46 protein-coding genes and 1 pseudogene (1 of these 47 running past the window's edge) are annotated in these 56,657 nt (G+C 69.8%); 18 read left to right on the plus strand and 29 right to left on the minus strand.

What is annotated here, in order from left to right; genetic code table 11:
* The 3 genes from Q0C12_RS02510 to Q0C12_RS02520 all read left to right on the plus strand — a co-directional run.
* Window positions 1-1,661, plus strand: a 1,661-nt coding sequence (locus Q0C12_RS02510; RefSeq protein WP_290885723.1) for a penicillin-binding transpeptidase domain-containing protein, incomplete at its 5' end; no start/stop codon positions are given.
* 114 nt (window positions 1,662-1,775) lie between these two features.
* Entirely contained in the window at window positions 1,776-3,737 is a 1,962-nt protein-coding gene (locus tag Q0C12_RS02515; protein ID WP_290885724.1) for a TIR domain-containing protein, read from the plus strand.
* A 27-nt stretch (window positions 3,738-3,764) separates the two neighbouring features.
* Complete coding sequence (locus Q0C12_RS02520) at window positions 3,765-4,052, plus strand: hypothetical protein (RefSeq protein ID WP_290885725.1); 288 nt, start codon at window positions 3,765-3,767, stop codon at window positions 4,050-4,052.
* A 31-nt stretch (window positions 4,053-4,083) separates the two neighbouring features.
* On the opposite strand, the gene Q0C12_RS02525 is transcribed toward Q0C12_RS02520, so the two are convergent.
* From Q0C12_RS02525 to Q0C12_RS02540, 4 genes are all read right to left on the minus strand, one after another.
* Window positions 4,084-5,220, minus strand: a complete 1,137-nt coding sequence (locus Q0C12_RS02525; RefSeq protein WP_290885731.1) for a serine protease — start codon at window positions 5,218-5,220, stop codon at window positions 4,084-4,086.
* Window positions 5,217-7,235, minus strand: coding sequence for a caspase family protein (locus Q0C12_RS02530; RefSeq protein ID WP_290885736.1), 2,019 nt, complete (start codon window positions 7,233-7,235; stop codon window positions 5,217-5,219). The genes Q0C12_RS02525 and Q0C12_RS02530 overlap by 4 nt, the downstream gene beginning before the upstream one ends.
* Entirely contained in the window at window positions 7,232-10,432 is a 3,201-nt protein-coding gene (locus tag Q0C12_RS02535) for a caspase family protein (RefSeq protein WP_290885744.1), read from the minus strand. Before Q0C12_RS02535 ends, Q0C12_RS02530 begins: the two co-directional genes overlap by 4 nt.
* A 364-nt stretch (window positions 10,433-10,796) precedes the next feature.
* Window positions 10,797-11,276 carry a peroxiredoxin gene (locus tag Q0C12_RS02540; RefSeq protein ID WP_290885747.1) on the minus strand — a complete coding sequence of 160 codons (480 nt, stop codon included), beginning with the start codon at window positions 11,274-11,276 and terminating at the stop codon, window positions 10,797-10,799.
* Between the two features lie 146 nt (window positions 11,277-11,422).
* Here Q0C12_RS02540 and Q0C12_RS02545 point away from each other — a divergent pair, with 146 nt between their 5' ends.
* Both Q0C12_RS02545 and Q0C12_RS02550 read left to right on the plus strand, forming a co-directional pair.
* Window positions 11,423-11,863: an Hsp20/alpha crystallin family protein gene (locus Q0C12_RS02545; RefSeq protein WP_290885750.1), complete on the plus strand. Its 441-nt coding sequence runs from the start codon at window positions 11,423-11,425 to the stop codon at window positions 11,861-11,863.
* Window positions 11,864-11,959: 96 nt separating this feature from the next.
* Window positions 11,960-12,850 carry a DnaJ C-terminal domain-containing protein gene (locus Q0C12_RS02550; RefSeq protein ID WP_290885753.1) on the plus strand — a complete coding sequence of 297 codons (891 nt, stop codon included), beginning with the start codon at window positions 11,960-11,962 and terminating at the stop codon, window positions 12,848-12,850.
* 182 nt (window positions 12,851-13,032) lie between these two features.
* Here Q0C12_RS02550 and Q0C12_RS02555 read toward each other — a convergent pair whose 3' ends face one another.
* The 8 genes from Q0C12_RS02555 to purB all read right to left on the minus strand — a co-directional run bounded on the left by Q0C12_RS02555 (window position 13,033) and on the right by purB (window position 23,868).
* Entirely contained in the window at window positions 13,033-13,401 is a 369-nt protein-coding gene (locus Q0C12_RS02555; RefSeq protein WP_290885756.1) for a response regulator, read from the minus strand.
* A 61-nt stretch (window positions 13,402-13,462) separates the two neighbouring features.
* A complete protein-coding gene (locus Q0C12_RS02560; protein WP_290885759.1) occupies window positions 13,463-14,455 on the minus strand; it encodes an oxidoreductase in 993 nt (330 codons plus the stop codon).
* Window positions 14,456-14,517: 62 nt separating this feature from the next.
* Window positions 14,518-15,942, minus strand: a complete 1,425-nt coding sequence (gene lpdA / locus Q0C12_RS02565; protein WP_290885762.1) for a dihydrolipoyl dehydrogenase — start codon at window positions 15,940-15,942, stop codon at window positions 14,518-14,520.
* Between the two features lie 145 nt (window positions 15,943-16,087).
* On the minus strand, window positions 16,088-17,245 hold the full coding sequence (odhB, locus tag Q0C12_RS02570) for a dihydrolipoyllysine-residue succinyltransferase (RefSeq protein WP_290885765.1): 1,158 nt from the start codon (window positions 17,243-17,245) through the stop codon (window positions 16,088-16,090).
* A 28-nt stretch (window positions 17,246-17,273) separates the two neighbouring features.
* Window positions 17,274-20,105: a 2-oxoglutarate dehydrogenase E1 component gene (locus tag Q0C12_RS02575; RefSeq protein ID WP_290885767.1), complete on the minus strand. Its 2,832-nt coding sequence runs from the start codon at window positions 20,103-20,105 to the stop codon at window positions 17,274-17,276.
* 183 nt (window positions 20,106-20,288) lie between these two features.
* A complete protein-coding gene (locus tag Q0C12_RS02580; protein WP_290885770.1) occupies window positions 20,289-21,248 on the minus strand; it encodes a GNAT family N-acetyltransferase in 960 nt (319 codons plus the stop codon).
* Between the two features lie 4 nt (window positions 21,249-21,252).
* Window positions 21,253-22,392, minus strand: a complete 1,140-nt coding sequence (locus Q0C12_RS02585; protein ID WP_343212423.1) for a cupin domain-containing protein — start codon at window positions 22,390-22,392, stop codon at window positions 21,253-21,255.
* Between the two features lie 108 nt (window positions 22,393-22,500).
* Window positions 22,501-23,868: an adenylosuccinate lyase gene (gene purB / locus Q0C12_RS02590; protein ID WP_290885775.1), complete on the minus strand. Its 1,368-nt coding sequence runs from the start codon at window positions 23,866-23,868 to the stop codon at window positions 22,501-22,503.
* A 150-nt stretch (window positions 23,869-24,018) separates the two neighbouring features.
* Between purB and Q0C12_RS02595 the strand changes: the two genes are divergently transcribed.
* The gene (locus Q0C12_RS02595) at window positions 24,019-25,425 is read left to right on the plus strand and encodes a class II fumarate hydratase (protein WP_290885779.1); all 1,407 of its coding nucleotides are present in this window, start codon (window positions 24,019-24,021) and stop codon (window positions 25,423-25,425) included.
* Between the two features lie 15 nt (window positions 25,426-25,440).
* Here Q0C12_RS02595 and Q0C12_RS02600 read toward each other — a convergent pair whose 3' ends face one another.
* From Q0C12_RS02600 to Q0C12_RS02620, 5 genes are read right to left on the minus strand one after another with little or no spacing between them, the layout of a single operon-like run.
* Window positions 25,441-26,031, minus strand: coding sequence for a hypothetical protein (locus tag Q0C12_RS02600; protein ID WP_290885781.1), 591 nt, complete (start codon window positions 26,029-26,031; stop codon window positions 25,441-25,443).
* A 60-nt stretch (window positions 26,032-26,091) separates the two neighbouring features.
* The gene (locus Q0C12_RS02605) at window positions 26,092-27,045 is read right to left on the minus strand and encodes an ABC transporter permease (RefSeq protein ID WP_290885784.1); all 954 of its coding nucleotides are present in this window, start codon (window positions 27,043-27,045) and stop codon (window positions 26,092-26,094) included.
* Window positions 27,042-27,899, minus strand: coding sequence for an ABC transporter ATP-binding protein (locus tag Q0C12_RS02610; protein WP_290885787.1), 858 nt, complete (start codon window positions 27,897-27,899; stop codon window positions 27,042-27,044). Before Q0C12_RS02610 ends, Q0C12_RS02605 begins: the two co-directional genes overlap by 4 nt.
* The gene (locus tag Q0C12_RS02615; RefSeq protein ID WP_290885790.1) at window positions 27,899-28,264 is read right to left on the minus strand and encodes a GntR family transcriptional regulator; all 366 of its coding nucleotides are present in this window, start codon (window positions 28,262-28,264) and stop codon (window positions 27,899-27,901) included. The genes Q0C12_RS02610 and Q0C12_RS02615 overlap by 1 nt, the downstream gene beginning before the upstream one ends.
* Before the next feature lies 1 nt (window position 28,265).
* Window positions 28,266-28,526, minus strand: coding sequence for a hypothetical protein (locus Q0C12_RS02620; RefSeq protein WP_290885793.1), 261 nt, complete (start codon window positions 28,524-28,526; stop codon window positions 28,266-28,268).
* A 165-nt stretch (window positions 28,527-28,691) separates the two neighbouring features.
* Here Q0C12_RS02620 and Q0C12_RS02625 point away from each other — a divergent pair, with 165 nt between their 5' ends.
* Window positions 28,692-29,240 carry a glutathione peroxidase gene (locus Q0C12_RS02625; protein ID WP_290885891.1) on the plus strand — a complete coding sequence of 183 codons (549 nt, stop codon included), beginning with the start codon at window positions 28,692-28,694 and terminating at the stop codon, window positions 29,238-29,240.
* A gap of 18 nt (window positions 29,241-29,258) precedes the next feature.
* On the opposite strand, the gene Q0C12_RS02630 is transcribed toward Q0C12_RS02625, so the two are convergent.
* On the minus strand, window positions 29,259-29,756 hold the full coding sequence (locus Q0C12_RS02630) for a nuclear transport factor 2 family protein (RefSeq protein ID WP_290885796.1): 498 nt from the start codon (window positions 29,754-29,756) through the stop codon (window positions 29,259-29,261).
* 34 nt (window positions 29,757-29,790) lie between these two features.
* Here Q0C12_RS02630 and Q0C12_RS02635 point away from each other — a divergent pair, with 34 nt between their 5' ends.
* From Q0C12_RS02635 to Q0C12_RS02655, 5 genes are all read left to right on the plus strand, one after another.
* Complete coding sequence (locus Q0C12_RS02635) at window positions 29,791-30,249, plus strand: DUF3429 domain-containing protein (RefSeq protein ID WP_290885799.1); 459 nt, start codon at window positions 29,791-29,793, stop codon at window positions 30,247-30,249.
* A 96-nt stretch (window positions 30,250-30,345) separates the two neighbouring features.
* Window positions 30,346-31,128 carry an FKBP-type peptidyl-prolyl cis-trans isomerase gene (locus Q0C12_RS02640; RefSeq protein WP_290885802.1) on the plus strand — a complete coding sequence of 261 codons (783 nt, stop codon included), beginning with the start codon at window positions 30,346-30,348 and terminating at the stop codon, window positions 31,126-31,128.
* Window positions 31,129-31,211: 83 nt separating this feature from the next.
* A complete protein-coding gene (locus Q0C12_RS02645; RefSeq protein ID WP_290885805.1) occupies window positions 31,212-32,552 on the plus strand; it encodes a UDP-glucose/GDP-mannose dehydrogenase family protein in 1,341 nt (446 codons plus the stop codon).
* 10 nt (window positions 32,553-32,562) lie between these two features.
* Window positions 32,563-32,796: a SlyX family protein gene (locus Q0C12_RS02650; RefSeq protein WP_290885808.1), complete on the plus strand. Its 234-nt coding sequence runs from the start codon at window positions 32,563-32,565 to the stop codon at window positions 32,794-32,796.
* A gap of 13 nt (window positions 32,797-32,809) precedes the next feature.
* On the plus strand, window positions 32,810-33,577 hold the full coding sequence (locus Q0C12_RS02655) for a DUF2058 family protein (RefSeq protein WP_343212424.1): 768 nt from the start codon (window positions 32,810-32,812) through the stop codon (window positions 33,575-33,577).
* A gap of 22 nt (window positions 33,578-33,599) precedes the next feature.
* Here Q0C12_RS02655 and metH read toward each other — a convergent pair whose 3' ends face one another.
* Together metH and Q0C12_RS02665 are read right to left on the minus strand one after the other, a co-directional pair.
* The gene (metH, locus tag Q0C12_RS02660) at window positions 33,600-37,361 is read right to left on the minus strand and encodes a methionine synthase (protein ID WP_290885811.1); all 3,762 of its coding nucleotides are present in this window, start codon (window positions 37,359-37,361) and stop codon (window positions 33,600-33,602) included.
* A pseudogene (locus tag Q0C12_RS02665) lies at window positions 37,361-38,287 on the minus strand (metalloregulator ArsR/SmtB family transcription factor); the annotation flags it as partial. The pseudogene Q0C12_RS02665 and the gene metH, both read right to left, overlap by 1 nt.
* 160 nt (window positions 38,288-38,447) lie before the next feature.
* Between Q0C12_RS02665 and Q0C12_RS02670 the strand changes: the two are divergent.
* The 6 genes from Q0C12_RS02670 to Q0C12_RS02695 all read left to right on the plus strand — a co-directional run bounded on the left by Q0C12_RS02670 (window position 38,448) and on the right by Q0C12_RS02695 (window position 47,134).
* Window positions 38,448-39,608, plus strand: a complete 1,161-nt coding sequence (locus Q0C12_RS02670) for an acyl-CoA dehydrogenase family protein (RefSeq protein WP_290885813.1) — start codon at window positions 38,448-38,450, stop codon at window positions 39,606-39,608.
* A 133-nt stretch (window positions 39,609-39,741) separates the two neighbouring features.
* A complete protein-coding gene (locus Q0C12_RS02675; RefSeq protein WP_290885816.1) occupies window positions 39,742-44,652 on the plus strand; it encodes an NAD-glutamate dehydrogenase domain-containing protein in 4,911 nt (1,636 codons plus the stop codon).
* Window positions 44,653-44,712: 60 nt separating this feature from the next.
* Entirely contained in the window at window positions 44,713-45,483 is a 771-nt protein-coding gene (locus tag Q0C12_RS02680; protein WP_290885897.1) for an NAD kinase, read from the plus strand.
* A gap of 45 nt (window positions 45,484-45,528) precedes the next feature.
* Window positions 45,529-46,455 carry a 5'-nucleotidase gene (locus tag Q0C12_RS02685; protein WP_290885819.1) on the plus strand — a complete coding sequence of 309 codons (927 nt, stop codon included), beginning with the start codon at window positions 45,529-45,531 and terminating at the stop codon, window positions 46,453-46,455.
* A gap of 8 nt (window positions 46,456-46,463) precedes the next feature.
* A complete protein-coding gene (locus Q0C12_RS02690; protein ID WP_290885822.1) occupies window positions 46,464-46,775 on the plus strand; it encodes a hypothetical protein in 312 nt (103 codons plus the stop codon).
* Window positions 46,772-47,134: a hypothetical protein gene (locus Q0C12_RS02695; RefSeq protein ID WP_290885825.1), complete on the plus strand. Its 363-nt coding sequence runs from the start codon at window positions 46,772-46,774 to the stop codon at window positions 47,132-47,134. The genes Q0C12_RS02690 and Q0C12_RS02695 overlap by 4 nt, the downstream gene beginning before the upstream one ends.
* Here Q0C12_RS02695 and Q0C12_RS02700 read toward each other — a convergent pair.
* The 9 genes from Q0C12_RS02700 to Q0C12_RS02740 all read right to left on the minus strand — a co-directional run.
* Entirely contained in the window at window positions 47,115-48,287 is a 1,173-nt protein-coding gene (locus Q0C12_RS02700; protein WP_290885828.1) for an MFS transporter, read from the minus strand. The genes Q0C12_RS02695 and Q0C12_RS02700 overlap by 20 nt on opposite strands.
* 79 nt (window positions 48,288-48,366) lie before the next feature.
* Window positions 48,367-49,626, minus strand: coding sequence for a DUF4785 domain-containing protein (locus Q0C12_RS02705; RefSeq protein WP_290885831.1), 1,260 nt, complete (start codon window positions 49,624-49,626; stop codon window positions 48,367-48,369).
* Between the two features lie 3 nt (window positions 49,627-49,629).
* On the minus strand, window positions 49,630-50,484 hold the full coding sequence (locus Q0C12_RS02710; protein ID WP_290885834.1) for a hypothetical protein: 855 nt from the start codon (window positions 50,482-50,484) through the stop codon (window positions 49,630-49,632).
* Between the two features lie 247 nt (window positions 50,485-50,731).
* Window positions 50,732-51,415 (minus strand): DUF2461 domain-containing protein, encoded by a 684-nt coding sequence (locus Q0C12_RS02715; RefSeq protein ID WP_290885837.1) that lies wholly within the window; start codon window positions 51,413-51,415, stop codon window positions 50,732-50,734.
* Window positions 51,412-52,848 (minus strand): exodeoxyribonuclease I, encoded by a 1,437-nt coding sequence (gene sbcB / locus Q0C12_RS02720; protein WP_290885840.1) that lies wholly within the window; start codon window positions 52,846-52,848, stop codon window positions 51,412-51,414. The genes Q0C12_RS02715 and sbcB overlap by 4 nt, the downstream gene beginning before the upstream one ends.
* Window positions 52,848-54,212, minus strand: coding sequence for an NAD(P)/FAD-dependent oxidoreductase (locus Q0C12_RS02725; RefSeq protein ID WP_290885900.1), 1,365 nt, complete (start codon window positions 54,210-54,212; stop codon window positions 52,848-52,850). Before Q0C12_RS02725 ends, sbcB begins: the two co-directional genes overlap by 1 nt.
* Before the next feature lie 8 nt (window positions 54,213-54,220).
* A complete protein-coding gene (locus Q0C12_RS02730) occupies window positions 54,221-55,228 on the minus strand; it encodes a GGDEF domain-containing protein (protein ID WP_290885844.1) in 1,008 nt (335 codons plus the stop codon).
* Between the two features lie 2 nt (window positions 55,229-55,230).
* Window positions 55,231-56,499: a kynureninase gene (kynU, locus tag Q0C12_RS02735; RefSeq protein ID WP_290885847.1), complete on the minus strand. Its 1,269-nt coding sequence runs from the start codon at window positions 56,497-56,499 to the stop codon at window positions 55,231-55,233.
* Window positions 56,496-56,657 carry the final stretch of an amidohydrolase family protein gene (locus Q0C12_RS02740; protein ID WP_290885850.1) on the minus strand. The gene runs 846 nt beyond the window's last position, so only the last 162 of its 1,008 coding nucleotides appear in the window; the start codon falls outside the window, past its right edge — the gene reads right to left on this strand; the stop codon is at window positions 56,496-56,498. Before Q0C12_RS02740 ends, kynU begins: the two co-directional genes overlap by 4 nt.

Consider the following 56,657-nt stretch of genomic DNA (forward strand, 5'->3'; position numbering starts at 1 on the left):
CGTGGTCGCCGGCCGAGGTCGCCGATGCGCGCCTGGAGACGGTGGTCGCGCGCCAACTGCAGCCGCCGATGTCGGCCGCCCTGCTGGCGCGGCGGCTGCGCGTCGCCGATCCCGGCGCCACGCGCATCCGCAGCACGCTCGACGCGGGGCTGCAGCGCGTGCTCGAGGAGCGCGTGGCGGCGTACTTCGCGCGCCTGCCGGAACGTACCTCGGCGGCGCTGCTGGTGGTCGAGAACGACACGCTGGAGGCGCGCGCGTACGTCGGCTCGCTGGCCTTCGGCGACGCGCGCCGGCTCGGCCACGTGGACATGGTGCGGGCCACGCGCTCGCCGGGTTCCACGCTCAAGCCCTTCCTGTACGGGCTGGCGATCGACGACGGGCTGGTGCACTCGGCCAGCCTGCTGGTGGACGCGCCGCAGAGTTTCGGCGACTACCGGCCGGCGAACTTCGACCCGACCTTCAATGGCCCGGTGACGGTCGCCGAGGCGCTGCGGTTGTCGCTGAACGTGCCGGCCGTGGACCTGCTCGACCGCGTCGGGCCGGAGCGGTTCGCCGCCCGGCTGGCGCACGCGGGCCTGGTGCTGCAGCTGCCGCGCGGCGCGCAGCCGAACCTGTCGATGGTGCTGGGCGGCACCGGCACGCGGCTCGAGGATCTGGTCGGGGCCTACCGCGCGCTCAACCACGAAGGCCTCGCCGGCACGGTGCGCTACCGGCCGGACGCGCCGCGCCAGGAGCGCCGGCTGCTGTCGCCGGAGGCGGCCTGGATCATCCGCGAGATCCTCGAGCAGCACGGCCGCCCAGGCCAGCGCGACGACGCCTTCGACACCGGGGGCCGCCCGCGCGTGGCCTGGAAGACCGGCACCAGCTACGGCTTCCGCGACGCCTGGGCGCTGGGTGGCACGGCGCGCTACACGGTCGGCGTGTGGGTCGGCCGCCCCGATGGCACGCCGCTGCCGGGGCAGTACGGCGCGATCACTGCGCTGCCGCTGCTGTTCGAAGTGGTGGACAGCCTGCCCCGGCGCGGCGCCGACGTCGCGCGGCGCGGCATGCCCGCCAACGTGCGAATGATCGACATCTGCTGGCCGCTGGGTCTGCCGCCGGATCCGGCCGCGCCGTCGCTATGCCATGAAACGCATGAGGCCTTCACGCTGGCCGGCACCCTGCCGCCCACCCTGCCCGAGCGCGACGCGCGCCTGTGGGGCGCCGGGCGCGTGCCACTGGACGTGGATCCGCGCACCGGGCAGCGCCTCTCCGCGGGCTGCAGCGGCGCACACGCCCGCCAACGCATCGAGGTGGCGCGTTGGCCCGTGCTGGCCTATCCGTGGCTTTCTGCGTCCACCCGGCGCGCCAGCGCGATTCCGCCGCTGGCGCGGGACTGCACGCCGGATGCCCTCGAGGCGATGGAGTCGCTGCGGATCGACGGCCCGGGGCAGGGCGCGCGCCTGGCGCGTGCGCCCGGCAGCACCCAGCCGGCCACCTTGCGACTGCGCGCGTTCGGCACGCAGGCGCGCGTGCGCTGGCTGGTCAATGGTCGCCTGGCCGGCGAAACCCTGGGCCCGCGCCCATGGACACACGCCTTCGACACGACGGGCACGCAGCGCATCACCGCACTGGCGGATACCGGTGCCTTCGACGAGCTCACCGTTCACGTCGTGCGCTGAGCCGGATGGTGCATGCGCGAAGTGGTTGCCGGGCCGCCAGCGGCCGTTCCCGGCGGGCTTTGGCTTTGGTTTTTCGTCGTAAGATGGGACCTTCGAGGGGTAGGGCCGATCACCATGTCCAGCGATGACGCAGGCAGCGCGGGGACGCCGCCACCGACCGTTTTCCTGAGTTACGCCCGCGCCGACCAGGCCCAGGCCAGGCAGTTGGCTCAGGCGCTGGAGCAGGCGGGACTGCGGGTCTGGTGGGACACGCTGATCGAGGCCGGCGCCGCCTTCGCCAAGACCATCGAGACGGCGCTGGCCGCCAGCGATGCGGTGATCGTCCTGTGGTCCCGGCAATCGGTTGACTCGGACTGGGTGCTGGACGAGGCCGCCCGCGGCCGCGACCTCAAGAAGCTCGTGCCGCTGTCGATCGATGGGACCGAGCCGCCCCTGGGCTTCCGCCAATACCAGTCGATCAGGCTGGACCACGGCCAGGGGGCCGTCGCTCCGGCGTCCCTGCAGGCGGTGCTCCGTGCGGTGTCCCTGGTTGCCGGGCGCGAGCCCTTGCCGCGGCCGCCGGCGGCAGGGGGCGCCCCCTTGCCGGTGGATGCCTCGCGCCGCGGCTTGCTGATCGGTGGCGGTGCCGCTGCGATCGCCGTGGCCGTGGTCGGCGTGGTGGGCTGGTCGCGCGGCTGGTTCGCCGCGCCGGGCGGCGCGGAGGGCCTGCGCCGCATCGCGGTGCTGCCCTTCGAGAATCTCAGCGGTGATCCCGAGCAGCGCTACTTCTCCGATGGCCTGACCTCGGAAATCCGGGTGCGGTTGTCGCGCAATGCGCTGCTGCAGATCGCCGGGCAGACGTCTTCGGAACTGGTGGCCAACGGGCAGCTGGATAGCCGCGCGATCGCGCGCGCACTCGGCGTTGATTTCCTGCTGGGCGGCAACGTCCAGAAGGCGGGTGGCCGGGTCAAGGTCGCTGCCGAGCTCGTGGACGGCAGCACCGGCCTGAGTCGCTGGGCCGACAGCTGGGAGCGCCCGCTGGCCGATGTCTTCGCCGTGCAGTCGGAGATCGGCGCCGCCGTCGCCGGCGCGCTGTCGGCGGCGGTCGAGGGTCCCGACGCCGGCGGCGCGAAGATGCCCGGTGGCACCGACGACGTCGCGGCGTTCGACGCCTACCTCCACGGGCGCGCGCTGTACGAAGCCGGTATCGACGAGGCCAGCGATCGCCGCGCCCTGCGGTACTTCGAACGTGCGATCGAGATCGACGAGCGATACGCGGGTGCACATGCGGCACGGGCCCGTGCGCTGGTGGTGATCGGCAACCTCTACGCGGCCCACGACGAACGCGTGCAGGCCTACGATGCCGCGGAAGTCGCCGCGCGCGCCGCGGCGACCCTGGCGCCGGACTTCGCGGAAGCCTTTTCCGCGCTGGGCTTCGCCCTGGCCAGCGGCAAGCTCGACATGCGGGGCGCCCGCGAGCCGTTCGATCGGTCCTACGCACTGGCGCCCGGCAACGCGGACATCCTGGCCCGCTACGCGACCTTCCGCTCCAACCTGCGCGACCACGCCCGCGCGGCCGAGGTGATCCAGCGCGCGGCCACGCTCGATCCCCTGAACGCGCGCGCGTTCCGATCGCAGGGCGACATCCGCCACAACGCGGGCGACCCTGCCGGTGCGATCACGGCCTATCGCCGGGCCATTGAACTCAACCCGACCCTGGCCGGCGTGCACGCCTCGATGGGTTTCGCGCAGCTGATGGCCGGCGCCGACGACGATGCCCGCGCCTCTTTCTCGAAGGAGCGGGGCGCCGTGCGCCGGCTTCCCGGGCTCGCCATCCTGGCCCACCGCGCCGGCGACCGCGCGGCGGCGGAGGCCGCACTGGCGGAGTTGGTCGCCGAGCAGGGCGACAAGAGCCACTACCAGTACGCGCAGGTTTACGCCCAATGGGGTGACGCGGCGAAGGCGCTGGCGTCGCTGCAGGCGGCGTGGGACCTTCGCGACGGCGGCATCATGTTGATGTACGCTGACCCGCTGTTGGCAGGGCTTCACGGTACCGACGGGTACCTCGCGCTTGCGAAATCCGTCGGCTTCGCATGATCCACGGGGGAACAGAGGAGAAGCACCATGCGTAACGTTTTCGCCACCTGCCTGGTGGTTGGTCTTGGCCTGGGCCTGGCGGCCTGCAAGCGGCCGGCGGAGCCGGCGGCGGACGTCGCGCCCGACCCGCAAACCGGCACGGTCGAGCGCAGCGCGCCCGAAGAGCAGACCGGTACCGTCGAACGCACGACGCCCGAAGAACAGACCGGTACGGTCGAGCGCACCGCGCCCGAGGAGCAGACCGGCACGGTCGAACGCACCGCGCCGGAAGAGCAGACCGGCACGGTCGAGCGCACCACGCCCGACGAACAGTAACCGCGCGTCGGTCCGCGCAGCCCGGGTCGCGTCAGCGCGATCCGGGCGCTGCGGCCGGGACCGGTACGCGCACCACCTCGCCGGACTTGGCCGCGGCCTTCGCCTCGGCCACCCAGGCTTCGTAGTGCGACACGCGGGTGTACACCGCCGGCTTGCCCGCACCGCAGCCCTTGCCGCCCGAGACGATGCCCACCAGGCTGCGCCGGCCTCCGTCTTCCTCGCGGGTCAGCGGCCCGCCGCTGTCGCCCTGGCAGCTGTCCTTGCCGACTTCGATGCTGCCGTCCGCCGCCAGGCTACCGGCGCAAAGCGCGCCCGGGCCGTAGAAGGCCCCGTATTCGGCCTCGCACAGCGCATCGGGCAGGTAGTGCAGGGTCAGCTGCTGCAGCTCCGCCGGATTGCGCTGCAGTCGCTGCGCGCTGTCCAGGCGCGTCACCACCGCGCGCGCACTGCGCTTCCCCATCCAGCCCCATCCGGTGACGCGCAAGGCCTCGCCCGCGTCGAAGTCGCGGTCGGCGGCACCCATCAAGGGCACCGCGGCCAGCCGCCCGCTGGCCTCGAATTCGGCAATGCGCGGATCGGTGGCCACCCGGACCAGGGCGATGTCGTCGAGCTTCGTCGCCTTGGAATAGCCGCCGTGGATGACCACGGCATCAATCGCGAACAGACCATCATCCACGCTGATGTTCTGGGTCCCCAGGCGCAGCCGGCGGTCGGTGAGCACATTGCCCTCGCGTCCGTCGAAGCCGGGGATATTGTCCACGCAGTGCGCTGCGGTCGCGATCCAGCCGTCACCGATCCAGGAGCCGCCGCACTTGTGCGCCAGCTCCCAGGGCGCGCGCTCGGCCAGGTGGATCTTGCACGGATCCTGGTGGTCCAGGGTCGCATCGTAGGCGCGGTCGGCGTCGTCGTAGGCGGGCGTGGACAGGATCTCGACCTGCCATGGCGCGGAGCCCGGGCGCGCCGGTTGGCCACCGACGATTCGTGTGCCGGCGTCGTCGTGGCGTGCGCGCCGGATTCCGCAGTCTTCGGCGGTGACCAGGGGCTGCGCCGGCAAGGGCGCCGCGACCGGAGCGGCGGCCTGCGGCGCCTGGCCGCGATCGCCGCACGCCGCCAGCAGCACGGTAACCAGAAGGCCGGTGAACAGGGTGGGGCAGGTGGCATGGCTCATGGCAGTTCCTCGGGGGTGGCGAGTACGGTGGACACCTGGGCAGACCAGTCGCCGACCGCGGCGACCCCCAGGTCGCGCCGGCCCTCGCTGCTCGCGCACAGCAGGCGCTCGAGTGGCGAGGTGCAGGCGGCGAGGTCGCGCGTGCCGGTCCCGGCTTGCTGGAAGGCATCGGCGCGGATCGGGCGGGCGCTGGCAAGCACGACGAATCGATAAGCCCCCGGGGTGTCGAAGGACATCGCCGAGCGCCGGTACGGCTGGTTGGGCGGCAGCGGCTGGTCGAACTCGCCCGGCTTGGGCAGCACCAGGTCGACGGCGTTGAACGGGTCGATCGCGAGCACGTAGACATAGGCGGGGCGCGTCCCGCGATTGATCACGGTCGCGGTGATCCGCTCGCCGACGCCGATCCGGCGCACGCCGCCGGCCTCCAGCGCCGGGCAGGCGGTGGGGCGATAGCCGTCGGCCGCGATGCAGGCCGCGACCGGGAACGGATCGGCGTCGGTGCCGCCGGCGCTGGTGCGCAGCGAGAGCAGCTGCTGCACGCGCGCGATCTTGCGCAGGGCATCGGCCAGGCGGTCCGCGAATCCGGGGTCGTCGGCGCGCCCCAGCGTGGCCGCCAGCAGCGTGCCGTCATCGGCGCGCAGCGCGATCGCATCCGCATCGCCTTCGGCCGGGAGAAGGCGGGTCGCGCCGTTCGCCGCCACTTCGGCGAAGCCGGTCGCGCGCAGCGCGGCCTCCGCGGCGTCCCGGGCCGGGCCTGCGGGCAGGTCGATGGCCACCGCGAGGGTGTCCGCCGGGAGGAAGTGGGCGACCTGTTCCGCGACCAGACGGTCCGGGAGCGGACCCTGCGGCGGGGTGTCGAGCGCCAGCGTGGCGGTGGTGGCGTCGACGGCAGCGACCGTCGCGGTGGAAACGCTGGCCCGCCGCGCCACGGCATCGGCCTGGCTGGCGTAGAGAGCGAAGCGCGAACCCCGTGTGATGCCGCCGGTCACGCCCGCCTGGAGCGTCGCCTTGCCGCCGGCCTGCGTGACGTCGTAGAGCACCGCGGTGCGCGAGCGCGCGCCGAACACGGCCGTCAGCGCACCTTCGGCCGACGGGGTCTGCGCGACGTGGCCGCGGGCGGCGACGCGCAGGCGCACTTCGTGGATCAGGTCGCCGAACGTCGCGTCGCGCATGCCGGGCATGCGCAGGGTGTCGAGCAGCGCGGTGGTGAACACGCCGGCGCGCGCACCAACCGCACCGCCGCCGGTTTCCTGGGCCTCCTCGCCGTCCTGTGCGGCGGCCAGGTGCACCCAGTAGCCGCCGCCGCTGGCGGCGCCGCGCGGCATGGCCTCCGGCACCGGCGGCGTGGCCCCGGCGAGTGCGGGTGCGCTGCGGGACAGGCCCGCGGCGCCGGCCCGCGTGGCGGTGGCCGAGTTGCAGGAGTCGAACACGCTGACGAAATAAAGGCCGGCCACGGTCACGCGGTCCTTGAGGACCTTGAGCTCGACGTCGAAGATATCGCCCGGTGCCCCGTCCGGACTGCGGGCGTCGGCCGGCAGCAGGGTGCCGTTGTAGCCGGTGTCCTGGTCGCGGGCCTCGTCGTCGCTGTAGCGCGAACCGTGGCCTGCGAAATAGAACAGCAGCGTGTCGCCGGGGCGAAGCGTGTCGATCCGCTGCCCCAGCGCCTCCAGGATCCGGGCCCGGGTCGCGCAGTCGTTGGTCAGCGTGGTGGTGAATGCGTTGGAGGAATCACAGGCGCCGGCCGCGGGCACGTCCACGTCGACGCCGTACAGCTCGGCCAGCGCCTGCTTGAAGCGCAAGGCGTCGCCAACCGCGCCGCGCAGGTCGGAAAACACGGCGCCCGGGACCCGCGCATCCGAATAGCGGTAGCGGTCGATGCCGACGATCAGGGCATGGATTCGGCGGGTGTCCTGCGCGGGGGGCGCGGCCGGCGACTCCGCGCCGCCCTCCGGTGCCCCGCTGCAGCCGCACAGCAACACCGCGAGAAGACCGGTGACCAAGGCAAGGCGCGTCATCTTGCCTCCTTGCGCAGCACCAGCGTGCTGGGACGCGGGTTGAAGTCGAACAGGGCAGGCTGCTGGACGCGTCGCGCCGGGGCATCGGCCGGCAGGTCGTGGAAGGTGATCGCGCGCGCACCTTCGCCGGTCGGGGCCAGGCGTCCGACCCGGGCATCGTTGGCCAGGCCCGGCATGCGCCGGATCGAATACGCCAGCCATTCGTCGACGCGGATCTCGCGATCCCCATCCAGGTCGGCCTGGCCGGCGCCCAGCCCGTCGACCGCCAGTGCATAGGTCAGCAGGCCCTGCCCCAGGCGCGCGTCCTCCAGCGCGACGTCGTCGGCCTGGGTCGCGGCGAGGATGCGGATGCCTTTGTCGTAGGCCAGCTGGCCCAGCCCGCTGTCGCCCATCGGCCCCGGCTTGAAGCGGCCATCGGACACGCTGGCCGCCGAATGGCAGGCGTCGATCACCAGCGCGATCTCGCCCGCCTGCATCCGCTGGAACGGCGCCACGAGGTCCGCCGTGGAGAACACCGTGGACAGGTCCGGGGTCGCCGAGCCCTCCGGCCAGCGGCCGTCGCCGGGGATCAGGTAGAAGTCGCCGCGCGGACTGGCCCAGCCGTGGCCGGAGAAGCTGACGATCACCGCGTCGTCGGGCGTCGCCGGCTGCAGCATCCCCGCCTCGATGCCTTCCGCGCGCAGGGCGGCGAGCGTGGCGTCCCGGCCCTCATCGCCGGCCAGCAGCGAAAGCACGCGGCCCAACGTCGCCCTATCCACGCGCGCACGCGCGCCATTGGCCTGGCGCTCGGCGGTGAGCACCAGCGAGTGGGTTTCGTAGCCGGGAATGGCGGCCAGCTGCGAGGCCATCAGCCGCGCATCGGCCGCGGCGAAGTTCAGCCGGAAGCGCGGGGTGTCGTAGTCATCGATGCCGATGGCCAGCACGTAGGCGCGACGCGGGCGCGGCACGACGGCCGGGCGAGTCCAGGCCAGGGTGGTGGTTTCACCCTTGATGCGGTCCTCGTTGAAGGCATAGGCCGAGAACACCTGGGCCGCATCGGCCTGCGTCGGCAAAGGCACGGTGAACTCAAGCGTGTGCATGCCATCGGCCGAGGGCACGACGTTGCGCGCGCGCCAGTCGGTGATGTCGGCGCCTGCGGCGTCCTGCTGGCGAGGCTCCATCGCGACCAGCCGGCCGTTGCGGAACAGCCGGGGGTTGTAGAGGCCCGAGCGGGTCTTGCCATTGGCCGCGTCGGTATCCACGCCTTCGCTCAGCTCGACGGTCACCACCGCCTCGCTGGCGTCCTGGCCCGGCCGCACGCCGGTGATGCGCGCCTGCGGCAGCACGCGGTTGAGGCTGGCGATCGACGGTAGTGGCTTGAACGCGTCCGCGCAGGTGCTGGCGGCACGGCAGTCCAGCAGCCGGCGGTACAAGCCAGGTTCGTAGTAGTCGCGCATGAACGTCTGCGATGCCAGGCTCTGCCACGGCGCATCCGGGACGAGCCAGCGCACCAGCCGGGTGTCGGCCTCCAGGTTGGTGTCGTAGCGGCCATCGGGTGCCACCGCGAAGTAGCGCCCATCCGGGAAGACGAAAAGCGTGAGCTGTAGGCTGCCGTCCTCGTTGTCGTGGAAGCGGATGGCGCCGTCCACATTGGCGGCCCAGAGCAACCGGCTGTCCTCGATGAAGCCTGCCCGGATGATGTTGCCGTCGTTCATGTCCCGGCGGACGATCCGGCCGTCCTCGATGGCGATCAGTTCCTGGCGCTCGAGGCCGAACACCCGGGTGTTGCTGGCCGCGACGTTGTTGGCGCCGAATCCCGCGAACTTGCGGATGTCTCCCGTCGGGTCGACGTCGACGACGTAAAGCTCCGAGTCGTCCCCGCCGCGCAGATAACTGTGGGTGAACAGGAGCCTCTCGCCATCGGGCGTGAAGTCCAGCGCAGTGATTGGGTTGGACATGCCGAGGCGGTTCGCAGGTTGGTCATCCGCAATGCGCACCCGCTCCTGCTGGCCCCGGACCAGCGACTCACCGACGACATCCAGCAGCCAGACGCGAAGGATCGCCATGGCCGGCGCGTCATCCCTGGCGACCCATTCCTGCGTCGCGACCGCCAGGCGGCTCCGGTCTGGCGACAGCCTGAGCGCGGTGATCTCCTGGCCACCCCAGTCGGGCTGCTCCATCGGCTGCCAACCGCCGCCGGAAGCGCCCCCTCCGGCGCGATAGAGGGATATGGCCGCCCCTTCGTCCGCCGCGGACTCGTCGTCGACGGACATCATGGAAGGATTGACGGCGAACTCGGGCCGGGGTCCGGTGCCCAGGAAACTGCCCTGTCCGTCGAGCGACACCATCTGCTGGTAGCTTTCGAGTCCGCTGCAATTTTCCGCGCGGGCACAGTCGGGATCCACGACCAGCACCGGGGCGCTTCCCAGCACACCGTGCGTGGGGCTGCTGCCCGGCATGTCCCAGTCGCTCAAGATCGCGAAGCGGTCGTCGTCGAGCATCAGCACTTCGATGTAATGCCGGTCAAGGACCATGGGGGGGGCCGCCGAGTTTCCGGCGATGTCGATCATTTCGACCCGGGTGCCGTTGAAGGCATTGGTTGCCTCGAGCTTGACCAGCCGGCGACCATCGGCGCTCAGGCCGAGGTCATAGAGCATGCTGCGAAGGTTTCCCTGCAATGTCCGCGGCGCCGCCGAGCCGTCGACCGCCTCGAGTTGGATGAGGTAATTGCACTGCTCGGTGCGGTCGCAATCGTAGTCCGGTGTGCTGGCCACGATGAGCGTCATGTCCAGCGATCCCGGGCGGTACGCCACCGGGCGCAGGCGGCCGTCGGGCGACAGCGGGAAGTTCAAGGCCGCGTCCGTGCGGCCGTACGTGACCGGACTGTCGGCTCCCGGCAAGGTGCCGTCGGGCGTCACCGCCCGGGTGGCCAGGTTGAGCGAGTAGCTGCATCGCCGTCCTTCACCCAGCGCGGCCTTCGGGCAAATCTCACCCTCATTCTGCGGGTTGACGGTGTACAGGAACGACAGGCGTTCGCCGTCCTCCTCGGCCCGGATGTCCTGGAACCAAAGGAACTTCGCTTCCGACGGGTCACCCTGGACGGGAATCCGCGCCTGGTCGACGATCGCGCCGGTAGCAACGTCCCAGATCACGATCCCGCCATCTTCCCCGAGCGACAGCAGATGGCTTGAACCGTTGAGCCATTTCACCGCGACCACGGGCTGTGCGTGGCCGAACTGAAGAACGATCCTGGGTTCGAGCGCTGAATCCGCAGATGCGGTCGCCTCGGGAGCCAACGGTCCGGCCGGCTCCTGCCCGGAACACGCCGCGAGCAGCAGTGCGGCGCCGCAGCAAAGAAGCAGGCTGGCAATACGCATGTTGTTGCTCCGAATCGTGCTGGCCATGCAACCGCCGGGTGCCGCCGGCCGAGGATAGCACTCCGTGCCGTGGGCCCCTGCGGCGGATGGCCTGGGCCGGCGGTCCTGTCAGCGAGGGAGACGGTAGGCCGAGGGAGCGAGGTTGGAGCGGGCCAAAGAAAAAGGCGGCCGAAGCCGCCTTTCCGATCGTCCGGCGGTGGCCCGATCAGGCAAGGTGCTCGAGCACGTACTCGGCCGAGGAGACCTTGAACTCGCCGGGGGCTTCGACGTGGAGCTGCTTGACGATGCCGTCCTCGGCGTAGAGGGCGAAGCGCTTGGCGCGCAGGCCCATGCCGAACGCGGTGGCGTCGAGCTGCAGGCCCATGGCCTGGGTGAAGGCGCCATTGCCGTCGGCCAGCATGTGCACGCCGGCGGGCACGTCCTGGCTCTTCGCCCAGGCGTCCATCACGAAGGCGTCGTTGACCGACAGGCAGGCGACCTCGATGCCGCGCCGGGTGAACTCGTCGAAATGCTCGACGTAGCCCGGCAGGTGCTTGGCCGAGCAGGTCGGGGTGAACGCGCCCGGCACCGCGAACAGCACCACCTTCTTGCCGCCGAACAGTTCGGCGGTGTCCACGGCCTGCACGCCGTCCTTGAGCATGTTGAGGGTGGCCTGGGGAATCTTGTCGCCGATCTGGATGGTCATGGCAGCTCCGAGGGATGGGGAGGGAAACGGAACGCGAGTTTAACCATCCGGCGTGACGCCCGGGTGGGGGCTTGAAGCCGCCCGGCCGGACCCTATGTTCCGGGCATGGCGGCCGGGCTGGCCGCCGCTGACACGGAGAGACGAACATGAGCCTGACCCGCTACCCGACCACCGCCCCGCGCCACCTGCAGGACGAGATCAAGCAGGTGTTCGACAAGTTCTTCAACGGCGACGACACCGACGCCTCCAGCGTCGTCACCAGCCAGTGGGTGCCGCGCGTGGACATCAAGGAGGAGGCCGAGCGCTTCCTGATCCTGGCCGACCTGCCGGGCGTGGACCCGAATGCGATCGAGGTGCAGATGGACAAGGGCATCCTCTCGATCAAGGGCGAGCGCCAGACCGAGTCGGTCACCGAAGGCGACCGCTACTCGCGCATCGAGCGCGCGCATGGCGTGTTCTACCGCCGCTTCGCGCTGCCCGACAGCGCCAACCCCGAGGGCATCACCGCCACCGGCAAGCACGGCGTGCTCGAAATCAGCATCCCCAAGCGCCCGGAGACCACGCCGCGCCGCATCCAGGTGATGTAACCCCTGTGGGAGGGGCGTCAGCCCCGAACGCCCCGAAGGCATAAACTGGACCCGCGGGCTCGGCCTGCGGGTCCTCTTCTTTCGCAAGGCCAGACGATGCAGTTCAAGGATTACTACGACACCCTCGGCGTGGAAGCCACCGCCGGCGAGGCCGAGATCAAGACCGCCTACCGCCGGCTGGCGCGCAAGTACCACCCCGACGTGAGCAAGGAAGCCGGCGCCGAGGAGCGCTTCAAGGCCGTCAACGAGGCCTACGAGGTGCTGCGCGACAAGGACAAGCGCGCCGAGTACGACCAGCTGCGCGCGCAGGGCTATCGCCCGGGCGAGGAGTTCCGGCCGCCGCCGGGTTTTGGCGGCGGCGGGTTCGGCGGCGGCGGGTTCCGCTACGAGCAGGATTTCGGCGGGGGCGGCGGCTTCAGCGATTTCTTCGAGTCGCTGTTCGGCGGTGGCCGCGGGCCGGGCCGGCCGCAGGCGCCGCAGGGCGACGTGCGCGCCAAGCTGGCGATCTCGCTGGAGCAGGCCTACACCGGCGGCAAGCAGCGCATCACCGTGGACGGCCGCACGTTGGACGTGAACGTGCCGGCCGGCATTGCGCCGGGCCAGGTGATCCGGCTGGCGGGGCAGGGCCGCCGCGGCGGGCCGCGCCCGAGCGACCTGCTGCTGGAAATCGACTACCGCCCGCACGCCCAGTTCGAGGTGGATGGCCGCAACGTGCTGTACACGCTGCCGCTGGCGCCCTGGCAGGCGGCGCTGGGCGCGACGCTGAGCGTGCCCACGCTGGGCGGTGCGGTGGAGCTGCGCATCCCGCCGGATTCCGACACGGGCCGCAAGCTGCGCCTGCGCGGTCGCGGCCTGCCCGGCAAGCCCGCCGCCGGCGACCAGATCGTCGAACTCGAGGTCCGCGCCCCGAAGGCCAGCACCGATGCCCAGAGGGCCCTGTACCAGCAGATGGCTGACGCCTTCGACTTCGATCCCCGCAAGGCCTGAGCGGCAGGGAATGAACGCGGATCAGAGCGGATGCGCGCGGATAAAAGCGGATAGGACTTGTGATTGAAGCCTGCCAAAAGACAAAGGCCTCGCTGATGCGAGGCCTTTTTCTGTAATTCGATTGAATCAGCTTTTATCCGCGCCTATCCGCTCTGATCCGCGTTCGGACACGCCAACTCCCATCAACCGCCGGCGAGCAGGCCGTTGATGACTTCGATCAGCTGGTTCTCGTTGAAGGGCTTGGTGATGTAGGCCTTCGCGCCCTGGCGCATGCCCCAGACCTTGTCGGTCTCCTGGTCCTTGGTGGTGACCAGCACGATGGGGATGTGGGCCGTGGTCGCTTCCTTGGAGATGGCGCGGGTGGCCTGGAAGCCGTTGAGGTTCGGCATGACCACGTCCATCAGGATCAGGTCGGGCTTGTGCGCCTTCGCGGCTTCGACGCCGGCGGAGCCGTCCTCGGCCGTCAGGGCCTCGTGGCCGAGCTTCTCAACGATGCGCTTCATGCCCATGAGCTGGGACGGGGAATCATCAACAATCAGGATGCGTGCCATGAATGGGCCTCCAACGGGTAGGTGATTGTATGCCGGGGGGGCGGTCAGGGTGCAACCTCGGTCAAATCCGGACGACCGTTCGTCCGAAGGACCGGCCGGCCAGCATGGCCGGGAAAACGTCGGGAAGCTGGTCCAGCGTGGCTTCCCGGGTGCAGATCGCGTCCAGGTGGGCGGGTTTCCAGGGCCCGGACAGGCGCTCCCAGACCTGCTCGCGCTGGCCGCGGGCGGTGCCGGCCGAGGCGATGCCGAGCAGGGACACCCCCCGGATGATGAAGGGCATCACCGTGGTGGACAGCCCGGGGCTGCCGGCCAGTCCACAGCTCGCGATGTTGCCGTAGGGCTGGATGACCCGGGTGAGGGCGGCCAGCGCGGGGTCGCCGACGTTGTCGATGGCGCCGGCCCAGCGGGCGTTCTCGAGCGGGCGGGTGGCGCTGTCGAGGGTGTCGCGGGGGAACACCTCGGTGGCGCCGAGCTTCCGGAGGAAATCGGCGTGCTCGGCCTTGCCGGAAATCGCGTGGGCCTCGTAGCCGGCGCGGGTCAGGATGTCCAGCGCCAGGCTGCCGACGCCGCCGGTGGCGCCGGTGACCACCACCGGACCCATCGCCGGCAGCTGGCCGTTCATCTCCATGCGCAGCAGGGACAGGCCCGCGGTGAACCCGGCGGTGCCCAGGATCATCGCCTCGCGCAGCGACAGGCCGGCGGGCAGGGGGATCGTCCACTCGGCCGGCAGCCGCACGACCTCCGAATAGCCGCCGTCGCGGGTTTCCGACAGGCCGCTGCCGGTACACAGCACGGCGTCGCCTTCCTTGAAGCGCGGGTCGGTGGAAGCCAGCACGTGGCCGGCCACGTCGATGCCGCCGACCAGCGGGAAGCGGCGCAGGATCTTGCCGCTGCCGGTGCCGGCCAGCGCGTCCTTGTAGTTGACGCTCGAAAAGGCGGCGCGGACGACGACTTCGCCCGGCGACAGGCCGTCGAGCGCGATCGACTCAAGGCCGGCGCGATGGCCGCCCTCGGAATGGATGCGGAAGGCGCGGAACGTGGCGGGGACGGTCATGCGGGCTCCTTGAACGCAGAGAGGCGCCCGGGGGGCGCCTCTCGTCGGGTGGCAACCGGAAATCAGTTGGCCTTGTGGATGGCGCGCTTGTCGACCGCCATCGCCGCGTCGTGGATCGCCTCCGACAGCGTCGGGTGGGCGTGGCAGATGCGCGCCAGGTCCTCGGCCGAACCGTGGAACTCCATGGCCAGCACGCCTTCGTGCACCAGTTCGGAAACGTTGACGCCGACCAGGTGCATGCCGAGGATCCGGTCGGTTTCCTCGTGCGCGATCACCTTCACGAAGCCCGCGGGCTCGCCCATGGCGACGGCGCGGCCCACCGCGGCGAACGGGAAGCTGCCGGTCTTGTACGGGATGCCCTCGGCCTTGAGCTGCTGCTCGGTCTTGCCGACCCAGGCGATCTCCGGCTCGGTGTAGATGACCCAGGGCACGGTGTCGAGGTTGACGTGGCCGGGCAGGCCGGCGATGAGTTCGGCCACCGCGATGCCTTCCTCGAAGCCCTTGTGCGCCAGCATCGGGCCGCGCACGCAGTCGCCGACTGCCCAGATGCCTTCGACGCCGGTGAAGCAGTGGTCATCGACCTCGACCTGGCCGCGCTCGTTGAGCTTCACGCCGGTGCCCTCGGCCAGCAGGCCCTTGGACGCCGACTTGCGGCCCACGGCGACCAGCAGCTTGTCGACGACCAGCGACTGGTCGGCCTTGCCATCGTTGTAAGTCAGGTGCACTTCGTTCTTTTTCACCTCGGCCTTGCTGACCTTGGCGCCGAGCTTGATGTCCAGGCCCTGCTTCTTGAATTCCTTGAGCGCGACCTTGGCAGCTTCCGCGTCGGCCAGGGCCAGGAAGTCGGGCATCGCCTCTAGGATGGTGACCTCGGCGCCCAGGCGCTTCCAGACGCTGCCGAGCTCGAGGCCGATCACGCCGGCGCCGATCACGCCCAGGCGCTTGGGCACCTCGGTGAAGTCGAGCGCGCCGACGTTGTCGACGACGTTCTTGCCGTCGAACTTCGCGAACGGCAGCTCGATCGAATCGGAGCCGGCGGCGAGGATGACGTGCTTGCCCTGCAGCTCGACCTCGGTGCCGTCGTGCTGCTTCACCTTGACGACCTTGCCCGGGTGCAGCGTGCCGAAGCCGTAGTACGCGGTGATCTTGTTGGCCTTGAACAGCTGGGCGATGCCCCCGGTGAACTGCTTGACGATCTTGTCCTTGCGGCCAACCATCGTGCCGACGTCGATCTTGCTGTCCTTGGCGGTGATGCCGTGCTCGCCGAACAGGTGCTGCAGGTTGTGCCACTGGCGCGAGCTGTCGAGCAGCGCCTTGGACGGGATGCAGCCCACGCGCAGGCAGGTGCCGCCCAGGGCCGGCTTGCCGTCCTTGCCCAGGGCCGCGTCGATGCAGGCGACCTTCATGCCCAGCTGGGCGGCGCGGATGGCGGCGTGGTAGCCGGCGGGGCCGGCTCCGATGACGACGACGTCGTATTGCTCGGACATGGGGGTGGTTTCCTTGCGTGCGTCGGGAATAGGAATAGGGGCGAAAAAGGAACTAATGAAGTGGAGCGGGAACTAGGAACTAGTGAATGCGGCGGGCGCCAGGCTTCTCACTAGTTCCTATTTCCTCTCTACTAGTTCCTGGCTATCAGAGCCCCAGCAGCATCCGATGCGGATTTTCCAGCTGGTTCTTGATGTCCACCAGGAACAACACCGCGTCCTTGCCATCGATGATCCGATGGTCGTAGCTCAACGCGATGTACATCATCGGCGCGATCACGACCTGGCCGTTCTCGGCGATCGGGCGTTCCTTGATGGCGTGCATGCCGAGGATGGCCGACTGCGGCGGGTTGACGATCGGCGTGGACATCAGCGAACCGAAGGTGCCGCCGTTGGTGATGGTGAAGGTGCCGCCCTGCAGGTCCTCGAGCTTGAGGCCACCCTCGCGGGCCGCCTTGGCGTAGCCGGCGATCGAGCCTTCGATGTCGGCGAAGCTCATGTTCTCGACGTTGCGCAGCACCGGCGTGACCAGGCCCTTGTCGGTGGCGACCGCGATCGAGATGTCGGCGTAGCCGTGGTAGATCACGTCGCTGCCGTCGACCGAGGCGTTGACCACCGGGTACTTCTGCAGCGCGTTGGCGGCGGCCTTGGCGAAGAAGCTCATGAAGCCGAGCTTGATGCCGTGCGACTTCTCGAAGCCCTCGCCGAGCTCCTTGCGCATCGCCATCACCTTCGACAGGTTCACTTCGTTGAACGAGGTGAGCATGGCGATGGAGTTCTTGGACTGCATCATGCGCTCGGCGATGCGCTGGCGGATGCGGGTCATCGGCACGCGCTGCTCGGGGCGGGCGCCGCCGCCGACCTTGATGTGGTTGACCACGTCTTCCTTGGTGACGCGGCCGCCGCGGCCGGTGCCGGCGACGTCGGCCGGGTTCACGTCGTTGCGCGCGGCGTGCGCGGCGGCGCCGGGCGGCAGCTCGGCCGAACCGGACTTGGCGGCGGCGGGGGCGGCGGCCTTGGCGGGCGCGGCGTCGGCCTTCTTCTCCGCCTTCGGGGCCTCGGCCACCGCGCCTTCCTCGATGATCGCCACGACCTGCTGGCTGGTCACCGTGTCGCCTTCCTTGAACTTGAGCTCCTTGAGCACGCCGTCGACGGGCGAGGGCACTTCAAGCACGACCTTGTCGGTCTCGAGGTCGAGCAGGTTCTCGTCGCGGCGCACGCTGTCGCCGGCCTTCTTGTGCCAGGTGGCGATGGTGGCGTCGGACACGGATTCCGGAAGGACCGGGACTTTGACTTCGATGCTCATGGACGAGGCCCTGTGGCTTGAATGGGGGTTATTCGGCGGTGTGGGTGTTGGGCGCGTTGACGAGGGCGTCCTCGATCAGGCGGGCCTGTTCTTCGTTGTGCGTGTTCAGGTGGCCGGCGGCCGGCGAGGCCGAGCGGCTGCGCCCGGCGTAGCTGAGCGACTGGCCCTTGCCCAGGCAGAAATCCAGATGGTGGCGGATCTGGTACCACGCGCCCTGGTTCATCGGCTCTTCCTGGCACCACACCACTTCCTTGGCGCCGGTGAAGCGCTTGAGCTCGGCGGCCAGCTCCGGGCGCGGGAACGGGTAGAGCTGCTCGACGCGCACGATGGCCACGTCGGTGATCTTCTTCGCCTCGGCCGCCTCGACCAGGTCGTAGTAGACCTTGCCGCCGCAGACGACGACGCGGCGCGCCTTCTTGGCGTCCTTCGCGGTCGAATCGGGGATCAGGGTCTGGAAGCCGCCCTTGGCCAGTTCGTCCAGCGTCGACACCGACAGCTTGTTGCGCAGCATGGACTTGGGCGTCATCACCACCAGCGGCTTGCGCGTGCCGCGCAGCATCTGGCGCCGCAGCATGTGGAACATCTGCGCCGGCGTGGTCGGCGTGCAGACCTGGATGTTGTCGAGCGCGCACAGCTGCAGGAAACGCTCCAGGCGCGCCGAGCTGTGCTCGGGGCCCTGGCCTTCGTAGCCGTGCGGCAGGAACAGCACCAGGCCGCAGAGACGGTCCCACTTCGATTCACCGGAGGTGATGAACTGGTCGATCACCACCTGGGCGCCGTTGGCGAAGTCGCCGAACTGGCCTTCCCAGATGTTGAGCGTGCCCGGCTCGGCGGTGGCGTAGCCGTACTCGAAGGCCATCACCGCTTCCTCGCTGAGCAGCGAGTCGATCACCATCACGTGCTCGGGGTTGGCGGCCAGCGCGCGCAGCGGCATGTGCGCCTCGCCGGTGGCCTGGTCGTGCAGCACCGCGTGGCGGTGGAAGAAGGTGCCGCGGCCGGCGTCCTGGCCGACCAGGCGCAGCTTGTAGCCGCCGGCCAGCAGGGTGGCGTAGGCCAGGTTCTCGGCGAAGCCCCAGTCCATGGCCAGCTCGCCGGACGCCATCTTCAGGCGGTCCTCGTAGATCTTGGCGACGCGCGGGTGCAGCTTCAGCGTGGCCGGCAGCTGGTTGATGCGCTGGGCCAGGCCGTCGAGCTCGGCGCGCTGGATGCCGGTGTCCACCTTGTCCGACAGCTTGCCCTTGAGCCACGGCGACCAGTCGACCGCGAACGGATCGGGGCCGACCTGGGCCAGTTCGGTGGTGACCACGTTGTTGTCGAGCTTGTCGCGGTAGGCATCCACCAGGGCCTTGGCGCCGGCGGCGTCGATGACGCCCTCGGCGGCCAGCTGCTCGGCGTAGAGCTCGCGGGTGGTCTTGCGGGCGCGGATGTTCTTGTACATCAGCGGCTGGGTGGCCGCCGGCTCGTCGGCCTCGTTGTGGCCGTGGCGGCGGTAGCAGACCAGGTCGATGACGATGTCGCGGCCGAACTCCTTGCGGTAGTCGAAGGCCATCTTCGCGCAGAAGGCCACGGCCTCCGGGTCGTCGCCATTCACGTGCAGCACCGGCGCGCCGATGATCTTGGCCGGATCGGTGCAGTAGTAGGTGGAGCGGGCGTCGTCCTGGCGGCTGATGGTGAAGCCGACCTGGTTGTTGATGACTACGTGTACCGTGCCGCCGACCGCGAAGCCGCGGGCCTGCGACATCTGGAACAGCTCCATGATCACGCCCTGGCCGGCAAACGCGGCGTCGCCGTGCACCAGCACCGGCAGCACCTGCTGGCGCTTGCCGTCCTCGCGGCGCATCTGGCGCGCGCGCACCGAGCCGGCGACCACCGGGTCGACGATCTCGAGGTGCGACGGGTTGAAGGCCAGCGCCAGGTGCACCGGGCCGCCCGGGGTGACCACGTTGGACGAGTAGCCCATGTGGTACTTCACGTCGCCCGAGTGCGCCGGGTCGTCGTTGTGCTCGAACTGGCCGCGGAACTCATCGAACAGCTTGTGCGGCGGCTTGCCCATGGTGTTGACGAGCACGTTCAGGCGGCCGCGGTGGGCCATGCCGATCACCACGTCGCGCACGCCGTCACTGCCGCCGCGCTGGATCAGGGTGTCCATCAGCGGGATCAGCGCGTCGCCGCCTTCCAGCGAGAAGCGCTTCTGGCCGACGAAGGCGGTGTGCAGGTAGCGCTCCAGGCCCTCGGCCGCGGTGACGCGCTCGAGCAGGCGCTTCTTCTCTTCCGCCTGGAAGCCGTACTTGCCGGCCGCGCCCTCGAGGCGCTGCTGCATCCAGCGGCGCTGGTTGGCGTCGGCGATGTGCATGAACTCGGCGCCGATGCTGCCGGAGTAGGACGCACGCAGCTTGGCCAGCAGGTCGGCCAGCTTGAACTTCTTCTCGCTGAACCAGGTGTCGGCGGTGAATTCGGTGGCCAGGTCGGCATCGGCGAGGCCGTGGAAGGCAAGCTCGAGGTCGGGCGCGTCCTTCTTGGCCATCATGCCCAGCGGGTCGAGACGGGCACCCAGGTGGCCGCGCGAGCGGTAGGCCGTGATCAGCTTGCCGACCGCGGCCTGCTTGCGGGCGGCCTCGTCGTCCATGCCGCCGCCGCTGGCGTGCTTGCCGGCCCGGGCCGCGGCCTGGACGCTGGCCATCACCGCCGAGTGCGGGACGTCGCCGGCTTCGCGGCCCTTGAGGCCGTCGAAGTAGGTTTTCCAAGTGGCGGGGATGCCGTCGGGATCGACCAGGTACTGTTCGTACAGGTCTTCGATATAGGCGGCGTTGCCGCCGGCAAGCTGAGAGGTCTGCTTAAACTGCTTGATCAGACTGTCCACGACCCTGGCCTGGCCCGCCGCAATGGCAGGTAAGTGATTGATGGAATGGGATGTCGGGCAGCCGGCGCGGGCGCCGACGAGGTCCGCGATTATAGCTGGCGTGACGGGGCTTTAGAACCCGATCCGGGGCCCGGTCAGCCGCGGTTGGGCAGGACCTGGGTCGAGGGCGCGGGGTTCGCGGCCTCAGATGCCCAGGGCCCGGAACTCGCTGCAGGGCCGCGAACGCTCCCAGACCCGGCCGAAGTGCTCGAGCAACTGGCGCGTGCGGGCCGGGTTGGCCGGGCTCCATTCGCCTTCCCAGCGGCTGCCCAGGGCGCGGAACAAGTAGCCGTCGCGGTCGTTGGCCAGGAAGGCGGAGGCCACCTGCAGGTCGACATCGTCGACCGGCGTGCGGAACTGGAATACCGAGGTCATGCGCTGGGCGAGGCCCAGCAGCAGGTGCGCCTGGCCCTGCACCGCGGCCGGGTCGAGCACGATTACCTGCACCACGCCGCCGCGGCCGGCGATCGCGTACTGCTTGAAGGCCTCCAGCACGGCGGGCTGGCTGTAAAGCACCGGGTCCAGGTCGCGCGTGAACAGGCGAAGCTCGCGTCGGGCCGCCCGGACCACCGCCAGGGTGGCCTCGGTGGCCTCGTGCAGCGAATCGAACTCGACCGAAGCCACCGACGGGCCGCGCGGGGCGGCCGGCCCGCGCTCGGGCGCGGCGAGGGGCTCGAGGGTCCGGCGCATGGCCTGGTGCTCGATGCCGGCCTCCATGAAGCGTTCGCCATAGGGCTGGAACCCGTGGCGGGCGTAGAAAGCCTCGGCGCTCACCTGGGCGTTGAGGCTGACCTCGGTCCAGCCCAGGCTGCGGGCCTGGTTCATCAGCGCCACCATCAGGGCGTCGCCAACGCCCTTGTTCCGCCAGGCCTTCAGCACGGCCATGCGGCCGATCTTGCGCTCCGGCGTCAGCCGGCCGGTGCCGATCGGCTGGTGGTTGGCGTCGCGGGCGATGACGTGGTGGCAACGGGGGTCGAGCTCGTCCCATTCCTCCTCGATCGGCACGTTCTGCTCGAGCACGAAGACCGTCTCGCGCACCGAGCGCAGGTCCTGGAAGTCGGCCGTGTAGTCGGCGGGATCGATGCGGAACTCGGTCGGGATCATGGCGTCACCGTCGGCGTCGTGGCTTGACCAGGTGATAGTGGCCCGCCGCCACCAGGCTTTCCAGCGCTTCACGGCCGTCGGCGTCCAGGGCGGCGAGGTCATGCGCCGACAAGGAATCGGCGCTGGCCAAGTGGCGCGCGGCGGCCACGCTCATCGGCAGCGAAAGGCCGTTGGCGTGCAGGCAGGCGCGCCGGCCGTCGCGGGCCCAGGCGTGGCGCGCGTGCGGGTGGCGCAGCAGCTCGCCGCCTTTGGCCAGCTCGGCCTCGAGGGTCGCCAGCGAAGGTGGCCGCGCGGGGCGACCCAGTTCGCCGGCGGCGCGGTACTGGGTGATGAAGCGACCGAACCAGCGGCGCAGCGCGGCGTCATCCAGCGCCTGCAGGCCGTGCAGCGCCGCACGTACCCGCCCGAAGGCAGCCTCGTCGATCTCCCAGGGGTCGGCGGGCAGGGACAGGTCCGGATCGGCGTAGCGGGATTCCTCGGGCAGGGCGGCGGCCAGTTCCTCGGCCAGGTCCACCATCAGTTCGGCCTGCGACGGCGCGCGCATGCCCACCGAGAAAGTCAGGCAGGCGTCCTCGGCCACGCCGTGGTGGGGCACGCCGGGCGGCAGGTAGAGCATGTCGCCCGGTGCCAGCACCCAGTCGTGGTCCGGTTCGAACCGGGTGAGCAGCTTGAGTTCGACGTCCGGGCGGAAGCCGCGCGGGGCGTCGGGCCGCGAGTCGATCTGCCAGCGGCGATGGCCCTGCGCCTGCAGCAGGAACACGTCGTACTGGTCCACGTGCGCGCCGACCGAGCCACCCGGCGCCGCGAAGCTCACCATCACGTCGTCCACCCGCCAGGCCGGCAGGAACCGGAAGGCGCCGAGCAGGGCGCGGATGTCCATGTCCCACTTGTCCACGTCCTGGACCAGCAGGGTCCAGTCCTTCTTCGGCAACTTCGGGAACGATTCCTCGCTGAAGGGACCGCTGCGCAGCTCCCAGCGGTCGCGCTTGCGGTCGTGCAGTACCACCCGCGCCAGCGCGGCTTCCTCGCAGGCCAGGCCGGCCAGGTCCTCCGGCGAGATCGGCGACTCGAAGCCTGGGAAGGCCTGCCGTATCAGCAACGGCCGCTTCTGCCAGTAATCCCGCAGGAACAGCTCCGGTGCCATGCCCAGCGGCTGGCCCGGCGTGCCGGTGACTTCAATCGCAAACTGGGGGGAGGTTTTTTTGGCCACGGATGAACACGGATAAGGGCAGATAAATCACTGGCGAGAAAATCAAATGTCCCGCGCCAGCGAGGCGGCGTGGCCGACGTAGCTGCCGGGGGTCATCGCCAGCAGGCGGGCCTTGGCGTCGGCCGGGAGGTCGAGGGAGTCGATGAAGGCGCGCATGGACTCGGCCGTGATGCCCTGGCCGCGGGTGAGCGCCTTGAGCTGCTCGTAGGGATTCGGCAGGCCGTGGCGGCGCATCACGGTTTGCACCGGCTCGGCCAGCACCTCCCAGGCGGCGTCGAGGTCGGCGGCCAGGCGCTCGGGATTGGCGCTGAGCTTGCCCAGGCCGCGCAGCAGCGCATCCAGTGCGATCAGCGAGTGGCCGAAGGCGGTGCCCAGCGCGCGCAGCACGGTGGAATCGGTGAGGTCGCGCTGCCAGCGGCTGATCGGCAGCTTCTCGGAGAAGTGCGAAAGCAGCGCGTTGGCCAGGCCGAAGTTGCCCTCGGCGTTCTCGAAGTCGATCGGGTTGACCTTGTGCGGCATGGTCGAGCTGCCGACCTCGCCGGCCTTCACCGCCTGCTTGAAGTAGCCCAGCGAGATGTAGCCCCAGACGTCGCGGCACAGGTCCACCAGCACCGTGTTGATGCGGCGCTGCGCGTCGCACAGCTCGGCGATGCCGTCGTGCGGCTCGATCTGGGTGGTGTAGGGGTTGAAGTCCAGGCCCAGCGACTCGACGAAGCGCTGCGCCAGCGCCGGCCAGTCCACTTCCGGATAGGCGACCACGTGGGCGTTGTAGTTGCCGACCGCGCCGTTGATCTTGCCGGGGAACTCGATGCCGTGCATCACCGCCACCTGGCGCTGCAGCCGCGCGACCACGTTGGCGATTTCCTTGCCCACCGTGGTGGGGGAGGCGGTCTGGCCGTGGGTGCGCGAGAGCATCGGCAGCGCGGCGTGCTCGTGCGCCATCGCGCGCAGCTTCTCGACCACTTCCCAGGTCTTGGGGGCGATGACGGTGGTGTAGGCCTCGTGCAGCATCAGCGCGTAGCTGAGGTTGTTGATGTCCTCGCTGGTGCAGGCGAAGTGCACGAATTCCAGCGCCGGGCCCAGCTCGGCGTCGTCCTTCAGGCGCTCCTTGATGAAGTACTCGACCGCCTTGACGTCGTGGTTGGTGGTGCGCTCGATCTCCTTCACGCGGGCCGCGTCGGCGACCGAGAAGCCTTCGGCCAGCGCGCGCAGGCGCCCCGCGGCGGCGTCGCCGAAGGCGGGCAGTTCGACGATGCCCGGCTCGGCGGCCAGCGCCAGCAGCCACTCCACCTCGACCCGCACGCGGGCCTTGACCAGTCCGTACTCCGAGAAGATCGGCCGCAGGGCCTCGGCCTTGGCGGCGTAGCGGCCGTCTAGCGGCGACAGGGCGGTGAGGGCGGGATCGGACATCGTCGGGCTCGGGCAAGGCGGGGAAGGCCGCCATTCTACCCGCTCCCTGTAGGAGCGACTTCAGTCCCGAAGCTTTTGGCCGAGAAGCTTCGGGACTGAAGTCCCTCCTGCAGGGGCGGTATGCTCGGGGCATCTCGAAGGGAGACCGCCATGGCCCGTACCACGCGCACCGAAAAGGACAGCCTGGGCGAACTGCAGGTGCCCGACGACGCGCTCTACGGCGCCCAGACCCAGCGCGCGGTGCAGAACTTCGCGATCTCGGGCCTTCGCATGCCGCGCGGGTTCATCCGCGCGCTTGGCCTGGTCAAGGCCGCCGCGGCCGACGCCAATGCCGCCCTGGGCCACCTGCCCAAGGGCGTGGCCGCCGCGATCGGCGACGCCGCCGGGCAGGTGGCCGCGGGCGACCTTGACGGCCAGTTCCCGGTGGACGTGTTCCAGACCGGCTCGGGCACCTCCAGCAACATGAATGCGAACGAGGTCATCGCCACGCTGGCCACGCGGCGGCTCGGCAAGCTCGTGCACGCCAACGACCAGGTCAACATGGGCCAGAGCTCGAACGACGTGGTGCCGACCGCGATCCAGGTCGCCGCCGTGCTGGCCTGCCGCGAGCAGCTGCTTCCGGCGCTCAGGCACCTGCGCGCGACCATTGACCGGCGCGCGCGCGGGCTGGGCAAGGTGGTCAAGACCGGCCGCACCCACCTGATGGACGCCATGCCGCTGACCCTGGCCCAGGAGCTGGGTACGTGGTCGGCCCAGCTCGCCAGCGCCATCGAGCGCATCGAGGACAGCCTCGGGCGACTGCGCCGGCTGCCCATCGGCGGCACCGCGGTGGGTACCGGCATCAACGCCGACCCGCGCTTCGGGAAGAAGGTCGCGGCCTCGCTGTCGGCGCGGTCGGGCGCGCGCTTCGTGCAGGCCGCCAACCTGTTCGAGGGCATTGCCAGCCAGGACGCGGCCGTGGAGCTCTCCGGCCAGCTCAACGTGCTGGCGGTGGCCCTGATGAAGATCGGCAACGACCTGCGCTGGATGAACTCCGGTCCGCTGGCCGGCCTGGGCGAGATCGAGCTGCCGACGCTGCAGCCTGGCAGCTCGATCATGCCGGGCAAGGTCAACCCGGTGATCCCGGAGGCCGTGTGCATGGCCTGCGCGCAGGCCATGGGCAACCACGCCACGATCACCATCGCGGGCGCCAGCGGCAATTTCCAGCTCAACGTGATGCTGCCGGTGGTGGCGCACAACCTGCTGCAGTCGATCGAGCTGCTGGCGAACGGCGCGCGGCACCTGGCCGACGCGGCCATCGCCGGGTTCACGGTGCGCAGGGCGCGCCTGGACGAGGCGCTGGCGCGCAACCCGATTTTGGTGACGGCACTGAACCCGGTGATCGGTTACGAGCAGGCCGCGGCGATCGCCAAGCAGGCCTACCGGGAGGGACGGCCGGTGCTGGCGGTGGCGCGGGAGGCCACCGGGCTGGACGAGAAGGTGCTCAGGAAAATGCTGGATCCGGCGCTACTGGCCCGCGGCGGCATCCACGGCAAGCCGGGGGGAGGGGCCGGCTGAGCCGGCCCGCCGCGGTCACGGCGTGAACTGGCCGTCGCCGCACTTCTCGATGTCGCCTTCGTCCATGTTGGCGTAGGGCGCGAACGCAGGCACGGCCTCGGCGAAGCGCTGCTGGCGCGCGTAGAGGTCGGGCAGCATTGCGCACAGGGCCTTGGCCTCGGCTTCGATGGCGGCGGTCTTGTCCTTGAGCTGCTCCTCGACCGTCTTGCCGTCGCCGCTGAGCGCGCTGGCGGCGGCCAGCTTCAACGCGTCGCCGGCGAGCGCCGCGCCCTGCAGGCCGACCCGCGCGCCGCTTTCTGCGACGTTGGCCAGGGCGTTGCGGTAGGCGAGGGCGATCTCCCGCTGCCCGTCGTCCATCGCGACCTTCTCGCCGCCAATGATCAGGTCGCCCTGCGGGCTGAGCTTGGCGGCGGGTTCGTCGTTGCGGCCGCGGCCGAGGTCCATGTCCTCGGTGGCGATCTCCTCGCGAATCCCTTCGACGGCCTTGTCGGCCAGCCCGGCGAAACCGCCGCGCTCCGTGGGGGAGGTGGCCTCGTCGCCGCCGGAACAGGCGGCGGTGGCCAGGATGGCGGCTAGCAGGAAGGTTTGTGGAAGGAAACGGGTCATGGCGTTCTCCGGAATGGAAAACGGGCGGGAGGCCGTGGCCTCCCGCCCGGGGTCATGGCATCAGCCTTCGTCGCGGTTGCGGCGGAAGTAGACGGCGGCGTAGATCAGGAGCGCGCCCACCGCGGCGCCGATCCAGATGTCGGCATGCCCGAACGTGGCCCAGCTGCTGGTGATGTCCACGAGGCCAGCAAGGTCCTTGGGGCCATCGAACGGGCCGGTCGGTTCCTGGGCGATGGTCGGGATCCACGCACCCGGGGCGATGCTGAGCAGGCCGCGGTAAGCCACCGTGTACCAGAGGCTGTCGTGCGGGATCTCGATGCCCGGGAAGATGTCGGTGAAGCTGACCATGGCGCAGGTCAGCAGGGGGACGGCCGTAGCCCACAGGAAGGGTAGGCGGCGGGCCCAGGCCGAGCAGAACATCAACCAGCCTATGGTCGGCAGCGACCAAATGATTTGCACGGGCAGCGCGGCGAACAGCGTGGCCAGAACTTTCAGTGGGTGGGCGGCCGTCATGACGCTGGTCGCGCCCGGTACGCCTGATGCTGCGGTGCCGAGCAATACCACCAGCCAAAGGACCACGCTGATCATCAGGCCGATGGCCACTGCACCCAGCGGGGCTAGCACCACCGCCCAAGCCGCCTTGGACATCACCATTTGGGCGTCGGTGATGGGCATCGACTTCCAGAACAGGATGCTGCGGTCGCGGCGGTCGTCATAAAGCGAACCCAGAGCGTAGAAGAAGACTACGAAAGCCATCACCAGAAGCGCGGTGATAACGCCGCTGGCGAGCAGCACGTCGCCCAAGCCTCCGAGCTGCGCCGAGTGCTCGGCCAATTCGGCCGGGCTGCCTTCGAGTTGAATGTTGTCCCGGTTTTCGCGGGCAAAGAGCGCGCCGGCGACGACCGCGACGGTGGAGAACAGCACCGCGATGCCGCCGACGACGATGGGCGCCCAGAAGAAACCGCCCCGGTTTTCCCAGTACTCGCGCTTGAGCAGCCATTTGAAAGTGTTCATGCGTAGGTTCCCTTCATGGTGGCGACGAACAGGTCGGCGATGCCGGGGTTGCGGGTCTCGCCGTACTGGGCGAGCTGGCTGCGCGGGACGCCGTCGAACAGCATCACCGACTTGCCGAACACCTGTCGTTCATCGATCGGCTTGAGCGCCCGGGCGGCTTCCGCCTTGTCGGCGCCGACCATCACCTCGGTGAAGCGCTCGCCCACTTCGTCCATCGTCACCGACATCACGATCTTGCCGTCGCGGATGAACATCAGGTCGGTGAGGATGTGTTCGATCTCCTCGACCTGGTGGGTGGTGACGATGATCGTCTTCTGTTCGTCGAAATAGTCCTCGAGCAGGTTCTGGTAGAACTGCTTGCGGTAGAGGATGTCCAGGCCGAGCGTGGGCTCGTCCAGCACCAGCAGCTTGGCGTCGATCGCCATCACCAGCGCCAGGTGCAGCTGCACGATCATGCCCTTGGACATTTCCTTGACCCGCATGTTCGGGGCCAGCTTGGTGTGCGCCAGGTAGGCCTCGGCCTTCTTGCGGTCGAAGCGCGGGTGCACGCCGGCCACGAAGTCCACGGCGTCCTTGACCTTCAGCCAGCGCGGCAGCACCGCCACGTCGGCGATGAAGCACACTTCCTGCATCAGCGCGTCACGCTCGCCGCGCGGGTCCTTGCCCAGCACCTTGAGTTCGCCCTCGAAGGGCACCAGGCCCAGGGCCGCCTTCAGGGTGGTGGTCTTGCCGGAGCCGTTCGGGCCGATCAGGCCGACGATGCGGCCGGCCGGGATGTCGAAACTGATGCCGTCGACGGCCGGCTTGCCTTTGTAGCGCTTGCTGAGGTTGCGGGCGGAAATCACGGCGCTCATCACTTGTTCTCCTTGTCGGCGCGTTCCACCAGCTTCTGGAGGTCCAGCCCCAGACGCTGGATGCGCTCCAGCACCAGCGGCCACTCTTCCTTCAGGAAGCGGTCCCGCTCGGAAGCCAGGAGTTTCTCGCGCGCCCCTTCGGTCACGTACATGCCAAGTCCCCTTCGTTTTTCCACGAGTTCTTCGTCCGCCAGCTCCTGGTAGGCGCGGGAGACGGTGATCGGATTGAGCTGGTACTCGGCGGCGATCTGGCGGACCGAGGGCAGGGCCTCGCCCGGCTTGAGGTCGCCATCGAGCATCATGGCCACCACCTTGTCCTTGAGCTGCCGGTAGATCGGCGCGCTGTCATTCCAGGCGATATTCATCTCAGGACTCCCGGCGCGGCAGCAGCGAGGGCAGCGACACGTAGGGCATGGCCAGGTGGCGCTTGAGGGCGCCGCGGCGGGCCTTGCCGGCGTCGTCGTCGGCTTGGGCCAGGCCGGCGTCGGGGGACGCCAGGGCCAGGTCGGCCTTCTGGGACGCCACGGTCTGGCTGGCCATCGGCGGCTCGCCGAGGGCGTAGCCGGCCACGACGAAGGCCAGGGCGACGGACAGTCCGATCAGGTTGGTCTTGAATTTGGCGTACATGGCGCCTCCCGTCTTGGTGACGTATTGGATAGGTGTTGTAGGTAACTATAACACTACAAAAAGACCTGTCAACACCTCCTGCACGGGAAAGCGCCCAAACTGATGGCATAGACCCGGGGTGGCCCCGGGGGAGGGCGTCAAATGAAGATCTGGGCAAGTGTCGCGATGGCGGGCCTGCTGGCCGCCGCCCCCGTGCTGGCGGCTGACAAGCTGCTGGACCGCAGCTTCCGGCAGCTGGCGGGCAAGGAAACGGTGAACCTGCAGGAAACCTACGGCGGCCAGGTGCTGCTGGTGGTCAACACTGCCAGCAAGTGCGGTTTCACGCCGCAGTACGAAGGCCTCGAGGCCATGTACGCGAAGTACAAGGACCAGGGCTTCGCGGTGCTGGGCTTCCCGTCCAACGATTTCATGGGCCAGGAGCCGGGCAGCGAGGAGGAGATCCAGGAGTTCTGCACGCTGACCTACGGCGTGAAGTTCCCGATGTTCGAGAAGGTGCAGGTGCGCGGCAGCGGTGCCACGCCGCTGTATGCGGAGCTTGCCGAAGCGACCGGCGAAGCGCCGGGCTGGAACTTCCACAAGTACCTGATCGATCGCGACGGCAAGGTCGTGGCCAGCTTCGGCAGCCGCACCAAGCCCGATGATCCGAAGCTGGTGGCCGAGATCGAGAAGCTGCTGGCGGCGCCTTCGCCCGCGAAGCCGGTGCCCAAGGCCTGAAGCGCGCAGGCGCCGGCGTCAGAGCCGGCGCTTGATCGCGTTGATCAGGGTGCCCAGCACCGGGATGTGCTGGAACAGGCCGTCCGCCGCGTTCCAGTAGTCCTGGTGGTAGACCACGCGGCCCTCGGCGTCGAAGCGAAGATGGCTCATGCCGACGGTCCAGGTGTCGACGCCGCGCCGGAATTTCTTGAAGCGGATCATCATCGACCAACGCACCAGGTGTTCGCCGTTGGCCGTGCGGGTGGTCTCGTGGATCTCGACGCGGCATTCGTCCACGGCTTCAGCGCTCTCGCGCAGGTAGTGCGACAGCGCCTCGCGGCCTTCGATGGCCTTGAGCGTGTCGTTGAAGTACACGTCGGCGGCGTAGGTCTGCGGCACGAGCCTGTCGACCCGATCGGGCGCGAAGCTGGAGAAGAACTGCGCGAAGCGGGCCAGCGCCTGCGATTCCGCGGCGCTGCCGGCGGGTGGGGCGGGGTGGCGGGCGCGGATCTCTTTGAGTTTCTCTAGCGTTTCCATGGCGACATTCCACTCCGGGGCAGGTGAGGACAGCATGACCGAAGCACGCATTGATTCGCCGCCGCCGATGGCCCCGGGCGCGCTGGTCCTGGGCTGGGCGGGCGTGCTTCCGTTCCTGGCCATGGCCCTCGCCGGCTTCTTGCCGGAATGGCGGGCGCAGGCACTGTCGGCCTTCCTCGCTTACTCGGTGGCGATCCTGTCCTTTCTGGGCGGCGTGCGCTGGGGCCGGGCGCTGGCGGCGGGCGCGGGCGCCTGGCAGTACGCGCGCGCCGTGGTTCCGAGCCTGTGGGCCTGGGTGGCCTGGTGCCTGCTGCCGCCCGAGCCGGCGCTGGTGGCGCTGGCAGCGGGTTTCGTGCTGGCGGGCGCTTGGGATGCGCGCGGCGACGCGCTGCCGGCCCCCACGGCCTTCCGGCGGCTGCGGTTGGGCCTGGGGCTGGCGGTGGTGGCTTGCCACGCGCTCGCCCTGGCGGCGCGGGTGGTGGGGCCCGGCTGAACGATTCCGGCCCGGTGCATTGCCGTCCGGCCCGCGCGCCGCGACAATAGCGCGCGACGCGCCGTTCCGGCCCGCCCCTTCAGGAGTCCTTCCGCAATGAATTCCGTCCTGCGTTACGCCGCGCCGCTGGTCCTCGCCAGCCTGGTGCTCTCCCTCAGCGCCTGCAAGCCCGAAGCCGAAGACAAGGCCGACACCGCCGCCACCGAAGCCGCCGAAGGCGAAGCGGGCGCCGAGGCGCCGGCCGTGGTCGCCGGCATCGAAGGCCAGGAGACCGAGAAGAAGCAGGTCAGCTACATGATCGGCCTGGACATGGCGAAGTCGCTGGCGCCGATCAAGGACAGCCTCGACATCGAAGTGATGACCGAGGCGATGGTCGCCCACTTCAACGGCGATGCCCCGAAGCTCACCGACGAGCAGATGGTGCAGGTGCAGCAGGCCTTCACCACCAAGATGCAGGAGCAGGCCGCCGCCAAGGCCGAGGCCGCCGCGGTCGAGAACCTCGCCAAGGGCGCCGAGTTCCTGGCCGCCAACAAGGACAAGCCGGGCGTGCAGACCACCGAGTCCGGCCTGCAGTACGAAGTGGTGCGCGCGGGCAACGGCGCCCAGCCGGCCGCGACCGACATCGTGAAGGTGCACTACAAGGGCACGCTGCTCGACGGCACCGTGTTCGACAGCTCCTACGATCGCGGCGAGCCGGCCGAGTTCGGCCTCAACCAGGTCATCCCGGGCTGGTCCGAGGGCGTGGCGCTGATGAAGGTCGGCAGCAAGTACACCTTCTGGATCCCGGCCGAGCTGGCCTATGGCGAGAGCGGCGGCGGCCCGATCCCGCCGAACTCGATGCTGACCTTCGAAGTCGAGCTGCTGGAAATCGTCAAGTAACGATGTCCGTGGAAAATCGCGCGGCCGGCCACCGGCCGCGCGACACCCGGTCCCGGCCCCGCCGCGGACCGTAGGGGAAAGGCATGCGAGTCACTGTTTTCGGCACCGGCTACGTCGGCCTGGTCACGGGCACCTGCCTGGCCGAGGTTGGCAACCACGTGGTCTGCGTGGACATCGACCAGGCCAAGGTCGACGGCCTCAACCGCGGCGTCATCCCCATTTATGAGCCGGGCCTGGAGCCCATGGTCCGCGCCAACCACGGCGCCGGCCGCCTCGAATTCACCACCGATGCCGCCGCCGCGATCGCGCACGGCGACACGATCTTCATCGCGGTCGGCACGCCGCCGGACGAGGACGGCAGCGCCGACCTGCAGTACGTGCTGGCGGTCGCCCGCACCATCGGCCAGCACCTCGCGCGCCCGGCCGTGGTCGTGAACAAGTCCACCGTGCCCGTGGGCACCGCCGACCGGGTGCGCGCGACCATCGCCGCCGTGCTGGCGGACCGCGGCGCCGACGTCGCCTTCGAGGTGGCGTCCAACCCGGAATTCCTGAAGGAGGGCGCGGCGGTCAACGACTGCATGCGCCCCGACCGCATCATCGTCGGCTCGCGCAGCCCGCGCGCGGTCGAGCAGCTGCGCCGCCTGTACGCGCCGTTCAACCGCAGCCACGACCGCGTGGTGGTGATGGACGAGCGCTCGGCCGAGCTGACCAAGTACGCGGCCAACGCCATGCTGGCCACCAAGATCAGCTTCATGAACGAGATGGCGAACATCGCCGAACGCGTGGGCGCCGACATCGAGATGGTGCGCCACGGCATCGGCTCGGATCCGCGCATCGGCTACCACTTCATCTACCCGGGCCCCGGCTACGGCGGTTCGTGCTTCCCGAAGGACGTGCAGGCGCTAGAGCGCATCGCCCGCCAGCACGACTATCCCGCGCGCATCCTCGCGGCCGTGGAGGCGGTGAACGACGCCCAGAAGGGCAAGCTGTTCGAACTCATCTCGCGCCACTTCGGCGGCGACGTGTCGGGCAAGACCTTCGCGGTCTGGGGCCTGGCCTTCAAGCCCAACACCGACGACATGCGCGAGGCGCCCAGCCGCACGCTGCTGGCGCAGCTGTGGGCGGCCGGTGCCCGCGTGCGCGCGCACGACCCCGAGGCGATGGAGGAGGCGGCGCGCATTTTCGGCGGGCGCGACGACCTGGTGTTCTGCGACAGCCCCGACGCCGCGCTCGAAGGCGCCGACGCGCTGGTGCTGGTGACCGAGTGGAAGGCCTTCAACAGCCCCGATTTCCAGGCCATGGCCCGCCGCCTGAACGCGCGGGTGGTTTTCGACGGCCGCAACCTGTTTTCGCCCGATGCCGTCGAGGAAGCCGGCCTGACCTACTATGGCATCGGACGCGGCCGCACCCTGCGGCACGACTGAGAGTCCCGCCATGTCCCACACGCCTGCCGCCGGTCCCGAGCTGGAGGACCGCATCGCCGAACTGGAGTCGCGCATCGCCTTCCAGGAGCTGGCCCTGTCCGAACTCAGCGACGCGCTGGCCGAGACCCGCATGGAAACCGCGCGCGCCAGCGAACAGCTGGTCCGCGCCCTGGGCGATTTGAAGCAGCTGCGCGGCCTACTCTACGCCGACCCTGGCGCCGAGCCGCCGCCGCCCCACTATTGAGCACGATCCAAGCATGAGCAATTCGCTGCGCGAGAAACTGATGGGCCTGGGCTTCAAGGCCCCCGAACCCGAGGCCAAGCCCGAGCGCAAGCCTGACGGCGCGCGCCCAGGCGATGGCGGCCGGGACCGGCACGCGGGCAAGCCCGGCGAGCGTCGCGGCGGCAAGGCGGGCGAGCACCGCGGTCCGCGTCCGCCGGGCAAGCCGGGTGAGGCGCGCGGCCCGCGTCCCGACGGCAAGCCGGGTGAATCCCGCGGCCCGCGTCCGGCCGGTGCGCCGGGCGAGAAGCGCGCCGACGGGCGCCGTGGCCCGGGCAAGCCGGGCGAAGGCCGCCGCGGCGGCAAGCCGCGCAGCCAGGAGGAGATCGACCTGGCCAAGGCCTACGCGATCCGCGCCCAGAAGGAAAAGGAAGAGCGCATCGAGGCCGAGCGCGTGAAGCAGGAGGAGGCCCGCCTGCGTCGCGAGGCCAAGGCCAGGCTCGCCGAGCTGGTGAAGGACCAGGGCTTGAACGACAAGGACGCCGACATCGCGCGGCACTTCCCCTATGGCGGCAAGATCAAGCGCATCCACGTCACCGCCGCCCAGCTCAAGCAGCTCAATGCCGGCGAGCTCGGCGTGCTGCAGCTCGACGGCCGCTACCTGCTGGTCACCGCCGCGCTGTTGGACGAGGCCGAGAAGGTGTTCGCGCCGGCGGTCGCGCTGCGCGTCGATCCGAATGCGCCGGCCGGCGACGATCCCTACGCCGACCCGCAATACCAGGTCCCCGACGACCTCGTCTGGTAACCACTTCCTGTAGGAGGCGCGGCTACTCCGGGTCGTAGTCGAGGTTGGAGGCCAGCCAGCGCTCGGCCTGGTGCAGCGGCACGCCCTTGCGGCGCGCATAGTCCGCGACCTGTTCGCGCGAGAGACGGCCGACCACGAAGTACTGGCTGCCCGGGTGGGCGAAGTACAGGCCGCTCACCGCCGCCGCCGGATACATCGCGAAACTTTCGGTGAGCCGGAGGCCGGTGTGCTTCTCCGCCTCCAGCAGCCGGAAGATCGTCGCCTTCTCGCTGTGCTCGGGGCAGGCCGGATAGCCGGGCGCCGGGCGGATGCCGCGGTACTGCTCGCGGATCAGCGATTCGTTGTCCAGCGCTTCGTCCGGCGCGTAGCCCCAGAGTTCGGTGCGCACCTTCTGGTGCAGGCGCTCGGCGAAGGCCTCGGCCAGGCGGTCGGCCAGCGCCTTCAGCATGATCGAGTTGTAGTCGTCGTTGTCGGCCTCGAAGCGGGCCACGTGCGGCTCGATGCCCAGGCCCGCCGTGACCGCGAACGCACCCACCCAATCCCGGCGGCCACTGTCGCGCGGCGCCACGAAGTCGGCCAGGCAGAAATTGGCGCGGTCATCGGGCTTCTCGGCCTGCTGGCGCAGGCAGTGCAGCACCGCGTCGCCGCCGTCGGCGTGCAGGTGGATGTCGTCGCCAACCGCGTTCGCCGGCCACAGGCCGACCACGGCCTTGGCCGTCAGCCACTTCCCGCCGACGATCCGGTCGAGCATGGCGCGCGCATCCTTGAACAGCTCGCGCGCCTGCGCGCCCACCACCGCATCGTCGAGGATGGCCGGATAGCGGCCGGCCAGCTCCCAGGTCTGGAAGAACGGCGTCCAGTCGATCACCTCGACCAGGTCGGCCAGCGGGTAATCGTCGAACACCGTCAGCCCCGGCTTGAGCGGGGCCGGGGGCACGTAGTCGGCCCAGCCGCCGTCGAACTTCTTGCCGCGGGCGCGCTCGAGCGGCATCAGCGGCTTGGCGTCGCCCTTGTTGGCGTGGCGGGTGCGCACTTCGGCGTAGTCGGCCTTGTTGGCGGCCACGAACGGCGCGCGCAGGTCCTCGCTGAGCAGCGACTGCATCACGCCGACCGCGCGCGAAGCGTCCTTCACCCAGACCACGGGCGAGCCGTAGTGCGGGTCGATCTTCAGCGCCGTGTGCGCACGCGAGGTGGTCGCGCCGCCGATCAGCAGCGGGATCTCGAAGCCCTGCCGCTTCATCTCCTTGGCGACATGGCTCATTTCCTCCAGCGAGGGCGTGATCAGGCCGGAGAGGCCGATGATGTCGGCCTTCTCCTCGCGGGCGCGGTCAAGGATGGTCTGGGCCGGCACCATCACGCCCAGGTCCACCACGTCGAAGTTGTTGCAGGCCAGCACCACGCCGACGATGTTCTTGCCGATGTCGTGCACGTCGCCCTTCACCGTGGCCATCAGCACCTTGCCCTTGGGCTTGCCGGCGTCGCCGTTGAGCGCCTTCTCGGCCTCGATGTACGGGATCAGGATGGCCACGGCCTTCTTCATCACGCGGGCCGACTTCACCACCTGCGGCAGGAACATCTTGCCGGCGCCGAACAGGTCGCCGACCACGTTCATGCCGGCCATCAGCGGGCCTTCGATCACGTCCAGCGGGCGCGCGGCGGCCTGGCGGGCTTCCTCGGTGTCGGCTTCGACGAACTTGTCGATGCCGTGCACCAGCGCATGCTTGATGCGCTCGGCCACCGGTGCCTCGCGCCAGGCCAGGTCCTCGGTGCGCACCTCGCCCTTCTTCGACTTGTGCTTTTCCGACTCGGCAAGCAGCCGCTCGGTGCCGTCGGCGCGGCGGTTGAGCACCACGTCCTCGACCGCCTCGCGCAGCGCCGGCGCGATGTCGTCGTACAGCGCCAGCGCGCCGGCGTTGACGATGCCCATGTCCATGCCGGCGCGGATCGCGTGGTACAGGAACACCGCGTGGATGGCCTCGCGCACCGCATTGTTGCCGCGGAACGAGAACGACACGTTCGACACGCCGCCGGAGACGTGGCTGAGCGGGAAGCGCGCCTTCAGTTCCGCCGTCGCCTCGATGAAGGCGACCGCGTAGCCGTCATGCTCCTCGATGCCGGTGGCGATCGCGAAGATGTTGGGGTCGAAGATGATGTCCTCGGGCGGGAAGCCCGCGTCCTCGACCAGCAGTTGGTAAGCGCGCGAGCAGATCTCGACCTTGCGCGCGAAAGTGTCGGCCTGGCCGACCTCGTCGAAGGCCATCACCACCACCGCGGCGCCGTGGCGGCGCACCTTGGCGGCGTGCTCTAGGAAGGCGGCCTCGCCCTCCTTCATCGAGATGGAGTTGACGATGGCCTTGCCCTGCACGCACTTGAGGCCAGCCTCGATCACGCTCCACTTCGAGCTGTCGATCATCACCGGCACCCGGGCGATGTCCGGCTCGGCGGCGATCAGGTTGAGGAAGCGGGCCATGGCCGCCTCGGCGTCCAGCATGCCCTCGTCCATGTTGACGTCGATCACCTGGGCGCCGCTCTCTACCTGCTGGCGGGCCACGGCCAGGGCCTCGTCGTAGCGGCCCTCGAGGATGAGCTTCTTGAACTGGATCGAGCCGGTGACGTTGGTGCGCTCGCCGACGTTGACGAAATTGGTGTCGGGCGTGATGACGAAGGGTTCGAGCCCGGCGAGGCGCGTGTAGGGCGCGATCGAAGGAATCGGCCGGGGCGGCAGGCCGGCCACGGCCTGCGCGATCGCCGCGATGTGCTCGGGCGTGGTGCCGCAGCAGCCGCCGACCAGGTTCAGCAGGCCGGCCTCGGCGAACTCGCGCAGCACGCCCGCGGTCTCCTCCGGGCCCTCGTCGTAGCCGCCGAAGGCGTTGGGCAGGCCGGCGTTCGGGTGGCAGCTGACGTGGGTGTCGGCCACCTGCGACAGCATGTCGATGTGCGCGCGCAGGTCGCGGGCGCCGAGCGCGCAATTGAGGCCGATCGACAGCGGGCGGGCGTGGCGCAGCGAGTACCAGAAGGCCTCGGCGGTCTGGCCCGACAGCGTGCGGCCGCTGCGGTCGGTGATGGTGCCGGACACCATCACCGGCAGGCGCGCGCCCAGTTCCTCGAACAATTCCTCGAGGGCGTATAGCGCCGCCTTGGCGTTGAGCGTGTCGAACACCGTCTCGACCAGCAGGATGTCGGCGCCGCCCTCGACCAGGCCGCGGGCGGCGGTGAGGTAGTTGGCCACCAGCTCGTCGAAGTGGATGTTGCGGTAGCCGGCGTCTTCCACCCGCGGGCTGATCGAGGCGGTGCGGCTGGTCGGGCCCAGCACGCCGGCGACGAAGCGCGGGCGCGACGGGTCGGCCGCCTCGAACTCGTCGCAGCAGGCGCGGGCCAGGCGCGCGCCCTCGCGGTTGAGCTCGGCCACCAGCTGCTCGAGCTTGTAATCGGCCTGCGAGACTTCGGTGGAGTTGAAGGTGTTGGTCTCGAGGATGTCGGCGCCGGCCGCCAGGTAGGCGCGATGCACGCCGGCGATCACCTCAGGCTGCGTCAGCGTGAGCAGGTCGTTGTTGCCCTTGAGGTCGGAGCCGCTGCAGCCGCAGCCGGGACCGTGCGAATGGCCCTCCGAGAAACGCAAGCCGTCGAACCCGGCCGCGAAGCGTTCGCCGCGGTAGGCCGCCTCGTCCAGCGAATGCCGCTGGATCATCGTGCCCATCGCGCCGTCGATGACCAGGATGCGCTCGGCCAGCGCGGCCAGCAGCCGCTCGGTGCGGGCGGGGTGGTGCCAGGGAAGGGTCTTCACGGTTTGCGGGCCAGCAGGGTCAGGACTTCGAAATGGGGCGGGCGCTTCTCTCGGGTCACCGCCTCGCAGACCGTCACTTCAAGCCCGGCCTTCTCGGCATAGCGGCGCAGGTCCTTCACGGTGAAGCCGAGGTTGACGTGGCCGTACGGGGTGACGGCCGCCTGGTGCTCGTGCTTTCCGAGGCAGGTGGCGACCAGGCGCCCGCCGCGGCGCAGCACGCGCGCGGCCTCGGCGATGGCCAGGCCGGGCTTGGTGGCGTAGGTGAGGGCGTGCATCAGCAAGACCAGGTCGAACTGCGAGGCCCCGAAATCCAGGGCCTGCATGTCGCCCTCGAGCACCTCGACGTGGCGGTACTTGCGCAAGCGTTCCCGGGCCGCGCCGACCACGCGGGCGCTGGAGTCGACGCAGACGTAGCGGCGTGCGTGCGGGGCCAGCAGCTCGCCCAGCACGCCGTCGCCCGAGGCCACGTCGAGCACGTCACCGGGTTCGAGCAGGGGCAGGGTGGAGCGGGCCAGCGCTTCCCAGGTGCGGCCGGGCGAATAATGGCGCTCCATGTCGCCGGCCACCGAGTCGGCCCAGTTCTGGTCGGCGGCGCGGGCGGCCAGGATGGCGGGCAGGCGGTCGGCGTCCTGGCGCAACAGCGGGTCGTCGGTGCTGTCGCGCAGGGCTTCCCACAGGCGGCCCTCGGCCGGGTCCAGCGATTCGGCGTTGAAGCGGTAGTAGGCCGACACCCCGGCGCGGCGGTCGCGCACCAGGTCAGCCTCCTTGAGCCGGGCCAGGTGGGTCGAGACCCGCGGCTGGGCCAGCCGGGTGATGCCGGAGAGCTCGGCCACGGTGAGCTCCTCGCGTTCAAGCAGGGCCAGCAGCCGGACCCGGGTCGGATCGGCCAGGACCTTGAGGCAGGCCGACCACGCGTCGAGATCCATGGCTTTATCCTTTCATCCGGATTCAAAGATATGGAAGGTTAGGCCGGCTCACCGGGGGCGTCAAGGCGATCCGCGTCGCGCTTCACGCGCCGTGGACCTGTGCGGGGCGGCGCCAGCCGCTACAATTGGCGTCTTTCCGCACAACCACCGAGGAACCGCCGTGGACTTCCGATTCACCGAAGAGCAGCTGATGATCCAGGACGTGGCCCGGCGCATCTCGCAGGAGAAGATCGCCCCGAGCGCGGAGCACCACGACCGCACCGGCGAGTTCCCGCTGGAGAACATCCGCACGCTGGGCGAGAACGGCCTGATGGGCATCGAAGTGCCGGCCGAGTACGGCGGCGCCGGCATGGACCCGATCAGCTACGTGCTGGCCATGATCGAGATCGCCGAGGCCGACTGCGCCCACTCGACCATCGTCTCGGTGAACAATTCGCTGTTCTGCAACGGCATCCTGAAGTTCGGCACCGAGGCGCAGAAGCAGAAGTACGTGCGCGCGATCGCCGAGGGCAAGGAAATCGGCGCCTTCGCGCTGACCGAGCCGCAGTCGGGCTCCGACGCCACCGCCATGCGCTGCAAGGCCGTCAAGCAGGCCGACGGCAGCTACGTCATCAACGGCAAGAAGAGCTGGATCACCTCCGGCCCGGTCGCGAAGTACATCATCCTGTTCGCCATCACCGATCCGTCCAAGGGAGCCAAGGGCATCACCGCCTTCATGGTCGACACCGCCAAGCCGGGCTTCCACCGCGGCAAGACCGAGCCCAAGCTGGGCATCCGCGCCTCGGCCACCTGCGAGATCGAGTTCCAGGACTACGTGGCCACGCCGGATGAAGTCGTCGGCCAGGACGGCGAGGGCTTCAAGATCGCCATGGGCGTGCTCGACGCCGGCCGCATCGGCATCGCCTCGCAGGCCGTGGGCCTGGCCAAGGCCGCCTACAAGGCCTCCGTGGCCTACGTGAAGGAGCGCAAGAGCTTCGGCCAGCCGATCGGCTCGTTCCAGATGATCCAGGCCAAGATCGCCGACATGAAGTGCCGCCTCGACGCCGCCGAGATCCTGACCCTGCGCGCCGCCTGGGCCAAGGCCGAGGCCGACAAGACCGGCGGCCGCTTCAGCACCGAGGCCTCGGTGGCCAAGCTCACCGCGTCGGAAGCCGCGATGTACATCACCCACCAGGCCCTGCAGATCCACGGCGGCATGGGCTACTCGAAGGAAATGCCGCTCGAGCGCTACTTCCGCGACGCCAAGATCACCGAGATCTACGAGGGCACCAGCGAGATCCAGCGCCTGGTCATCGCCCGCAACGAGACCGGCCTGCGCTGAGCGGCACCCGTACCCCGGCGTATCCGAAGCCCCGCTGAAGCGGGGCTTCTTTTTGCCTGTGTTCCGGCTGGCCGGAACCGTGGGGCAGGGCTACAATTTCGCACTTTAATCACGCCCTGCGAGAACGCGGTCAATGAACGCCCACGCCCTGGCTTCCGCCGACACCCTCGACGCCGTCATCGCGGCCCTTCCGGCGGGCCTGCCGGCGGCCGAGAAGAACCTGCTGGAGCGTTTCACCCGCGGCTTCTTCGCCCGGCTGCCGGAGGACGAGCTGGCGGCCCGCCCGGGGGCCGACTGGGCCCGGGTGGCGCAGTCCTTCCTCGGCTTCTGCCGCCAGCGCGCGGCCGGCGCGCCGAAGCTGCAGGTGTTCAACCCGGGCCTGGCCACGGATGGCTTCGAAAGCACCCACACCGTGGTGCGCATCGTCAACGACGACATGCCCTTCCTGGTCGATTCGGTGCGGATGGCGCTGGCGCAGTTCGGCACGTCGCTGCACCAGATCGCGCACCCGGTGTTCAACATCGCGCGCGATGCCGCCGGCCAGCTGCAGGACGTGGGCCAGGGCCTGCCCGAATCGATGATGTACCTCGAGATCGACCGCCAGGCCGACGCCGACACCCTGCAGGCGATCGAGAAGGCCCTGCTGGCCGCGCTGTCCGACGTGCGCGAGGCGGTGACCGACTGGCAGGTGATGCGCGAGACGATGGTGCGCATCGCCGACGGCCTCGAGGCCAGCCCGATGCCGGTGGACGCCGCCGGCCGCGCCGAGGCGCAGGCCTTCCTGCGCTGGGCCGCCGACAACCATTTCACCTTCCTCGGTTACCGCGAGTACGAAGTCACCGACCGCAAGCTGGCGGCGGTGCAGGGCAGCGGCCTGGGCCTGCTGCGCGGCAAGGACCACCTGGTGCAGCCGCGCCCGGTCGAAGGCCTTGCGGCCGCCGACCTGGCCCCGGGCCAGCGCCTCGACGCGCTGATCCTGACCAAGACCAACGCCCGCGCCACCGTGCACCGCCCGGGCTACATGGACTACATCGGCGTGCTGGTGTTCGACGACAGCGGCCGCGCCGTGCGCGAGCACCGTTTCCTTGGCCTCTACACCTCCAGCGCCTACAACCGCCGCCCGTGGGAAATCCCGCTGGTGCGCCAGCGCCACGAATTCGTGATGGCCTCGTCCGGCCTGGCGCCCAACAGCCACAGCGGCAAGGCCCTGCGCCACATCCTCGAGACCCTGCCGCGCGACGAGCTGTTCCAGTCCAGCGCCGAGGAACTCCAGCGCACCGCGATGGGCATCCTGGGCCTGCAGGAGCGCGCGCGCACCCGCCTGTTCCTGCGCCGCGACCGCTACGGCCGCTTCTTCTCGGCCCTGGTCTACATCCCGCGCGACCGCTTCAACACCGGCATCCGCCAGCGCATCGAAGCGCTGCTGATGGCCGAGCTGCAGGGCGAACGCCTCGACCACAGCGTGCAGATCGGCGAATCGCCGCTGGCCCAGCTGCACCTGGTGATCCGTCCGAAGGCCGGCTGCAAGGTCGCCTTCGAGCAGGACAAGCTCGAGGCCGAGCTGGCCCGCATCGTCCGCGACTGGCACGACGAACTGCGCGAGACGCTGGTGCGCCAGCTGGGCGAGGAGCAGGGCCTGCGCCTGTTCCAGCGCTACGGCCGCAGCCTGCCCGCCGGCTACGTCGAGAAGGTCAGCCCGCAGATCGCCGCCGCCGACGTGGTGCAGGCCGCCGAGCTGGCCGGCCCCGACGACCAGCGCGTGTCCTTCTACCGCGTGGGCGAACGGCTGGGCTTCAAGCTGATCCGCCGCAGCTCCGACATCGCCCTCTCCGACGTGCTGCCGGTGATGGAGAACCTCGGCCTGCGCATCCTCACCGAGCATCCCTACGTCATCGACGTGGACGGCGAGCGCCTGTCCATCCAGGACTTCGAGGTGCAGCCGCTCAACGGCGAGATCGACGTCGAGGCCGCCCGCAAGCCCTTCGAGGAAGCCTTCGCCGAGGTCTGGCGCGGCGCCGCCGAGAACGACGGCTTCAACCGCCTGCTGCCCAGCGCCCGCCTGGAGTGGCGCGACATCGCCATGCTGCGCGGCTACACCAAGTACGCGCTGCAGACCGGCGTGCCGTTCTCGCAGCCGTACATGGAAGAGACGCTGCAGCGCTACCCGGTGATCGCGCGCCTGCTGTACGAACTCTTCGCCGCGCGCTTCGAGCCTGGTCGCGAGCACCCGCTCGACGCCGCCGGCCAGCAGGCCCTGCACGACCAGATCGCCTGGCTGCTGCCGAGGGAGCGCCGCCAGGCGCTCGACACGATCCCGCAGGAAATCGCCTCTTCGCGTGCGCTCGACCGCGCCGCCCAGATCGACGCCTGCACCGACGCGCTCGAGATACTGCTCGACACCGCGGTCTCCAGCATCGACGACGACCGCATCCTGCGCGGCTACATGAGCCTGATCAACGCCACGCTGCGCACCAACTTCTACCAGAAGAAGGGCGGCACGCACCGCGACTACATCAGCTTCAAGTTCGATCCGGCGTTGGTGCCCGACCTGCCGAAGCCGCGGCCTTACCGCGAGATCTTCGTCTACTCGCCGTTCGTGGAGGGCGTGCACCTGCGCTTCGGGCCGGTGGCCCGCGGCGGCCTGCGCTGGTCCGACCGTCGCGAGGACTTCCGCACCGAGGTGCTGGGCCTGGTGAAGGCGCAGATGGTGAAGAACACCGTCATCGTGCCCGTGGGCTCGAAGGGCGGCTTCGTGGTCAAGCGCCCGCCGGTGGGCGGCGACCGCGATGCGCAGCTGGCCGAGGGCATCGCCTGCTACAAGCGCTTCATCAACGGCCTGCTCGACATCACCGACAACCTGGTGGACGGCGAGGTGGTGCACCCGGTCGACGTGGTGCGCCACGACGGCGACGACCCCTACCTGGTGGTCGCGGCCGACAAGGGCACCGCCACCTTCTCCGACATCGCCAACGGCATCTCGGCCGAGCACGGCTTCTGGCTGGGCGACGCGTTTGCGTCCGGCGGCTCGGTCGGCTACGACCACAAGGGCATGGGCATCACCGCCAAGGGCGCCTGGGAATCGGTCAAGCGCCACTTCCGCGCGCTGGGCATCGACAGCCAGTCGCAGGACTTCACCTGCGTCGGCATCGGCGACATGTCGGGCGACGTGTTCGGCAACGGCATGCTGCTGTCGAAGCACATCCGCCTGGTGGCGGCCTTCGACCACCGCCACATCTTCCTCGACCCGAACCCGGATGCGGCGCGCAGCTACGTCGAGCGCGAGCGCATGTTCAAGCTGCCGCGTTCGAGCTGGGACGATTACGACCGCTCGCTGATCTCCGAGGGCGGCGGCATCCACCCGCGCTCGGTGAAGTCGATCGCGATCACGCCGCAGGTGCGCGAGGCGCTCGACCTGCCGGCCGGCACCGAGCAGCTCAGCCCGAACGAGCTGATGAACGCCATCCTCAAGGCGCCGGTGGACCTGCTGTGGAACGGCGGCATCGGCACCTACGTCAAGGCCGCGTCCGAGTCGCACGCCGACGCCGGCGACCGCGCCAACAACGGCCTGCGCGTCAACGGCGGCGAGCTGCGGTGCAAGGCGGTGGGCGAGGGCGGCAACCTGGGCATGACCCAGAAGGGCCGCATCGAGGCGGCCTTCGCGGGCGTGCTGGTGAACACCGACTTCATCGACAACTCGGCCGGCGTGGACACCTCCGACCACGAGGTCAACATCAAGATCCTGCTGTCGGCGCCGGTCCTGCGCGGCGAGCTGAGCCAGGAACAGCGCAACGCGCTGCTGGCCAGCATGACCGACGAGGTCGGCGAGCTGGTGCTCAACGACAACTACCGCCAGAACCAGGCCATCAGCCTGATGGAGCGGATGAGCGCGGCGCGCCTGGGCTCGTTCGGCCACTTCATCCGCACGCTCGAGGGCGAAGGCCTGCTCGACCGCGCCATCGAGTTCCTCCCCAGCGACGGCGAGCTCAACGACCGCAAGGCGCGCGGCCAGGGCCTGACCCGCCCCGAGCTGTCGGTGCTGCTGAGCTACGACAAGATCGTCGTGTTCAACCAGATGCTCGAGTCCGACGTGCCCGAGGACCCGTACCTCTCGAAGGAACTGGTGCGCTACTTCCCCAACGCCCTGCAGGAAAAGTATGCGCAGGACATGGAGAACCACCGCCTGCGCCGCGAGATCATCGCCACCGCGGTCACCAACTCCACCGTCAACCGCATGGGCGCGACCTTCATCCTGCGCATGCAGGAGGACACGGGCCAGACCCCGGCGCAGATCGCCAAGGCCTTCACCATCAGCCGCGAGGTGCTGGAGGCGCGCGAGCTGTGGGCGCGCATCGACGCGCTCGACCTGAAGGTGCCCGAGAGCGCCCAGCTCGACGCCCTCACCAGCATCTGGCACCTGCAGCGCAACATGACGCGATGGCTGCTCAACCGGCCCGGCGAGAACCTCAACATCGCCGAGAAGGTCGAGCGTTACGCCGGCGGCGTGGCCGCGCTACGTGCGTCGCTGGCCGGCTTGCTGCCGGCCGAGGCCCGCGCCGAGCTGCTGGCCGACGTCGCCCACTGGCAGCAGCTGGGTTACCCGGAAGACCTGGCCCAGGCCTTCGCCAGCCTGCCGTTCCTGGCCTACGCGCTGGACATCGTCGAAGTGGCGATCGAGCGCGGCCTGCCGGTGGCCGACGTGGCCGCGGCCTACTTCAACCTGTCCGATGCCCTGCACACCAAGTGGCTGATGGACAGCGTGGAAGCGCTGCCGGTCGAGGGCCGCTGGCACGCCCAGGCCCGCGGCGTGCTGCGCGACGAGCTGCAGGCGCAGCAGCGCGCGCTGGTGGCGCAGGTGCTCGGCGCGGCGGGTGCAGGCACCTCGCCGCAGGCGCTGGTCGAGGCCTGGCTGGCCCGCGACGACGCCACGCTGAAGTACACCATGGCCATGTTCGCCGACATGCGTAACCTGCGCGGCCTCGACTACCCGACGCTGTCGGTGGCCGTCCGCCGCCTCGCCCAGGTCGTCGCCGCCGGCGCCCGCTGACCGCGTTTCTTGCCCTGAACCCCTCCCACAACGGACTTGTCGTAAGCTTCGGGCATGTCCTTGCCCGCCCATCCGCGCATCGCCTTCCTGGCCAGCCCGTCGCCGGAAGCCCAGGCCGCCCTGGCCAAGCTCACCGCCGCGCACGGCCAGGTGGTGCCCGGCGAGGCCGACGTCATCTGTGCCCTCGGCGGCGACGGCTTCATGCTGCAGACCCTGCACCGGCACGGCCCGCTGGGCCGCCCGGTTTACGGCATGAAGCTGGGTACGGTCGGTTTCCTGATGAACCAGCACCGGCCCGAAAGCCTGGTCGAGCGCCTGCATGCGGCCGAGACCACCGTGCTGCATCCGCTCGAGATGCGCGCCACCACCGAATCCGGCGCCACCGTGAATTCGCTGGCCTACAACGAGGTTTCGCTGCTGCGCCAGACGCGCCAGGCGGCGCACCTGCGCGTGCACCTCAACGGCCAGGTGCGGCTGGAGGAACTGGTTTGCGACGGCGCCCTGGTGGCCACGCCCGCGGGCAGCACCGCCTACAACTTCTCCGCGCACGGCCCGATCCTGCCGCTGGGCTCGCAGGTCATCGCGCTGACGCCGATCGCGGCGTTCCGGCCGCGGCGCTGGCGCGGCGCGCTGCTGCGGGCCGACACCGAGGTGCGGCTGGAGGTGCTCGATGGCTACAAGCGCCCGGTCAGTGCCACCGCCGACTCGCACGAAGTGCGCGACGTGGCCGAGGTCAGCATCCGCGAGTCGCGCCAGCACCAGGTGACGCTGCTGTTCGACCGCGAGCACAACCTCGAGGAGCGCATCCTCAACGAGCAGTTCCTCACCTGAGGCGGCGTCTCGTTCCCTGAGACCCCGGCAGCGCATACTTCCGCCATGAGCCCTCTGTCCCAGCCGCCCGTCCGTCCCGCCGACCGCCTGGTCGTGGCCATCACCGCGCGGGCGCTGTTCGACCTCGAGGACAGCCACGCGCTGTTCCAGGCCAGCGGGCTCGAGGCCTACGCCGAGTTCCAGCGCAGCCGCGAGAAGGACGTGCTGGCCCCGGGCATCGCCTTCCCGCTGGTGCAGAAGCTGCTGGCGCTGAATGTCGGTGCCGCGCCCGAAGCGCCGCGGGTCGAGGTGGTGCTGCTCTCGCGCAACTCGTCCGACACCGGCCTGCGCATCTTCAACTCGATCCGGCACTACGGGCTGGGCATCGTCCGCGCCGTGTTCACCAGTGGCGCCGAGACCTGGCCCTACATCAAGCCCTTCGGCGCCCAGTTGTTCCTGTCGGCCAACCCGGCCTCGGTGCGCAGCGCGCTCGAGCACGGCTTCGCCGCCGCCACCATCCTGCCGGCCAAGGCCTACGAGCCCGCGCACCCGCAGCTGCGCATCGCCTTCGACGGCGACGCGGTGATCTTCGGCGACGAGTCCGAGCGCGTGTCGCAGACCTCGGGCCTGGCCGCTTTCCACGACAACGAATCGACGCGGGTGAACGAGCCGCTGTCCGGCGGCCCCTTCCGCGGCTTCCTCGCCGCCCTGCACGAACTGCAGCTGGCCTTCCCGCCGGGCGAGGATTCGCCCATCCGCACCGCCCTGGTCACCGCCCGCTCGGCCCCGGCCCACGAGCGCGTGATCCTGACCCTGCGCGAGTGGGGCGTGCGCCTGGACGAAGCGATGTTCCTCGGGGGCCGCAACAAGGGCCCGTTCCTCCAGGCCTTCGGCGCCGACATCTTCTTCGATGATTCCCGGCACAACATCGAGAACGCCAGCCAGCACGTGGCCACCGGGCACGTGCCGTTCGGTGTCACCAACGAAGGCTAGGAGGTCGTATGCAGCCCGCCCTCAGGGTGCTGGACGATATCTGCTACGTCCTGGAGTGCGCGGCAACCAACTGCATGGGCGAGGGAAGGTCGGAGCTCAGTGCGCTCTGTGGCCGGTTGGAGGAGGGTGGCGAGGCCTATGCAGTTCCCGGTCGCGAGCAACTCGCCGCGAGGCTGCGGGTGATCCTGGGCTTGTACCGTTCCGACCAGCGGCAGGATGCCTCCGTCAGGCTCGGCGGAATCAGCCGTGAGCTCTGGGCGACGGTGGACGTCGCGAGGTACAGTCAGGCCGGCAACCACCCCCCTGGAGAAGCCCCATGATTCCCGCCCTGCTGCTCGCACTCCAGCTTGCGGCCGCACCGTCCGGTTTCTCCGAGGCCAAGGCCCTGGCGGATGCCAACGAGGCGGCACTGAGTAGCGAGATGATGTCTCGACTGATGGCGGCGCAGGGCGAGCTGCTCGGCGAGGCCGTGGGGAAATGTGCGGGTCCCGGCATGGACTTTTCGCCCCTGGCGATCGTGTTCGTGCTCAACGAGGACGGCTCGGTGGCCCGGACCTGGCGGCAAGGCGACACGCCCTTGGCGACATGCCTGGAGCGCGAGTTTGCCGCGGCCACCTTCTCAGGCCGCTGGCCAGCGCCGTTCTACACCTCGATCGAGCTCAGCCTGGCCGGCCACTGATCGAACCGTCCGCGGGCGCAATGGCCCGGCGTCGCAGTGCGTAGAGAAGCCACGCCATGGCCGCCACGCCGGCGCCCGCGAGGAACGCGAGTTCACCCCCGCTGCGCTCCCAAGCCACCGCGGCCAGCCCGGCGCCCAGTACGCCGCCCACGCCCTGGCTGAAGCCGAAGAACAGGCTCTGCCCGGCACCGGCGCGGCGGCCCGGGAAGAAATCGGCCATCAGGCGCATGCAGCACGCGTAGAAGGTGGCGAAGCTCAGCGCGTGCGTGGCCTGGGCCAGCGCCATGATTGGCAGTGATTCGGCGTACAGCGCGGTCACGACCCAGCGCAGCACGGTCACGGCCAAGCACACCATCAGCAAACGGCTGGCGCCGAAGCGGGCGATCAGCTTCGGCGCTTTCCAGAACATCGCGATCTCGATCAGCACGCCCAGCGCCCACAGCCCGCCCACCGTCGCGCCGCTGTGACCGGCCGCCTGCAGGTGCAGGGTGTAGAACACGTAGAACGGCCCGAAGCTGGCCTGCATCAGCAGCGCTACCAGCAGGAAACGGCGCACGCCGGGGCGCTTCCACAGGTGGCCGGCGTCGGCGGCGGTGGGCGCGTGCTCCACCTGGCGGTCGTGGCGGTGCGGCCAAGCCGCGGCCAGCATCAGCACGAACAGGGGCAGCGTCACCCACGCGAAGTGCTCGGCGCCGACGCGGTCGAGCAGGGCACCGTAGGTGCCGGCCACGATCAGGAAGCCGATCGAGCCCCACACGCGCAGGCGGCCGTACATATCCGCGCGCGGACCCAGTGCGGTCAGCGTCATCGCTTCGAACTGCGGCATCACCGCGTTGTAGAACAGGCCGAACACCGCCATCACCGCCAGCAGCGCCCAGGCGCTGCCGGTGAAAACGAAGGCCGAGAAACACAGCAGCGTCAGCCCACAGCCGGCGACGAACCAGTGGCCGGGGCGTTCGCTGCGGTGGGTCAGTGCGGCCCAGGCCGGCGGCGCGACGATCCGCGTGCCGTACCACAGCCCCAGCATGCCGCCGACCACGTAGCCGCCGTGGCCCAGCGCGTCCACCCAGCGACCGACGTAGGGCGTGTAGGCGCCCAGCGCGGCGTAGTAGCAGAAATAGAAGATCGAAAAGCGACGAAGACTCGCGTCCATGCAGGGCGGTGCCAGGATAGAAAACGGCCGGACCCCAGGGTCCGGCCGTCATCATCGCCGCTTTGGTGCAGTCGCGGAACTAGCGGATGCTGGCCTCGCGGCCCACCACGCCACGCCCCGGCGCCACCGTCTCCCGTGGGCCGGTCGCGCGAGGTGCCGGGCTGCTGCCCGCGCCGCGCACGGCCAGCTCGCGGGTTTCCAGCGTGCCCATCCGGGCCTGGTCCTTGAGCTCGACGAAGCGCAGCTCGTAGGGCGCGCCGAAGCCGCTGGGCACGTTGCCGCGACCAAAGGCCAGCGACAGCTGGCGCGCACCCGGCTCGAACCAGTTCGCCGAATGCGCTTGCGCCACCGGCCGGGCCACGCCGTCCGGGCCGGTCGCGAACAGCGTGCCGCGGAGCTCGTAGCGACCTGCCGCGGCTACCTGTACCGGCAGCTCGAAGCGCACCGCCGCCGCGTCGAAGCGGTAGCCGCCGCCCAGGCGCGCGGTCGGCCGCGTCACTTCGACCGCGGTGCGGGCATCGCGCTGGATGCTGGCGCCCTGGTCGAAGCTGGCCGACGAGAGATGCACTTCCCACAGGCCGGGTGCGGTACCGGCTTCGTCGGGCACCTGGATCTGCGCCTTGCCGTTGCGGAAGGCGAGGTCATAGCTGCGTCCCGACGGCGAAATGAGCGAACCGCCGACCTGGCCGCCCGGCATTTTCGACGCGCCGTTGGCCATGTCTGCCGACACCTCCAGGGTGTCGCCGGCCAGTACGCTGCGACGACCGGCCTGGGCCTTGAACACGTACTCGCTGTTGGGCTCGAACACGTGCACGAGGTAGCGGCCCTTGGCCTGGGCCAGCTGCACCTGGAAGCGGCCCTTGCCCTGCTCGGGGGCGAGCTGGACGATGGCGGAGCCGTCTGGCACCTCCATGCCCGCGGCCTTGAGCTGGGCGGCGTTGGCGCGGCGCGCGAACGACTCCGGCTCGGCGATGGCCTTGCCGTTGCGCAGCATGCGCAGCTGGCCGGGCTCGACCGCCTCGCTGCCCGCGGCGGGGCTGACGCGGATCAGGGCGCCCGGGGCCGTGGTGTCGATGCTCAGGCCGGCCTGCATTTCGGCGGCCTCGGCCAGGGCCCAGTACTCGCGGCTCTCGGCCACGAAGGGCGCGGGCGCCTCGAGCTCGGCCCAGGGGTCCAACGCCCAGGCGAAGGTCACCGGCTTGCGTTCGAAGTCGCCGGTCGGCGCGGGCGCCGACACCAGGCGCGACGGTGCCTGGTCGCGGCTGCCCGGCGGCAGCAGGTTCGCGGCCTGGGCCGAGAGGGAAAGGGACATCAGGCAGAACAACAGGGTCTTCTTCATGGCTCAGGACCTCATGTCGCTGCGCAGGACGGTGTCGAGGCCAAAGCAGGCGCGGCGGCTCTGGTTGTGCGACAGCGGTTCAGAGCCGCGCATGCGGCTCTTGTCCTGGAACCAGACGTAGCCGGCGGCCGACTGGCTGGAGCAGTTCAGGAAGCCGTCCGAGCAGGAATTGAGCCAGTTCTGGGTCGTTTCCAGCCCCACGTTCTCGAAGTAGCCGCCGCAGTAGCTGTCCGAGTCCCAGATCGCCGAATCCACGTCGGTGCCCACCACGCTGCGGAAGGTCTTGGGCAGGGCGGGGCGGCCGGCGGTGCCCAGCAGCCAGTTGGCGTTGTAGCTCGCCATCCAGCTGGTCTGCTGCATGCGCACGGCGTCGTTCTTGTAGCCCAGCAGCCAGCCCAGCGCGCTCTCGAACACGTTGCCGGCGATCACCGCATCGGCCAGCGGCGTGCCGGCGGACGAGGGCGCCAGCGCATTCACGCGCACGGTCTTGGCGATGATGTTCGGGTAGCGGCTGTCCCAGGTCGGGTTCGACAGGATCCAGCGCATCACGTTGCCGCCGTTGCTGTGCGTGATCACGATCAGGCGGGTGATGCCGCGGTTGTTGATGAAGGTGGTCAGCTGGCCGGCCAGGCACCCCGCAGCCGCGTTGTCCCACATGTACTTCTCGAAGTCGCAGTTGATGACGACGTAGTTGTTCGGATCCACCAGCCCGCCGCGGACGTTGTTGATGAAGGGCGACTGCCAGTAATCAGCGGCGGCATTGGTCTGCTTGCCGGTGCCATGGACGAAGGCGACGCCGGTATTGGCCTCGCACAGGCTTGAAGCGGCCGCCAGGGCAGCCAAGAGTAGATAGCGCACGATCCCTCCCCAGGAACTCGATGCGAAACGCGATTGCCCCTTCCCTGAGTGGCCACGTCCGGTTGAACCGGTGCTCCCCTGCGCCGGCGTATGGGGACCGACCTTGCCTGCCCAAAAGCGTGATGGTCAACACATTTCGATGCTGCAATGCGGCACCGTACGGCAACCGCGCCGCAAGAATTTCAGGTAGTTGGCCCGATCCTGGTAGCCGGGCATTCAGGCTCGGTGCCCTTAGGCGCCCCGGCGCTCAGAACTCCAGGTCGAGGGAAGCGCAGAGATAGTCGACCAGTGGCGCCACGCCGGTGAAGCCGGAGACGACGGCCTGGCGCAGGCGCGGGCCAAGCACCACGGCATCCTCGAGCGCTTCCCCGGCGGTGAAGTCCTTGCGCTTGAGGTCTTCGATCAGCGGGTGGTCGGCGGGGAAGCCGCGCGGCGGGCGGGTCAGGGCGTCGCCCCACATCGTGAAGCGGCGCTTGAACGCGGGCTTGTGCAACACCGCCTGCCAGCCGGCCGGGTTGTCGACCAGGAAATTGCGGATCTTGCGCTGGATGTCCGGCTCCGGATGCCAGATGCCGCCGCCCAGGAAGCAGTCGCCCGGCTGGATGTGCAGGTAGAACGAGGGCGCCGCCACCTGCTTGCTGCGCGCGTGGAAGAAGCGCGCGCCGCCCCAGGTCTTGTAGGGCGTCTTGTCGTTGGAGAAGCGCGTGTCGCGGTGGATGCGGAACAGCGAGCCGCCGTTGCCGCGCGGGTCGGCGCGGTAGTGCAGGCTGATCGTCAGCAGGTCCGGCGCAATGTCCGTTATCAGCGCCTGGAAGGGTTCCTTCAGGTACTGCTCGTAGTCCTTGCGGTGGTCGTTGAACCACTCGCGGCTGTTGTTGCGCGCCAGGGCGCGCAGGAACTTGAAGGTCTTGTCGCTGAAGTAGGTGCTCATGCCAGTTCGCGTTCCAGGGCTTGCCCCCAGTCTTGCAGGGCATCGAGCCAGGCCTGCTTCGGGCCGGGCTCCGTGGTGGCGCGCAGTGTCTCGATTTCGGCGTAATAACTCGTGAAATCGTATTCCGACAGGCCGCTGGGCCCGCCGAGGCGGGTGCGGCGGTAGGCGATCCAGCGTTCGCGGCCGGCGGCGTCGAGCGTGTCGGGCCAGTTGCGGGCCTGGTAGCGGAACAGCAGCTCGGCGTAGCGCGGGTCGTCGAAGCGCGGGCCCAGGTCGGGCAATTCAGAAGGCGAGGCGCTGCGCACGCGCGGGAACAGGCGCTTGTCGGCGTCGCTGGGGAAGCCGTCGTAGAGCGCGGCATCCGCATCGGCCGGCTCGCGCGCGGTCTCGATGGCGAACACGCGGCGCACCTTCTCGGCCAGGCCGGGCGCGGCGCGCAGGCGCTCGGCGCGGGCCAGGCAAGCGTCGCGGTCGATGCCCAGGCGCTCGAAATCCGCGTCGCGCAGGTGCTCCAGCGGCAGCAGGATCGGGCACTTGTTGGTGTGCACTTCCTTCAGCGGGATGCGGCGCTCGCCCTCGGGCAGGTCGGCGGCGGGCGTGTACAGGCGGTCCGCGATCTCGTCGGGTTCGAGGGCCAGCAGCGCGTCGGGCTCTTCTTCCAGCCCGCACACCAGGATGCGCGACTCGATCTTCGGGTGCCGCGCGATCGGCGCCACCAGCGCCGCGCAGTGCCGGCTGGCCGGGTAGCGCGAGGAGATGTGCAGCAGCGGCGTCATGTTCGCCACGTCCATCAGCGCGGCCACCTTGCGCTTGTCGCGCAGGGCGAAGGCGTAGTCCCAGAGCTTGGGCTGGGCCGCCTTGAACTTGCGGGCGAGGCCGATCAGCGCACGCACGTCGCTCAGCGCCTCGTGGGCGTCGCCCTCGCGCACACCATTGGCGGCGGCCAGGTGCTCGAGCTTGAAGCTGGGCGCACCATCCTCGCGAAGCGGCCATGCGAGGCCTTCAGGGCGCAGCGCCTCGGCCAGGCGCAGCACGTCCAGCAGGTCCCAGCGCGAATTGCCGTTGCGCCACTCGCGCTCGTAGGCGTCGTGGAAGTTGCGGTACAGCCCGAAGCGCACGAACTCGTCGTCGAAGCGGATCGAGTTGTAGCCCACCGCGCAGGTCTGCGGCTGCATGAACTCCTCGGCCAGCCTGGCCATGAACGCCGCTTCCGGCAGCCCGTCGGCCTTCGCCTGCTGCGGCGTGATGCCGGTGATCATCGTCGCGCCCGGCGAGGGCAGCAGGTCGTCGGCGGGCTGGCAGAACAGGCTGATCGGCTCGCCGACCGGATTGAGATCCAGGTCGGTGCGGATCGCCGCGAACTGGGCGATGCGCGTGCGCCGCGGGTCGCGCCCGAACGTCTCGAGGTCGTACCAGAGGAAGCTCGCGGCCATCAGAGCGGCGCCAGCCTTTCGCGCACCAGCGCATCGACGGCGTCGATATCCACGTCGTCCAGCGACGCCCGGCCGCGCGTGGCCTCGACCAGGATCTGCCGCTGCACCTTGCCGCGCTCGAACGCCGTGGCGTAGGGAATCGTGGTGAAGCTCACCATCGAATAGCGCGGCATGAAGTGGCCCGGATGCCGCTCGGCCAGCTCCACTTCCAGCTGCCGCTGCAGCAGGTAATCGGCGTCGTCCACCCTGTCGCGCATCTCGACGTAGTTCTCCAGCGCCATCGCCTGGATCGCATCGGCATTGGGCCGGCGCTCGGCCTCGAACCCCGCGAACGCCGTCTCGAAGTCGGTCGACGCGGCGATATGCCGGTCAAGCGCGATGCAGTCCTCGAAGGCGCAGTTCATCCCCTGCCCGTGGAAGGGCACCATCGCGTGCGCGGCGTCACCCAGCAGCACTGCACGGCCGTCGAGGTGCCAGCGCTGCAGGCTCAGCGTGCCCAGGCCGCTGACCGGGTTGTCGGTCCAGTCGGCGTCGAAGTCCGGCAGCAGTGGCAGCGCATCGGCGAAATCGCGGGCGAAGAACTCGCGCGCGGCGGCCAGGTCGGGCAGGGTGGCGAAGCTGGGATCGCCCTGCATCGGCAGGAACAGCGTCACCGTGAAGGTCTTCTCGGTATTGGGCAGCGCGATGCACATGTAGCCGCCGCGCGGCCAGATGTGCAGCGCATGGGGTTCGATGCGGAAGCCACCGTCGGCCGCCGGCGGGATCTCCAGCTCCTTGTAGCCGTGGCGCAGCGGCTCGAAGTGCTCGCCCAGCCCCATGCGCGGGCGCATCGCCTCGCGCAGCCCGGAGCCGGCACCGTCCGCGCCCAGCATCGTCTCGAACGGCTGCGGCCGCGCCGTGCGGTCGTGGTCGTTGACGAACAGCGCGACACGTCGATCGAAATCGACGCTGTCCAGGCGCTGGTGGAAATGGATGCGCGCACCCGCCGCCTCGGCCGCCTGCAGCAGCGCGATGTTGAGCCGCCCGCGGTGCACCGACCAGATCACCTCGCTGTCGTCGCGGCCGTAGCGCTGCAGCTGCTCGCCGCCCCCCAGCGGGTGCACCATGCGCCCGCGCATCATCACCGCTTGCGCCATCACCACGTCCTGCAGCCCGGCCTGGCGCAGCGCGTCGAGGCCACGTTCCGCCAGCGCGAGGTTGATCGAGCGCCCGCCTTCGTAGCCCTTGCGGCGGGGGTCGGGGCGCTTCTCGAAGACATCCACGGACCAGCCGCGGCGGGCGAGCAGGGTGGCCAGCAGGGCGCCGGCGAGGCCGGCGCCGGCGATCGTGATCGGAGAATCTGACTTTGGCTGCACGGGGGGTATCCGGAAATTCAGGGGGACGGGGCGTCGGCGACGACGCGGTTGCGGCCGCCGCGCTTGGCTTCGTAAAGGGCGCGGTCGGCACGGTCGAGCGCAGCGGTGATGCTGCCGTCGCCGCGGCGCCAGGCGGCCAGGCCGATGCTGATGGTCACCGGCACGCCCTGGAAATCGGCGGCGGCCACTGCGGCGCGCAGCCGCTCGGCGATGGCGCGCGCGGCGTCCAGGTCGTGGTCGGCCAGCAGCACCGAGAACTCCTCGCCACCGTAGCGGAACAGCGGCATGTCGGCCTCCAGCGCCCGGCCCAGCTCGGCGGCGACCAGGGTGATGATGCGGTCGCCGGCGAGGTGGCCATGGCGGTCGTTGATGGCCTTGAAATGGTCGATGTCGATCAGCAGGAAAACGCAGCCCGCCGCGGGGTTGCGCCCGTTGGCCAGCTGCTGCACGGCCTCGTTGAAGGTGCGGCGGTTGAGACAGTTGCTGAGCGCATCGTGGTCGGAGTGGTAGCGCAGCATGACCGCCGCGCGCTCCTGCAGCAGTGCGTAGGTGAACATGAAGCACACCAGCAGCCCGTAGCCGCTGGCGAATCGCACCACGTCGATCCCCGGGACCAGCGGCGCCAGCATCGCGGTGGCGTAGATCCCGAAAGCGAGCATCCCGGCCAGCGCCAGGCGCGACGACACCAGGAACACCAGCACCGGCGGGAAGATGTAGGCCCAGTGCTGCATGGACCGTTCATGGTAAAGGCCGAACACCATCACGCCCACCAGCAGCGCCGCGATGCTGACGAAGAACACCGTGCCGCCCAGGTGCTTCGGGAGCGCCAGCAGCGCCGCGATGCAGCCGCCGGCGACCGCCAGCGTGATCCAGGCCAGCAGCGCCGTGTCTGCCAGCCCCAGCCGCGTGTTGATGGTACCCAGCACGACCATCAGCACGAAGATCAGCACCGACAGCACCATCGCCACCCGCCAGCGCATCAGCTCGCGCAGCAGGGTGAACGAGTCGCGGCGCAGGTGGGGCACGGTCAGCCGCCGTCGCGCCAGCTTTCCACCGCGTCCACGAAGCGGTGCAGGTCGGTGAAGCGGTTGTAGAGCGGCACCGGCGAGATGCGGATGACGTCGGGCTCGCGCCAGTCGCCGACGATGCCGCGGGCCTCGAGGTATTCGAACAGCACGCGGCCGCGTTCGCGCCCGCCCCGGACCCGCAGCGATAGCTGGCAACCGCGGCGCGCCGGGTCGGCCGGCGTCACCACCTCGAGCACGTTGGCAATGCGGGCGGCGATCAGCGCCTCGAGGTGGCCGGTGAGCCGCTCGGATTTCGCACGCAGCCGCTCCATGCCGGCCTCGGCGAACAATTCCAGCGATACCCGCAGCGGCGCCAGCGCCAGAATTGGCGGGTTGCTGAGCTGCCAGCCCTCGGCGCCCGGCGTGGGCCGGAACTCGGGCCCCATCTTGAAGCGCGTGGCCTGGTCGTGGCCCCACCAGCCCGCGAAGCGCGGCCGGTCGGACACGGCGTGGCGCTCGTGCACGAAGGCACCCGCGACGGCGCCGGGGCCGGCGTTGCAGTACTTGTAGTGGCACCACGCGGCGAAATCGACGCCGCTGTCGTGCAGTGCCAGCTTGAGGTTGCCGGCGCCGTGCGCCAGGTCGAACCCGACCATGCAGCCGCGCGCATGCGCCAGCTCCACGATGCGCTTGAGGTCGAAAGCCTGCCCGGTGCGGTACTGCACGCCCGGCCACAGCACCAGCGCGATGCGGTGGCCGTGCTCGGCCAGCGTGCGTTCGATCGCTTCCATCGAGATCGTGCCGCCCGGTTCATCGGCGGCCAGCTCGATCAGGTCGGTGGCCGGGTCGAAGCCGTGGAAACGGATCTGCGACTCCACGCCGTAGCGGTCGGACGGGAAGGCGCCGGCCTCGATCAGGATCGCCGGCCGCTCGCGCTTCGGCCGGTAGAAGCTGACCATCAAGAAATGCAGGTTGGCGGTCAGCGAATTCATCGCCACCACTTCCGACGGCAGCGCACCGACCAGCGACGCCAGGCCTTCGCGCACCTCGGCGTGGTAGGGCATCCACGGGTGTTTGCCGCGGAAATGCGCCTCGACGCCGAGCGCGGCCCAGTCGTCGAGTTCCTGCACCAGCGCCTCGCGCACGGCCTTGGGCTGCAGGCCCAGGGAGTTGCCGCAGAAATACGCCTGGTCCACGCCCTCATGCTGCGGGATGTGGAAGCGCGCGCGGAAATCGCGCAGCGGATCGGCGGCGTCCAGTGCCTGCGCGGCGGCCAGTTCCATCGTCATTCGAACCTCGACAGCGGCAGGCCCAGCCATTCCAGCGCGGTGCCGTGGTAGAGCCGCGCTTCGTCGGCCTCGCCCAGTCCGAGCGCGGCGATGCCGGCGCCCGGCACCTGTTCGCCCAGCGGGAACGGGTAGTCGGTGCCCAGCATCACCCGCGGCAC

Origin of the sequence: Arenimonas sp., assembly GCF_022842045.1 — a bacterium.
GTDB lineage: Bacteria > Pseudomonadota > Gammaproteobacteria > Xanthomonadales > Xanthomonadaceae > Arenimonas.

What these genes read in the sequence shown, in the direction of transcription:
- Q0C12_RS02600 (WP_290885781.1), bottom strand. Translation starts at nt 26,031, where the DNA reads ATGACCCGTTTCCTTCCACAAACCTTCCTGCTAGCCGCCATCCTGGCC.
- Q0C12_RS02520 (WP_290885725.1), top strand. Translation starts at nt 3,765, where the DNA reads ATGCGTAACGTTTTCGCCACCTGCCTGGTGGTTGGTCTTGGCCTGGGC.
- Q0C12_RS02630 (WP_290885796.1), bottom strand. Translation starts at nt 29,756, where the DNA reads ATGGAAACGCTAGAGAAACTCAAAGAGATCCGCGCCCGCCACCCCGCC.
- Q0C12_RS02705 (WP_290885831.1), bottom strand. Translation starts at nt 49,626, where the DNA reads ATGAAGAAGACCCTGTTGTTCTGCCTGATGTCCCTTTCCCTCTCGGCC.
- Q0C12_RS02640 (WP_290885802.1), top strand. Translation starts at nt 30,346, where the DNA reads ATGAATTCCGTCCTGCGTTACGCCGCGCCGCTGGTCCTCGCCAGCCTG.
- Q0C12_RS02525 (WP_290885731.1), bottom strand. Translation starts at nt 5,220, where the DNA reads ATGAGCCATGCCACCTGCCCCACCCTGTTCACCGGCCTTCTGGTTACC.
- Q0C12_RS02610 (WP_290885787.1), bottom strand. Translation starts at nt 27,899, where the DNA reads ATGAGCGCCGTGATTTCCGCCCGCAACCTCAGCAAGCGCTACAAAGGC.
- Q0C12_RS02585 (WP_343212423.1), bottom strand. Translation starts at nt 22,392, where the DNA reads ATGGCACCGGAGCTGTTCCTGCGGGATTACTGGCAGAAGCGGCCGTTG.
- Q0C12_RS02540 (WP_290885747.1), bottom strand. Translation starts at nt 11,276, where the DNA reads ATGACCATCCAGATCGGCGACAAGATTCCCCAGGCCACCCTCAACATG.
- Q0C12_RS02545 (WP_290885750.1), top strand. Translation starts at nt 11,423, where the DNA reads ATGAGCCTGACCCGCTACCCGACCACCGCCCCGCGCCACCTGCAGGAC.
- Q0C12_RS02645 (WP_290885805.1), top strand. Translation starts at nt 31,212, where the DNA reads ATGCGAGTCACTGTTTTCGGCACCGGCTACGTCGGCCTGGTCACGGGC.
- odhB (WP_290885765.1), bottom strand. Translation starts at nt 17,245, where the DNA reads ATGAGCATCGAAGTCAAAGTCCCGGTCCTTCCGGAATCCGTGTCCGAC.
- Q0C12_RS02685 (WP_290885819.1), top strand. Translation starts at nt 45,529, where the DNA reads ATGAGCCCTCTGTCCCAGCCGCCCGTCCGTCCCGCCGACCGCCTGGTC.
- Q0C12_RS02615 (WP_290885790.1), bottom strand. Translation starts at nt 28,264, where the DNA reads ATGAATATCGCCTGGAATGACAGCGCGCCGATCTACCGGCAGCTCAAG.
- Q0C12_RS02560 (WP_290885759.1), bottom strand. Translation starts at nt 14,455, where the DNA reads ATGACCGTCCCCGCCACGTTCCGCGCCTTCCGCATCCATTCCGAGGGC.
- Q0C12_RS02695 (WP_290885825.1), top strand. Translation starts at nt 46,772, where the DNA reads ATGATTCCCGCCCTGCTGCTCGCACTCCAGCTTGCGGCCGCACCGTCC.
- Q0C12_RS02620 (WP_290885793.1), bottom strand. Translation starts at nt 28,526, where the DNA reads ATGTACGCCAAATTCAAGACCAACCTGATCGGACTGTCCGTCGCCCTG.
- lpdA (WP_290885762.1), bottom strand. Translation starts at nt 15,942, where the DNA reads ATGTCCGAGCAATACGACGTCGTCGTCATCGGAGCCGGCCCCGCCGGC.
- Q0C12_RS02550 (WP_290885753.1), top strand. Translation starts at nt 11,960, where the DNA reads ATGCAGTTCAAGGATTACTACGACACCCTCGGCGTGGAAGCCACCGCC.
- Q0C12_RS02580 (WP_290885770.1), bottom strand. Translation starts at nt 21,248, where the DNA reads ATGATCCCGACCGAGTTCCGCATCGATCCCGCCGACTACACGGCCGAC.
- Q0C12_RS02675 (WP_290885816.1), top strand. Translation starts at nt 39,742, where the DNA reads ATGAACGCCCACGCCCTGGCTTCCGCCGACACCCTCGACGCCGTCATC.
- sbcB (WP_290885840.1), bottom strand. Translation starts at nt 52,848, where the DNA reads ATGGCCGCGAGCTTCCTCTGGTACGACCTCGAGACGTTCGGGCGCGAC.
- Q0C12_RS02530 (WP_290885736.1), bottom strand. Translation starts at nt 7,235, where the DNA reads ATGACGCGCCTTGCCTTGGTCACCGGTCTTCTCGCGGTGTTGCTGTGC.
- Q0C12_RS02595 (WP_290885779.1), top strand. Translation starts at nt 24,019, where the DNA reads ATGGCCCGTACCACGCGCACCGAAAAGGACAGCCTGGGCGAACTGCAG.
- Q0C12_RS02635 (WP_290885799.1), top strand. Translation starts at nt 29,791, where the DNA reads ATGACCGAAGCACGCATTGATTCGCCGCCGCCGATGGCCCCGGGCGCG.
- Q0C12_RS02655 (WP_343212424.1), top strand. Translation starts at nt 32,810, where the DNA reads ATGAGCAATTCGCTGCGCGAGAAACTGATGGGCCTGGGCTTCAAGGCC.
- Q0C12_RS02690 (WP_290885822.1), top strand. Translation starts at nt 46,464, where the DNA reads ATGCAGCCCGCCCTCAGGGTGCTGGACGATATCTGCTACGTCCTGGAG.
- purB (WP_290885775.1), bottom strand. Translation starts at nt 23,868, where the DNA reads ATGTCCGATCCCGCCCTCACCGCCCTGTCGCCGCTAGACGGCCGCTAC.
- Q0C12_RS02625 (WP_290885891.1), top strand. Translation starts at nt 28,692, where the DNA reads ATGGCGGGCCTGCTGGCCGCCGCCCCCGTGCTGGCGGCTGACAAGCTG.
- Q0C12_RS02650 (WP_290885808.1), top strand. Translation starts at nt 32,563, where the DNA reads ATGTCCCACACGCCTGCCGCCGGTCCCGAGCTGGAGGACCGCATCGCC.
- Q0C12_RS02715 (WP_290885837.1), bottom strand. Translation starts at nt 51,415, where the DNA reads ATGAGCACCTACTTCAGCGACAAGACCTTCAAGTTCCTGCGCGCCCTG.
- kynU (WP_290885847.1), bottom strand. Translation starts at nt 56,499, where the DNA reads ATGACGATGGAACTGGCCGCCGCGCAGGCACTGGACGCCGCCGATCCG.
- Q0C12_RS02555 (WP_290885756.1), bottom strand. Translation starts at nt 13,401, where the DNA reads ATGGCACGCATCCTGATTGTTGATGATTCCCCGTCCCAGCTCATGGGC.
- Q0C12_RS02515 (WP_290885724.1), top strand. Translation starts at nt 1,776, where the DNA reads ATGTCCAGCGATGACGCAGGCAGCGCGGGGACGCCGCCACCGACCGTT.
- Q0C12_RS02605 (WP_290885784.1), bottom strand. Translation starts at nt 27,045, where the DNA reads ATGAACACTTTCAAATGGCTGCTCAAGCGCGAGTACTGGGAAAACCGG.
- Q0C12_RS02700 (WP_290885828.1), bottom strand. Translation starts at nt 48,287, where the DNA reads ATGGACGCGAGTCTTCGTCGCTTTTCGATCTTCTATTTCTGCTACTAC.